At 58.3% G+C, this 46,142-nt stretch carries 44 protein-coding genes (1 of these 44 cut by a window edge); 13 read left to right on the top strand and 31 right to left on the bottom strand.

Annotated features, from left to right (window positions below; all coding sequences use genetic code 11):
• A partial coding sequence (locus H8S45_RS16030; RefSeq protein WP_207724466.1) for a hypothetical protein occupies positions 1-300 on the top strand: 300 nt, incomplete at its 5' end.
• Between the two features lie 8 nt (positions 301-308).
• On the opposite strand, the gene H8S45_RS07270 is transcribed toward H8S45_RS16030, so the two are convergent.
• From H8S45_RS07270 to rplS, 15 genes are all read right to left on the bottom strand, one after another.
• On the bottom strand, positions 309-629 hold the full coding sequence (locus tag H8S45_RS07270; protein WP_054327552.1) for an SCP2 sterol-binding domain-containing protein: 321 nt from the start codon (positions 627-629) through the stop codon (positions 309-311).
• Positions 630-727: 98 nt separating this feature from the next.
• Positions 728-1,120 carry a hypothetical protein gene (locus H8S45_RS07265; RefSeq protein ID WP_186949863.1) on the bottom strand — a complete coding sequence of 131 codons (393 nt, stop codon included), beginning with the start codon at positions 1,118-1,120 and terminating at the stop codon, positions 728-730.
• Positions 1,117-1,719 (bottom strand): ribosome biogenesis GTP-binding protein YihA/YsxC, encoded by a 603-nt coding sequence (gene yihA, locus H8S45_RS07260; RefSeq protein ID WP_186949861.1) that lies wholly within the window; start codon positions 1,717-1,719, stop codon positions 1,117-1,119. The genes H8S45_RS07265 and yihA overlap by 4 nt, the downstream gene beginning before the upstream one ends.
• Before the next feature lie 15 nt (positions 1,720-1,734).
• Positions 1,735-4,152 (bottom strand): endopeptidase La, encoded by a 2,418-nt coding sequence (lon, locus tag H8S45_RS07255; RefSeq protein WP_186949859.1) that lies wholly within the window; start codon positions 4,150-4,152, stop codon positions 1,735-1,737.
• A gap of 133 nt (positions 4,153-4,285) precedes the next feature.
• On the bottom strand, positions 4,286-5,602 hold the full coding sequence (gene clpX / locus H8S45_RS07250; RefSeq protein WP_054327554.1) for an ATP-dependent Clp protease ATP-binding subunit ClpX: 1,317 nt from the start codon (positions 5,600-5,602) through the stop codon (positions 4,286-4,288).
• A 39-nt stretch (positions 5,603-5,641) separates the two neighbouring features.
• On the bottom strand, positions 5,642-6,223 hold the full coding sequence (clpP, locus tag H8S45_RS07245; RefSeq protein WP_054327555.1) for an ATP-dependent Clp endopeptidase proteolytic subunit ClpP: 582 nt from the start codon (positions 6,221-6,223) through the stop codon (positions 5,642-5,644).
• Positions 6,224-6,445: 222 nt separating this feature from the next.
• Entirely contained in the window at positions 6,446-7,786 is a 1,341-nt protein-coding gene (gene tig, locus H8S45_RS07240) for a trigger factor (protein WP_082397187.1), read from the bottom strand.
• An 80-nt stretch (positions 7,787-7,866) separates the two neighbouring features.
• Positions 7,867-8,568, bottom strand: a complete 702-nt coding sequence (locus tag H8S45_RS07235) for a metallophosphoesterase (RefSeq protein WP_147574303.1) — start codon at positions 8,566-8,568, stop codon at positions 7,867-7,869.
• 2 nt (positions 8,569-8,570) lie between these two features.
• On the bottom strand, positions 8,571-10,064 hold the full coding sequence (gene thrC, locus H8S45_RS07230; protein WP_147574302.1) for a threonine synthase: 1,494 nt from the start codon (positions 10,062-10,064) through the stop codon (positions 8,571-8,573).
• 21 nt (positions 10,065-10,085) lie between these two features.
• Positions 10,086-11,054 carry a dipeptidase gene (locus H8S45_RS07225; RefSeq protein WP_054327556.1) on the bottom strand — a complete coding sequence of 323 codons (969 nt, stop codon included), beginning with the start codon at positions 11,052-11,054 and terminating at the stop codon, positions 10,086-10,088.
• Positions 11,055-11,056: 2 nt separating this feature from the next.
• Positions 11,057-11,407 carry a YraN family protein gene (locus H8S45_RS07220; RefSeq protein WP_242977951.1) on the bottom strand — a complete coding sequence of 117 codons (351 nt, stop codon included), beginning with the start codon at positions 11,405-11,407 and terminating at the stop codon, positions 11,057-11,059.
• Complete coding sequence (locus H8S45_RS07215) at positions 11,404-12,021, bottom strand: ribonuclease HII (protein ID WP_054327558.1); 618 nt, start codon at positions 12,019-12,021, stop codon at positions 11,404-11,406. Before H8S45_RS07215 ends, H8S45_RS07220 begins: the two co-directional genes overlap by 4 nt.
• Before the next feature lie 197 nt (positions 12,022-12,218).
• The gene (gene ylqF / locus H8S45_RS07210; RefSeq protein WP_054327559.1) at positions 12,219-13,073 is read right to left on the bottom strand and encodes a ribosome biogenesis GTPase YlqF; all 855 of its coding nucleotides are present in this window, start codon (positions 13,071-13,073) and stop codon (positions 12,219-12,221) included.
• 4 nt (positions 13,074-13,077) lie between these two features.
• Positions 13,078-13,653: a signal peptidase I gene (gene lepB, locus H8S45_RS07205; RefSeq protein ID WP_054327560.1), complete on the bottom strand. Its 576-nt coding sequence runs from the start codon at positions 13,651-13,653 to the stop codon at positions 13,078-13,080.
• 186 nt (positions 13,654-13,839) lie between these two features.
• Positions 13,840-14,181: a 50S ribosomal protein L19 gene (gene rplS, locus H8S45_RS07200; protein ID WP_054327561.1), complete on the bottom strand. Its 342-nt coding sequence runs from the start codon at positions 14,179-14,181 to the stop codon at positions 13,840-13,842.
• Positions 14,182-14,418: 237 nt separating this feature from the next.
• Here rplS and H8S45_RS07195 point away from each other — a divergent pair, with 237 nt between their 5' ends.
• Positions 14,419-15,729, top strand: coding sequence for an alpha-amylase family glycosyl hydrolase (locus H8S45_RS07195; protein WP_054327562.1), 1,311 nt, complete (start codon positions 14,419-14,421; stop codon positions 15,727-15,729).
• Between the two features lie 54 nt (positions 15,730-15,783).
• Here H8S45_RS07195 and H8S45_RS07190 read toward each other — a convergent pair whose 3' ends face one another.
• Positions 15,784-17,868 (bottom strand): S-layer homology domain-containing protein, encoded by a 2,085-nt coding sequence (locus tag H8S45_RS07190; protein ID WP_186949857.1) that lies wholly within the window; start codon positions 17,866-17,868, stop codon positions 15,784-15,786.
• 71 nt (positions 17,869-17,939) lie between these two features.
• Positions 17,940-18,737, bottom strand: a complete 798-nt coding sequence (locus H8S45_RS16570; protein WP_107631948.1) for a YlmH family RNA-binding protein — start codon at positions 18,735-18,737, stop codon at positions 17,940-17,942.
• Positions 18,738-18,874: 137 nt separating this feature from the next.
• Here H8S45_RS16570 and H8S45_RS07180 point away from each other — a divergent pair, with 137 nt between their 5' ends.
• Both H8S45_RS07180 and H8S45_RS07175 read left to right on the top strand, forming a co-directional pair.
• Positions 18,875-19,858: a biotin--[acetyl-CoA-carboxylase] ligase gene (locus tag H8S45_RS07180; protein WP_054327565.1), complete on the top strand. Its 984-nt coding sequence runs from the start codon at positions 18,875-18,877 to the stop codon at positions 19,856-19,858.
• Between the two features lie 37 nt (positions 19,859-19,895).
• On the top strand, positions 19,896-20,432 hold the full coding sequence (locus tag H8S45_RS07175; RefSeq protein ID WP_054327566.1) for a hypothetical protein: 537 nt from the start codon (positions 19,896-19,898) through the stop codon (positions 20,430-20,432).
• Positions 20,433-20,461: 29 nt separating this feature from the next.
• On the opposite strand, the gene H8S45_RS07170 is transcribed toward H8S45_RS07175, so the two are convergent.
• The 3 genes from H8S45_RS07170 to H8S45_RS07160 all read right to left on the bottom strand — a co-directional run bounded on the left by H8S45_RS07170 (position 20,462) and on the right by H8S45_RS07160 (position 23,628).
• Positions 20,462-21,283, bottom strand: a complete 822-nt coding sequence (locus H8S45_RS07170; protein ID WP_054327567.1) for a 4Fe-4S dicluster domain-containing protein — start codon at positions 21,281-21,283, stop codon at positions 20,462-20,464.
• Positions 21,284-21,328: 45 nt separating this feature from the next.
• Positions 21,329-21,676: a TIGR04076 family protein gene (locus tag H8S45_RS07165; RefSeq protein ID WP_054327568.1), complete on the bottom strand. Its 348-nt coding sequence runs from the start codon at positions 21,674-21,676 to the stop codon at positions 21,329-21,331.
• A gap of 293 nt (positions 21,677-21,969) precedes the next feature.
• Positions 21,970-23,628, bottom strand: coding sequence for a ribonuclease J (locus H8S45_RS07160; protein WP_054327569.1), 1,659 nt, complete (start codon positions 23,626-23,628; stop codon positions 21,970-21,972).
• Between the two features lie 721 nt (positions 23,629-24,349).
• Here H8S45_RS07160 and H8S45_RS07155 point away from each other — a divergent pair.
• Both H8S45_RS07155 and H8S45_RS07150 read left to right on the top strand, forming a co-directional pair.
• On the top strand, positions 24,350-25,003 hold the full coding sequence (locus H8S45_RS07155; RefSeq protein WP_054327571.1) for a 3D domain-containing protein: 654 nt from the start codon (positions 24,350-24,352) through the stop codon (positions 25,001-25,003).
• A gap of 76 nt (positions 25,004-25,079) precedes the next feature.
• Positions 25,080-25,604 (top strand): transcription repressor NadR, encoded by a 525-nt coding sequence (locus H8S45_RS07150; RefSeq protein WP_147574300.1) that lies wholly within the window; start codon positions 25,080-25,082, stop codon positions 25,602-25,604.
• A gap of 48 nt (positions 25,605-25,652) precedes the next feature.
• Here H8S45_RS07150 and H8S45_RS07145 read toward each other — a convergent pair whose 3' ends face one another.
• Positions 25,653-26,051 carry a metallopeptidase family protein gene (locus H8S45_RS07145; RefSeq protein WP_054327572.1) on the bottom strand — a complete coding sequence of 133 codons (399 nt, stop codon included), beginning with the start codon at positions 26,049-26,051 and terminating at the stop codon, positions 25,653-25,655.
• A gap of 144 nt (positions 26,052-26,195) precedes the next feature.
• Here H8S45_RS07145 and H8S45_RS07140 point away from each other — a divergent pair, with 144 nt between their 5' ends.
• Entirely contained in the window at positions 26,196-26,762 is a 567-nt protein-coding gene (locus tag H8S45_RS07140) for a hypothetical protein (protein ID WP_054327573.1), read from the top strand.
• A gap of 41 nt (positions 26,763-26,803) precedes the next feature.
• On the opposite strand, the gene H8S45_RS16250 is transcribed toward H8S45_RS07140, so the two are convergent.
• Both H8S45_RS16250 and H8S45_RS07130 read right to left on the bottom strand, forming a co-directional pair.
• On the bottom strand, positions 26,804-27,418 hold the full coding sequence (locus H8S45_RS16250; RefSeq protein WP_054327574.1) for a hypothetical protein: 615 nt from the start codon (positions 27,416-27,418) through the stop codon (positions 26,804-26,806).
• A gap of 131 nt (positions 27,419-27,549) precedes the next feature.
• The gene (locus H8S45_RS07130) at positions 27,550-28,161 is read right to left on the bottom strand and encodes a cytidylate kinase-like family protein (RefSeq protein ID WP_107631943.1); all 612 of its coding nucleotides are present in this window, start codon (positions 28,159-28,161) and stop codon (positions 27,550-27,552) included.
• Between the two features lie 208 nt (positions 28,162-28,369).
• On the opposite strand from H8S45_RS07130, the gene H8S45_RS07125 reads away from it, so the two are divergent.
• On the top strand, positions 28,370-29,221 hold the full coding sequence (locus H8S45_RS07125; RefSeq protein WP_186949855.1) for a sugar phosphate isomerase/epimerase family protein: 852 nt from the start codon (positions 28,370-28,372) through the stop codon (positions 29,219-29,221).
• Positions 29,222-29,263: 42 nt separating this feature from the next.
• On the opposite strand, the gene murC is transcribed toward H8S45_RS07125, so the two are convergent.
• Complete coding sequence (gene murC / locus H8S45_RS07120) at positions 29,264-30,634, bottom strand: UDP-N-acetylmuramate--L-alanine ligase (RefSeq protein ID WP_054327577.1); 1,371 nt, start codon at positions 30,632-30,634, stop codon at positions 29,264-29,266.
• A gap of 180 nt (positions 30,635-30,814) precedes the next feature.
• On the opposite strand from murC, the gene spoVG reads away from it, so the two are divergent.
• Positions 30,815-31,075 carry a septation regulator SpoVG gene (gene spoVG / locus H8S45_RS07115; RefSeq protein ID WP_054327578.1) on the top strand — a complete coding sequence of 87 codons (261 nt, stop codon included), beginning with the start codon at positions 30,815-30,817 and terminating at the stop codon, positions 31,073-31,075.
• Positions 31,076-31,132: 57 nt separating this feature from the next.
• The gene (locus H8S45_RS07110; protein WP_054327579.1) at positions 31,133-32,281 is read left to right on the top strand and encodes an MGDG synthase family glycosyltransferase; all 1,149 of its coding nucleotides are present in this window, start codon (positions 31,133-31,135) and stop codon (positions 32,279-32,281) included.
• A gap of 14 nt (positions 32,282-32,295) precedes the next feature.
• Here the strand turns inward: H8S45_RS07110 and H8S45_RS07105 are convergent, their stop codons facing one another.
• Complete coding sequence (locus H8S45_RS07105) at positions 32,296-32,853, bottom strand: TetR/AcrR family transcriptional regulator (RefSeq protein WP_054327580.1); 558 nt, start codon at positions 32,851-32,853, stop codon at positions 32,296-32,298.
• A gap of 176 nt (positions 32,854-33,029) precedes the next feature.
• Between H8S45_RS07105 and H8S45_RS07100 the strand changes: the two genes are divergently transcribed.
• Together H8S45_RS07100 and H8S45_RS07095 are read left to right on the top strand one after the other, a co-directional pair.
• Positions 33,030-35,327, top strand: coding sequence for an efflux RND transporter permease subunit (locus H8S45_RS07100; protein ID WP_242977949.1), 2,298 nt, complete (start codon positions 33,030-33,032; stop codon positions 35,325-35,327).
• A complete protein-coding gene (locus H8S45_RS07095; RefSeq protein ID WP_107631940.1) occupies positions 35,314-37,452 on the top strand; it encodes a hypothetical protein in 2,139 nt (712 codons plus the stop codon). The genes H8S45_RS07100 and H8S45_RS07095 overlap by 14 nt, the downstream gene beginning before the upstream one ends.
• A gap of 45 nt (positions 37,453-37,497) precedes the next feature.
• Here H8S45_RS07095 and H8S45_RS07090 read toward each other — a convergent pair whose 3' ends face one another.
• Entirely contained in the window at positions 37,498-39,285 is a 1,788-nt protein-coding gene (locus H8S45_RS07090) for a Na/Pi cotransporter family protein (RefSeq protein ID WP_054327586.1), read from the bottom strand.
• Positions 39,286-39,398: 113 nt separating this feature from the next.
• On the opposite strand from H8S45_RS07090, the gene H8S45_RS07085 reads away from it, so the two are divergent.
• Positions 39,399-40,061 (top strand): gamma-glutamyl-gamma-aminobutyrate hydrolase family protein, encoded by a 663-nt coding sequence (locus tag H8S45_RS07085; protein WP_107631939.1) that lies wholly within the window; start codon positions 39,399-39,401, stop codon positions 40,059-40,061.
• A gap of 146 nt (positions 40,062-40,207) precedes the next feature.
• Here the strand turns inward: H8S45_RS07085 and rpoD are convergent, their stop codons facing one another.
• From rpoD to hflX, 5 genes are all read right to left on the bottom strand, one after another.
• Complete coding sequence (rpoD, locus tag H8S45_RS07080; protein ID WP_054327588.1) at positions 40,208-41,440, bottom strand: RNA polymerase sigma factor RpoD; 1,233 nt, start codon at positions 41,438-41,440, stop codon at positions 40,208-40,210.
• Complete coding sequence (gene dnaG / locus H8S45_RS07075; protein ID WP_107631938.1) at positions 41,437-43,203, bottom strand: DNA primase; 1,767 nt, start codon at positions 43,201-43,203, stop codon at positions 41,437-41,439. The genes rpoD and dnaG overlap by 4 nt, the downstream gene beginning before the upstream one ends.
• Positions 43,204-43,239: 36 nt before the next feature.
• Positions 43,240-44,241, bottom strand: a complete 1,002-nt coding sequence (locus tag H8S45_RS07070) for a deoxyguanosinetriphosphate triphosphohydrolase (RefSeq protein ID WP_107631937.1) — start codon at positions 44,239-44,241, stop codon at positions 43,240-43,242.
• 111 nt (positions 44,242-44,352) lie between these two features.
• The gene (locus H8S45_RS07065) at positions 44,353-44,988 is read right to left on the bottom strand and encodes a YigZ family protein (RefSeq protein ID WP_186949853.1); all 636 of its coding nucleotides are present in this window, start codon (positions 44,986-44,988) and stop codon (positions 44,353-44,355) included.
• 42 nt (positions 44,989-45,030) lie between these two features.
• A protein-coding gene (gene hflX, locus H8S45_RS07060; RefSeq protein WP_147574297.1) for a GTPase HflX crosses the window boundary here: on the bottom strand, positions 45,031-46,142 show its 3' portion. It continues 175 nt past the right edge of the window; 1,112 of the gene's 1,287 nt are visible here — the last part of the coding sequence; its start codon lies off the right edge, out of view; the stop codon is at positions 45,031-45,033.

Below are 46,142 nucleotides of genomic sequence, written 5' to 3'. Positions count from 1 at the left end.
TTCGAGCCGTTCTTTCTCTTTTCCGAACTTTTCCGGCCGCCGCCCCTTCCGAAGCAGCTTATTCAGTATATCAAACCCAAAGCTGTTTGTCAAGAACTTTTTTCTTCTTTTTTCAGCTTTTTCCGCCGCGCACTTCCGCAGCTCGTTTACTATACTATATCCCCCTCCACTTTGTCAAGTCCTCCCTCCCCCTTTCTTTCTATAACTACCTTCGTTATGGCCACATCAAAAGCCTTTCCCCATTTTCATATTTTATGCAAAAACCGCCTGTTTGTAGGACAAACAGGCGGTTTTTTATAAACGAAAGCTTATTTCATCAATTCGGCCAGCAGCATTACCTTATCGACATTTCCCTCTACCTTGATTTTGCCTTCCGCAATGGCAACCTGCGGAATCAGCTTCCCGTTAAGGATTTTCTCCAGATTGGTCAGCGTTCCAGATACGCTAGCGTCACGGTCGATATACTCATACGGCATTACCGAGAGCACGCCATTGAGAATCTCGATGTAGAATACACCGGTGACCTTGCCGGTAAGATTAAACTGCACGGCTACCTTGCCCTGCGTCCCAGCAATATCCGCTTTGCTGAGTTTGTTGTAGATTTTGCCAATCAACTGATCAACGGTCATTGGAATCGCCCCCTGGTCGTATTTATAATTTTATTATACGTTTTTTCAGGAAAAATGCAAGTCCATTTTACCTCTTTATTACAGATAATTCCAACGGCTTACGTTTTTCGGACAAACTGCGTGCGGCAGTGCGGGCAGGTGATGCTGATCTTCCCTTTTCCGCGCGGAACACGGAGCCTTTGCTTGCACTGGGGGCATTTGAAATAGCGGTGCATTTTTCTGTCCGCGAAGCGCATGCGCGCATTGCGGAGCTTGACCGAAACGGGTCCCCACCACCGCAAAAACTTTTGATTCTCCGCATACCGAGCCTGGATGTTGCGCGAAAAGATACGGAAATAGCACAGGATCAGCAGCGCGAGGATGAACACACCCATCCAGTTCCAGCCAGTGATCCATTCAATCAGAATCAGCGCCACGCCCAGCAAAAGCAGCGCATTGTTAAGCTGATCGCTTCCATAGCGCCCAGCCATAAAACGGCGGAAGAAATTCATTGTTCCGAGCCTTCCTTTCCAATATATCCATAAATATGTTCAAGGACCTCGTCTCTGCCTATCCCTTTCTCCGCTGAAAACGGAATGACCGGCACCTCCGCCGGAAGCAGGAGCGTCTGCCTGATCTCGGCCAGATTTCCCTCCAACTGGCTTTTTTTGATCTTGTCCAGCTTATTGGCCACAACGATCCACGGCTTATCCGAGGCGCGGAACCAGTCCGCCATGGTCACATCATCCCGCGTCGGCTTATGCCGGATATCGACAATCTGTATCCCGACCGTGAGCAGCCCTAACGCAAAATAGGTTTCCATCAGCGCCCCCCACCGCTGCTGCTCCGCTTTGGATACCCGCGCGTAGCCGTATCCGGGTAGATCGACCAGATACATCTTCCTGTCGATCACGAAATAGTTGATATGCACGGTCTTGCCCGGCTGCGCGCTGACGCGCGCAAAGTTTTTGCGGCCCAGCAGTTTGTTGATAACCGAGCTTTTTCCTACGTTGGACTTGCCGGCAAACACCACCTGAGGCAGTCTGTCCGATGGGAAATCACTTTCTTTCACCGCAGAGCGGAGAAATTCCGCATTGTGCAGATTGAGCATACTTCCCCGCCTCCATTACTGTACGACCGGAGCCGCTGGCGCATCCGTACGCCTTGCGACCGGCCCGCGCGCCGATTTCTTCCTTTTTTCCGGCCGCTTCGAAAAATCGATCGCCGTTTCCATCACGGTATCCATATGCGCGGCGGGAACGAACCGCAGCGTCTCGCGCACCACCGGCTCGATATCCTGCAGGTCGGGCTCGTTCTCCTTGGGGATGACTATCGTCTTAATGCCCGCGCGGTACGCCGCCATAGTCTTTTCCCGCAAGCCACCGATCGGCAGCACACGGCCGCGCAGTGTTACCTCGCCCGTCATGGCGACATCATGCCGCACCGGCGCTTCGGTCAGCGCGGAAACCAGCGCGGTCGTGATCGTCACGCCTGCGGAAGGCCCGTCCTTCGGGACGGCGGCCTCTGGAAAATGGATATGCAGGTCGTTATCCTTGTAGAACATCGGGTCGATATCCAACGTCTGCGCGCGCGAACGAACAAATGTGACCGCCGCTTTTGCGCTCTCCTGCATGACTGTACCCAAGTTGCCCGTGACCTCAATCTTGCCCGTACCCGGCACGACTGCCACTTCCACCTCGAGCATCTCGCCGCCGACACTTGTCCACGCCAGCCCGTTGACGATACCGACTTCATCCTTTTTGCTCACCACGTCTTCCTTGTAGGGCGGCACGCCGAGCAGGCTCTCCATATTTTTACTCGATACAATCAGCCGCTTCCCACCTTCCGCAACATGCTTGGCCGCTTTACGGCACAGCTTGGCGAGCAACTGCTCCAGCCGCCGCACGCCGGCTTCCCGCGTATATCCGGCAATCACCGTTCCCAGCATCTTTTCGCTCAGCGTAAGCTGGGACTTCTGCAGGCCATGCTTTTTCATCTGCTTGGGCAGCAGGTGATGCAGCGCGATCTGGCGTTTTTCCTCCTCCGTATAGGAGGACAGCTCGATGACCTCCATGCGGTCAAGCAGCGGGCGCGGTACAGTGGACAGGTCGTTTGCCGTTGTCAGGAACAGTACGTCGGACAGGTCGAACGGCAGTTCAATGTAATGATCGCGGAACGCAACATTCTGCTCGGTGTCCAGCACCTCCAGCATGGCCGATGCCGGATCGCCCCGAAAGTCGCTGCCCATCTTGTCAATCTCGTCGAGCAGGATAAGCGGGTTGGCGGTCCCCGCGCGGCGCAGCGCGTCGATGATGCGGCCGGGCATCGCGCCGATGTAGGTCTTGCGGTGGCCGCGGATATCCGCCTCGTCCCGCACGCCGCCCAGGCTCATGCGCGCGTAATTGCGCCCCATCGCTTCCGCGACCGATTTGGCGATTGAGGTCTTGCCCACACCCGGCGGTCCGACCAGGCACAGCACCTGCCCTTTCAGCTCAGGCGCAAGCGCTTTGACCGCCAGGAACTCCATGATACGCTCCTTGACCTTTTTCAAACCATAGTGGTCCCGATCAAGGATATCTTGCGCAGCCCGCAGATCGTGCCGCTCCTCGCTTTTGCCGTTCCACGGCAGCTCCAGCACGGTATCCAGATAGGTGCGAACCACGCCCTGCTCCGCGTTCGAGCCACCCAGCTTTGCAAAGCGGTCGACCTCCTTCATCAGCTTTTCCTCGCATTCCTGCGGCAGGTGCAGGGCAAGCACACGCTTACGGTATTCCTCCGCTTCCGCAGCGGCGTCCTGTTCGCCCAACTCCCCCTGGATGACCTTGATTTGCTCCCGCAGATAGTATTCCCGCTGGTTCTTGTCGATCTGCGTTTTCAGTTCGTCCTGTATCTCGTTTTCGATCTTGAGGATTTCAGTCTCCTCGCCCAGCAGGCGAATCACCATGGCCAGGCGCCGCGTCACATTCAGCTCATCCAGGATCTCCTGCTTGGCGGACACGTCGACTGCGAGGTTCTGCGCGATATAATCCGCCAGCCAGCCCGGCGCGCCGCCTGCGGCGACCGTCATCTCCACATCGGACGAAATGCGCGCCGCGTGCTGCGCATACTCGGCGAAGCGCTCCTGCGCCGTGCGGACGAGCGCTTGGGCACGCCGCTCGGTGACGCCCTCGAAATAATCCTCCAGTTCCTCTACTTCGGCGTAAATGCAGCCGTCGTCGCGCGTCGGATTGACGAACTGGTGCGCCAGCGCGCGGCTGCGCCCTTCGACCAGAACGCGGATATTGTCGCCCGGCAGACGCAGAATCTGCTTGATCATGCACACCGTCCCCATCTGGTACAGGTCGCCCGGCGACGGGGTATCGGTTTTCAGCTCGCGCTGGGCGGTCAGGAAAATCATCTGCCCGTTCTTCATCCCCGCCTCCAGCGCGCGAATCGACATCATTCTGCCCACGTCAAAATGAATAATCATTTGAGGAAACGCTGTCAGACCGCGCAGCGGCAGCACTGGCAGCCGCGTCAGCGTTGTCCCGATTGTTTCTATCATAGTTCCTCTCCTTGCGGAAAATAGTTGAATAAAGTCAGTATAGTATATTTTTTGTCGCTTGTAAAGCGCCGCATACTGTCAAAAAAGCAAAAAAGCGGGCGAAACGAACGTCCCGCCCACATTTTTCATCGTTTTATGCGCTTATATTCGGCATGGCCAGTTTTTCGACATCGGCGTCCTTTTTCCCTGCGGGCGGCAGCGCAAGCCGCGCGCCGTATCCCAGGAGCGGCTCGCTTTTGCCCTCTACCACATCGCGGGTGATTGTGACGCGGTTGACCGTCTCATCGGACGGTATACGGAACATGATATCGGTCATCACGCTTTCCAGCACGCCACGCAGCCCGCGCGCGCCGGTCTTGCGCTGCAGCGCGATCTCCGCCACCTTGGCGAGCGCCTCCGGCTCAAACGAGAGCGCGACGCCATCCATCGCAAACAGCGTCTCATACTGCTTGACAAGCGCGTTTTTTGGCTCCTGCAGGATGCGCACGAGCGCCGCTTCGTCCAGCGTATCCAGCGACACGATCGCCGGCAGGCGGCCGATCAGCTCGGGAATCAGGCCGTATTTCATCAGATCATGCGGCTCGATCTGCGCCAGCAGGCGGTCGGTCTGATCCTCCTGCTTGCCCTTCACCTCGGACCCAAAGCCCATCCCCTGCTTGCCGATGCGTCTCTGGATGATACCCTCGATCCCATCGAACGCGCCGCCGCAGATGAACAGGATATTGGTCGTATCAATCTGGATAAACTCCTGATGCGGATGTTTGCGGCCGCCCTGCGGCGGGACGTTTGCCGTCGTACCCTCCAGCATCTTGAGAAGCGCCTGCTGCACGCCCTCGCCCGACACATCGCGCGTGATCGAGGGGTTTTCGCTCTTACGGGCGATCTTGTCGATTTCATCGACATAGATAATACCGTGCTCCGCCAGTTCCACGTCAAAATCCGCTGCCTGTATCAGACGGAGCAAGATGTTTTCCACATCCTCGCCCACGTAGCCGGCCTCAGTCAGCGTGGTCGCGTCCGCAATGGCGAACGGGACCTGCAAGGTCTTGGCCAGCGTCTGTGCGAGCAGCGTCTTGCCGGAACCGGACGGCCCCAGCATCAGAATATTGGATTTTTGCAGCTCCACCTCGGTATCCGGATGGTAAATGCGCTTATAGTGGTTGTATACCGCAACGGACAGCGCGACCTTCGCGCGGTCCTGCCCGATGACATACTCATCGAGCACGGCCTTAAGCTCCTGCGGAGTCGGCAGGCGCTCGGGCTGGATCATCGTGGTTTCTTCGCGTTCGTCCGCGGAAAAATCCAGTTCATCGTCCAAAATGCTGGTGCATACGCCGATGCACTCGTCGCAAATATACACGCCCGGACCGGCAATCAGTTTGCGCACCCGATTCTGCGGCTTGCCGCAGAAAGAGCATTTCAGCGTTTTTTCATCATCATAATTCGGCATATGGCACCTCTATCCGGCTAATTGCCTTTTTGTGTTTCCTCAATGCTTGTCGAACACCTTATCGATCAAGCCGTATTCTACCGCTTCCTCCGCAGACATGAAATTGTCGCGCTCGCAGTCCGCAGTCACGACCTCGATCGGCTTGCCGGTATTTTCCGACAGGATCTTGTTCATGCGCTTTTTGATGATCTCCAACCGCTTGAGATGGATCGCCATATCCGTGATCTGGCCCTGCGTACCCGCAGAGGGCTGATGGATCATAATCTCCGCGTTGGGAAGCGCATAGCGCTTGCCCTTCGCGCCCGAAGACAGCAGGAATGCGCCCATCGAGGCGGCCATGCCGATGCAGATGGTCGAAACATCGCATTTGATATAATTCATAGTGTCGTAGATCGCCATGCCCGCCGTGACCGAACCGCCGGGGCTGTTGATATACAGCGAGATATCCTTATCCGGATCCTGCGCCTCCAGATACAGCAGTTGAGCGACGACCAGCGACGCGGTCGTGTCATTGACCTCCTCGCAGAGCATGACGATGCGGTCGTTGAGCAGGCGGGAATAAATGTCGAACGAACGCTCGCCGCGTCCGGTCTGCTCGATAACCATTGGGACTAAACTCACGTTAAGACTCCTTTCCAAGAGAGGTGGATGCGGCGCGCTTCCATCCGGCGGGATACAGGGCGCGGAAACACCCGCTCCTCCGTCCCGCATGCAGAAAGACGGCGGCCGCCGGTTCCTCCCTGCGGGTTCCAGCGTAAAAGAGCCGCGCGGTGCCGCGGCTTTTTTACCGGGGCGGCTGCACGTCCACCCCGCACTCCTTATACTTTTTGCGCGGAAAGCGGATCACTCCGCCGCATCTTCCGCAGCCTCGGCTTCGTCAGCGGACTTTTTCTTGGCCGCCGGCTTTTTCACCTTGGCATTTTTCTTGAGGAACTCCAGCGCGTTCGAGATCTTCAGATCCTCGCGCAGCGCCTCCGCATTAACGGCAGCCTTGATCTTATCGACCTCCATGCCGTACTGCTCCGCCATTTTACCATATTCCTCATCCACTTCCGTGTCGGAAACTGCGATATTCTCCAGCGCAGCGAGCTTCTGCAACGCGAGGCGGGTCTTGACCTGGCGCTCCGCCTGCTCGCGGAACATGCCGCGGAACGTGTTCATATCCGTGCCGGTCATCTTGAGGTACTGCTCCATCCCCATGCCCTGCATCTGCATGCGGTAGCCGAAATCCTGTACGGCGGAGTCGATCTGGTTCTCGATCATGGCCTGCGGGATGTCCGCTTTCATAACCGCGATCAGGCCGTCGATCAGCTTATCCTCAAAATCGTGCTCGGCCGCTTCCTGACGCTGCGCCTTCAGGCGGTCGCTGATCTCCTTTTTCAGGTCGTCGAGCGTTTCGCAGGTGTCGGACACGTCTTTGGCGAACTCGTCGTCCATTTCCGGCAGGATGGTTTCCTCAACCTTATGCACCTTGCACTTGAACACAGCCTCCTTGCCGGCCAGCTCCTTGGCATGGTACTCCTCTGGGAAGGTTACGACAACGTCTTTCTCGTCGCCCGCCTTGCAGCCGATCAACTGGTCCTCAAAGCCCGGGATGAACGAACCCGAGCCGAGCGTCAGCGCGTGATGCTCCGCCTTGCCGCCGTCAAACGGCTGGCCGTCGACAAAGCCCTCGAAGTCCAGATCGACTGTGTCGTTCTTCTTCGCCTTGCGGTCAACCGTTTCCGTGCGCGCGTTGCGCTGCGCCAGACGGTTCAGCTCAGCCTTGACGTCCGCGGCGAGGACCTTGACCGTTTCCTTTTCCACTTCAATGCCCTTATATTCGCCCAGCTCGACCTCCGGTTCGACCGGCACCTTGGCGATGATGGTCAGGCCGCCCTCTTCCGCAGGGTCGCCCAGGTCAACGTCCGCGCGGCCCACCGGCTTGATACCGGACTTCTCCACGGCCATATCCATCGCTTCCGGATATACAATATTAAAAGCCTCTTCAAAGAACACGCCCTCGCCGTACAGCTTTTCGATCATCTTGCGCGGCGCCTTGCCCTTACGGAAGCCCGGCACCGTGATATTTTTGCCGGTTTTCTTGAACGCCTTGTCCTTAGCAGCCTCAAACTCCGCCTTGGTTACCTCGATCGTCAGCGCGACAACGCTGTGCTCCTGCTTTTCCGTATTTTTCAGTTCCATGTTGCCAAACTCCTTACTTGAATACTTTGTTGTATCTAAGTTATTCTACCAGATTATTATAAGGATTTCCATACTTTTTTCTACTTTTTCAGAAAAATCGGGGTGAAATCCACATGATCTCCCGAAACCAGCCGCCATTCTATCCCCTCATGCACACCCTCGACCGCGTAGCGCAGGCTTTCCGAGTGGAGGTGGCCGTAAATGCACCGCCTGACGCCGTACCGCTGCATCAGCTCGATCATCGGCCCGCAGCGGAAACCCGCGTACAGCGGCGGGTAATGCAGGAAGCAGATGATCTCCTCCGGCTCCGCCGCCGCGCCCAGCTTGAGCGATGCCTCCAGTCGGAGCAACTCGCGCCGGAATATTTTCTCGTTATGCGGGTCGGAGAAGTCCTCCTCAAACGGCCAGCCGCGCGTACCGCACAATGCGGTTCCGCCATAGAAAAAACAGTTGTTATGCAGGAAATCGATCGTGGAAAAGCTGTTTTCCCCTAAAAAACGGTGCATTTTTGCCGCGGTCTCCCACCAAAGGTCGTGGTTCCCCTTGAGTATCAGCTTTCTGCCCGGCAGCCCGTCGATCAGGGCGAAGTCCCCCCTTGCTTCCGCAAGGCTGATGCCCCAGGAAATATCCCCTCCCAGCACAACGGTATCCTCCGGCGCGATGAGTGCGCGCCAATGTGTTACGATCTTGTCCGTATGTCCCTGCCAGCGGCCGCCGAAAATATCCATCGGCTTTTCCACGCCCGTGGCCAGATGCAGGTCGGCCAGCGTATACAGCGCCATGCTTACAGATCCCGCAACAGGCTGACGGTCGAAAGGATATCAGCCTTGTCCACCACGCGCTCAAAGCGCGGGGGCCTGCCCGCCAACGCGGCGAGCGGTGAGGGCGCCGGGGTGTCCGTCAGCGCGGTCAGTACGTCAAGCTGGGTCACGTCGTCCTTTTCCAGCGTCCCGCCGAGCGCCTCGATAACCGAACGGCAGAACTTGAACGGCGACGCCGTGGACGCGATCACAACCGGCGTCTCATCTCCCGTGCGGACGCGGTAATCCTCGTATACCCGCACCGCAACCGCCGTATGCGTATCGCACAGGTAATGCTCGGTCTCCCACAGCGTCCGGATAGTTTCCGCGGCGGCACGGTCGTCACAGCAGCCCGCGTCGAAGTCCGCATCGATTTTCGCAAACACATCCTTTGCGACCTGATAGCTGCCGCCGCGCGCGAGCTTGTCCATCAGCTCCGCGACCAGCTTGTCGTCGTAATCCGAAGCAAAGAACAGCAGGCGTTCCAGATTGGAGGAGATCAGGATATCCATTGACGGGGAGGTTGTGGTGTAAAAATCCCGATTCCGGTCATACGCGCCGCCTTTTTTGAAAAAGTCGGTCAACACATTGTTGCGGTTGGAGGCGCAGATCAGCTTGTTCACCGGCAGCCCCATCCGCTTTGCAATATACGCTGCCAGGATGTTGCCGAAATTTCCGGTCGGGACGCAGATATTGATCTTTTCGCCCATTTCCACCGCGCCGCCTTTGACCATATCGCAGTAAGCCGACACATAGTAAGCGATCTGCGGTGCCAGACGGCCCCAATTGATCGAATTGGCCGATGACAGCATCATCCCGTCCCGATCAAGCTCCTCGCGCGTTTTTTCATCCGTGAAGATGCGCTTGACCGCGCTCTGCGCGTCATCGAAATTGCCGCGGATGGCAACCACCTCGACGTTTCCGCCCTCCTGCGTGACCATCTGCAGCTTCTGCATGGGGGACACGCCATCCACCGGATAATAAACCATGATTTTGGTTCCCTGCACATCGTGGAACCCATCGAGCGCAGCCTTTCCCGTGTCGCCCGATGTCGCCACTAGGATGCAGGCTGTACGCGTTTCGCCCGTTTTGCGCAGCGAGGCGGTCAACAGATGCGGCAACATCTGCAGCGCCATGTCCTTGAACGCGCAGGTCGGCCCATGCCACAGCTCGAGCATATTCCTGCCCCCGCCGAGCGCCACGACCGGCGCGGTATCCGCGCCGCCGAATTTCTCATCCGCATAGGCCTTGGCCGCGTAGTCCGCAAGCTCCTCTGCCGAAAAATCCGTCAGGAATTTGCCGAGGATGCATGCCGCGCGCCCCTTATAGTCCATGCCCGCCAGCGCTTCCCAGTCCTCCGCGGCAAGTGCCGGAAAGCCGGTTGGGCAGTACAGGCCGCCATCCGACGCGATGCCGTTGGCGATTGCATAGGCTGCGGTCACCCTAGCCGCTTTGTTTCTTGTGCTTACATAATCCATATTGTTAAACCTCCGCAGTTTTTACAACATTTTTTGTACAAACGCAAATGCGTTATCATAAAACAGGCCGTCCACCGTGCTCTGCCGGTACCCCAACGCGAGCATCCGGTCCGCGAGACGGTACAGGTCGCCCAGCCCGTCTATACCGGCCGGCAATTCGTCGCATCCGTCGAAATCACAGCCCAGCGCAACTGTCCGTTCCCCATACAGCCCCAGAAAATGCTCGATATGGTCGATCGCATCCTCGATGGTCGAATCGCTCTGCCGCACCAAAAACGGCGTGTACAGGTTGATGCCGACCAGCCCGCCGCGCCGCGTGATCTCGGCAAACTGCCGGTCGGTCAGATTGCGCGGATGCCGGCACAGCGCGCGCGAATCGCTGTGCGACGCCACAAACGGACCGTCAATCGTCTCGCACACGTCCCAGAAGCCCTGCTCGGACAAATGCGACACGTCAACGATGATCCCCCTGTCCGCACAGCCGCGCACCAGCTCCCGCCCCGCGTTCGTCAACCCCTCCTCCTGATCGAGCGTCGCGGGGCAGCCGAAACGGCTGCGGTAGTTCCACGTCACGGTAAGCAGCCGGACGCCCGCCTCGTAGGCGTTATCCAGCGCGTCCGGACGGTCCGGCAGCAGTTCCGCGCCCTCGATGGACAAAAAGGCTGCGGCCTTGCCGTCCCGCGCCGCCTCCGCCAAATCGTCCGCCGAGCGGCAGAACGACAGCCAATCCGCATTATCCGCGAACTCGCGCCGCGCGGTTTCCAGCATACGTTCCAGGCGGCGGTCCGCCGGCGTGTCAAGCAGGCAGTCCCGCTCCCGCGCCAGCGTCTCCGAAGGCGCCCGCGCCCCGCAAAACAGGGCGAAAAACTGCGCGTAGTGGCGGTATTTCCGTGCGGCGGCGCGGTTCACATGCAGGTCGTTTTCCCGCAGGCGCCTGCCGGTTTCGCAGCACTCGTACAGCGTGTCGCAGTGCAGGTCGAACAGCTTCATACTCACCCTCCAAAGGCGTTTTCCAGATGGTTGATGCGCGGTGGGACTGGCGCGCCCTCCTCGCCATAAACTTCTATCACGTCAAACCGCGGCTGAAGGCCGGACGGATGCGCCTGCAGCCAGGCCTCCGCCGCCGCGATGACGCGCGCCTGCTTGGCTGCGGTCACATGCTCGCGCGCTGCGGCGAAGCGGTCGTTTTTCCGCGTCTTGACCTCGATAAATACAATATATTTCCCATCCCGCGCAATCATGTCGATTTCCCCGAAGCGGGTGCGGAAATTGGTCGCCTCCGTGCGGTAGCCGCGCTGCTCCAAAAAGGCGCGCGCCGCGCGCTCCCCCCACGCGCCTTTCATCGCGGCGCCTCCGGATGCTTTTGGTAAAACTTTCTCAGGAAGGTCCTCCGGTGGATCGGGCATGGCCCGTTGGCAAGCAGCGCCTGGTCGTGCGCCCGTGTCTCATACCCCTTATGCTTTTCAAAACCATATGCCGGATACTGCTCCGCAAACCGGCGCATCAGCCGATCCCTTGTCACCTTGGCGAGAATGGAGGCCGCCGCGACCGATGGGATCTTCGCATCGCCCGCGACCACGCATTCATGCGGCAAGCCGAGCCCCTCGGAGCGGTTGCCATCCACATAGGCGAAGTCGGCTGGACGGGTCAGGCCCTCGACCGCCTGCCGCATCGCGCGATAGGTGGCCTGCAGTATGTTAATCTCGTCGATCGTCTTTTCATCCACCAACGAAACCGACCAAGCGAGCGCGTTCTCCGTAATCACGTCGAACAGCGCTTCCCGCTTTTTCTCGCTGAGCTTTTTCGAGTCGTTCAGCCCTTCGATCTGGACGCCGCCCGGCAGGATAACCGCCGCCGCGCACACCGGCCCCGCGATCGGGCCGCGGCCCGCCTCATCCACGCCGCAGACTGCGGAATAGCCCGCCGCCCATGCCTTTTGCTCAAATTCCCACGTCATCACAACGACCTCTTTTGAATGGATAATGAAAGCTCCCCACGCCGCAGCGCGCATAGAGCAGATAATTCAGATGCCGCGAAGCAACGTCCGAATTATCATAAAAAAGCGGAGAAAAGTGTGTCCTCTGGACGCGCTTTTCGCGGCCCTGGACGCATCCGCGCCGCGCGGTGCGTCCTCCCGAGAATGAAACCGTGGTTTCATTCGGCGCACTCAAGCGTGATCCTCCCCAGCACCCCGCCCCGAAACTCGTCGAGCAGGATACGGGCCATGCGCTCGGTATCGATCTCACCGCCGCGCAGCAGAAAACCGCGCCGCCGGCCCGCCTGCTGAAGCAGGTCATAGCCCAGGGAATCGCTTTCCTCCGGCATCACGACGCCATACCGGCCAGCAATTGCCTGCGGCGCCTGCACCGCGAGCAGCTCCATCAGCCTGCAGCCGAGCGTTTCCACATCCAGGATGTCGTCCTTGATCGCTCCGGTACACGCCAGCAGGATGCCAACCCGCTCATCGTCAAACTTCGGCCACAGGATGCCCGGCGTGTCGAGCAGGTCGATGCCGTTTTCCACACGGAACCACTGGCTGCCGCGCGTCACGCCCGGCTTGTCCGCCGCCTTGGCGGACTTTCGCCCGAGGATGCGGTTTATAAACGTGGACTTGCCCACGTTCGGAATACCAACCACCATCACGCGGACCGCCTTCCCGACCAGCCCCTTCTCATTCCACGCCGCGATCTTGTCCGCGAGCAACAAGCGCACCGCGCCTGCAAACGCCTGCGTCCCCGTCCCCGCGCGGCTGTCGGTTTCAATGACCGCCATGCCCTGCGCGCGGAAATGTTTCGCCCACGCGGCAGTCATCGCCGGATCGGCCAGATCGATCCGGTTCAGCACCATCAGCCTCGGCTTTCCCGCCGCGATTTGATCCATATCGGGATTGCGCGAGACTTGGGGGATGCGCGCGTCGACAACCTCGCACACCGCATCTACCTGCTTGATATATTCCGCCATCTGCCGGCGGGTTTTTGTCATGTGTCCGGGATACCATTGTATATTCATCGCGTTACGCCACCGATCCAAATGCGCTGAACGGGTATACCACGCTCAGCACATGCCCCAGGATATACCGCTCATCCACCATGCCCAGGCTGGACCAACGGCTGTCGGTCGAGTAATTGCGGTTGTCGCCCAGCACATAGATGCAGCCTTCCGGCACGGTCTGCGGATAGGTCATGTCGCCCATTTTCTCCAGCGTGTTAATCTTTTCTGCAATATACGGCTCGTCGAGCGCCTCACCGTTTACCAGCACATCCCCCGTGACCGGATCGATGTCCACCGTATCGCCGCCGGTCGCGATGATGCGCTTGACGATCGGCTGGTCCCCATAAAAGCCCTCCTTGCGCAGCACGACAATGTCACCCTTTTCCGGCGTGTAATTCAGGTTGCTGACCAGCATGATGCTGTGATCCTCCAGCGTCGGGTACATCGATGTCCCGTCCACACCGATCAGGCGCACAAAAAAGGTGAATACGACGACAAAAAATATCAGCACAGTCATCAGGGATTCTCCCCAGCTGAACAGCTCGCTGGAGAAACGACCCTCCGCCTTCTTTTTCTCTTCGGTCTGCGTTTCCTGCATGAATAATTCCTCCAAAAAGATAAACATACGATTTTATTATAGCTATATATCGCCTGCTATGCAAGCCCAAATCCTCCGCGCCTGCGCTTTCAAGGGCTTCTCAGCCGGCTCCGCAGACAGAATACCATCCGCCGCTGATACAAAAACGGGGAGCATGACGCTCCCCGTTTTTGTATTTGGTTGTTCTCAAACCTTCTCGGCAACCTTGGCAGCCTTGCCCACGCGGCCGCGCAGGTAGTACAGCTTGGCGCGGCGGACCTTACCGCTGCGCACAACCTCGAACTTCGCTACGTTCGGGGAGTGTACCGGGAACGTCTTTTCAACGCCTACACCGTAAGAGATGCGGCGCACGGTAACCGTCTGGTTCACACCAGCGTGCTTCTTGGCAATAATGATGCCCTCAAACACCTGAATACGCTCACGGTTGCCTTCCTTGATCTTCGCGTGTACCTTAACGGTATCGCCGATCTTGAGCTCCGGCAGGTCGCTCTTGAGCTGCTGCTCGGACAGTACTTTGACCAGATCCATTTTTCTGTCATCCTTTCGTCTTAGACATTCTTGCCCTATTTTCTGAAAATAAGCAGAGGAATGCCCGTGTTACCGATTAATAATACCACATCGCACCTCCCTTTGCAAGCATTTTTTATTTTTATTTGCACGGTTCCGCCGTGCAGATGTAAAGTTTCCGCTTTCGCTTGGTTTTGCCGCGTCCATCGTGTATACTATTACTATATCCCCAGAGGGAGCAGAAAGGAGCTTACACCTATGTGGGCTTATGAAAGCGTATTCTATCAGATCTATCCGATCGGCTTCTGCGGCGCGCCGCGCGTCAACGATGGCCAAACCGTACCCCGCATCCGGAAAGCCGGCCGCTGGGCGGAGCACATCGCCAAGCTTAGCTGCAACGCCGTATATTTTTCCCCGCTTTTTGAATCCGACAGCCACGGCTACGACACCCGCGATTTCCGCAAGGTGGACTGCCGCCTGGGCACGAACGAGGACTTTGCCTCGGTCTGCACCGCGCTGCACCAGAACGGCATCCGTGTCGTGCTCGACGGCGTGTTCAACCATGTCGGCCGCGGCTTCTGGGCTTTCCGCGACGTGCAGGAGAAAAAATGGGATTCCCCCTATAAGGACTGGTTCCATATTTCATTCGATGGCAATTCGGGCTATAACGACGGTTTCTGGTACGAGGGCTGGGAGGGGCACTATGAGCTGGTCAAGCTCAACCTGAAAAACCCCGCGGTCGTACAGCATATCTTCGGCTGCATCCGGCTTTGGGTAGACGAGTTCGATATCGACGGGCTGCGCCTTGACGTGGCCTACTGCCTGGATAAGGATTTCCTCCGCCAGCTTCGCGCGTTCTGCGACACGCTCAAGCCCGACTTTTTCCTCGTCGGCGAGCTGCTGCACGGCGACTATAACCAGTTCGTGGGAGAGGGCATGTTGCATTCCTGCACCAATTATGAATGCTACAAGGGCCTGTATTCCTCCCTGAACAGCATGAACCTGTTCGAGATCACCCATTCCCTGCTGCGCCAGTTCGGTCCGGAAAACTGGACGCTCTACCGCGGCAAGCATCTGCTGGGGTTTGCGGACAATCACGATGTCACGCGCGCCGCGTCCATCCTGCAGAACCCCAGGCACCTGCCGCTGATTTACGCGCTGCTGTTCGGCATGCCGGGCATCCCTTGCCTCTACTATGGGAGCGAATGGGGTGCCAAGGGCGAAAAGCGCGAGGGCGACGACGCACTGCGTCCCGCGTTCGATGCGCCGGAGTGGAACGAGCTGACCGGCTGGATCACCGCGCTGGCAAAGGCGCACCGCGGCAGCAAGGCGCTGTGTTACGGCGATTTCAGACAGGTCGTCCTGACCAACAGACAGTGCATCTGGGAGCGCGCCTGCGAGGGTGAACGCGTTCTTGTGGCGGTCAACATTGACGACCACCCCTACACCGCGCATTTTGACGCGAAATGCGGGCGGGCGGTCGATCTGATCACCGGCGCGCCGCACGATTTCGGCGGCGGCAGCGAGCTGCCCCCTTATTCGGCGTTTTTCTGGCAGTGCGAGCGATAGCTCCAAACAGGCAAAGGCCGCCGGCGGAACCGGCGGCCTTTTTTTGTCCGCTGCTTAAATGTAATCGATGACCAGCGTATATACCGAATTGTCCGACATCGTCACGGAAAATTCCACATATCCGCTCGAACGGCGGAAGTTCTCGAGCGCGGTTTTGGTAAGGGTCAGGGCTTTATCCGATACTTGGTAGTCCGTCCCCTCCTTCAGCGTCTGCACCGAACTGTTTTTGACTGCGGTGACGTTGCGGACAGTGAGCCGGCTGAGCGGCAGCGCGAAGTCAGGCTCGCTCGGCACATAGGTGTCATATTCCGCCACAAAGATGTTGACGCCCTCGGGTGTGGAATCCTCCACCGTCAGGTTGATCGTCCGCTGTTCCCCGTTCGCCAGGTCCACCGCCACGGTATATGTACCCGCACGCAGTTGGGCCAGCAGGCCGCGCCGCAGCACCAGCGCCCGCGTGGAATTGTTAAACCCATAATCGATGCCTGACAGCCCCAGCACAACGCGCACGATATCGCTTTCCGCGCCGACCCCGTCCAGCTTAACGTTCAGGTCCTTGAAGCCGGACGACTTATAGTACCGGTCGAATACCAGCTCTTCCGCGTCCGCGGTGGCCGAGGAATTGGTTACCGTGACCGCGATGCTCGACCGCTTGCCGTCCGAAAGCGTAAGCACCAGAGTATGGCTGCCCCGCGTCAGCGTGCCGAGATAGGAGGTCAGCAGCCGGATCCCCGAGCCGCTCGTGTTGTAAGCGACCGACGGGGACAGGGTCGCGCCGTCGCATGTCACGGAGGATACCGATTTTCCGGAAGGCAGCGAAATATTTACCCCGCTGCCCAGCGCGGACAGGTCGTTCAGATCGACGCTGATGCTTGCCGGCTCCACGCCCGCCGTGCTTGAAACGCTGACCGACTGCCCGCCGATCGTGGCTGTCACCCCGCGGCCGAGCGTATAGCCGGAAACCGTGACGCTGCTTGCGAAGCTGACCCCGTCCGCATTGATATCCGCCTGATAGACCGAACCATAGCCCGTGATGGACGCGGCCTTATCCGCAGTCAGGTGATAAACCGCTGCGCCCGCAGTTGTGCTGACCGTGGCTTCGTCCTCGAGCGTCAGGTTTGTCACGTTCGCGTCCAACGTCAGCGAGACGCGCTCCCCGCCGTTCACAACAACATCCGCATATCCCTCATACCCCGTGGTTGTCAGCCCTTTTTCATACAGAGTAGCTGCGGTCTGCACCTCGGTCTGCTTGATGTGCGTAGCGCCTGTTGCAGTTACCTGCATCAGGCGCCCCATCGGAGACGAAACAATCATATGGTCGCTCGTCGTATTTACCATTGTAACCGTGCCGCCGGACACGATGATCGAACCGTTGACCGTAACATTGGTCAGCGTCACGGCATCCGAGCCGAGACCCTCGGTGATGTACAGGTCTCCCTGAATCGCCGCATCGGACAGCGTGCAATTTTCCGATATTGTCACATTGGTGGTATCGGTTTTCAGATCCGCGCCGGTGTAAGCCTTGCCGGCCGTGGAAAGCGACGTCCCCAGATAATAATACAGGATCTTCGCGACCTCACCGCGCGACACAACCTTGCCCGGCTTAAACGTGCCGTCGCTGTAGCCCGCGATAAAGCCCTTGTCCGCCGCGGCCTTGATGTATCCCGCGGCCCAGTCGGACACCTGGCTCTTGTCCGTAAACGTCAGGTCGGACGGGGAAACGTTTCCCGGGTCGGCCTTGAACAGACGGCCGATGATGACCGCGGCCTGCTCGCGGGTCACTTTACCCTCCGGCTCCATTTTATTGTTTCCCGTGCCGTTGATGTAACCATACCGCTCCGCTATCTGGATGGTTTCATAATACCAGGCGTTCGACGGGACATCCGTATAGGAAATGGAGGTCGTCTCCGTGAAATGGAACGCTCGGTTGATATACCGCATAAACTCCGCGCGTGTCATATCGCGGTCGGGCTCATAATTGCCTGTTGTCGCGCTGGGATTGATCACGCCCTCGCGGTCAAGATATTCGATGTAGCTTTTTGCCCAATGCGACTCGATATCGGACGCTGCGAGAGCCGTTGGGAGCATCGCGACCAGCATGGCCGCGCTCAGCAGAAAAGACAACCATCGTTTTTTCATATCTAAACACCCCTTATTGCTGTTGTCATCAGTGTACCATACCGAGGCGGTTTTGACAACAGGCATTCTCTTCATACCGTTTTAACAAAATTGATAAACAGCCTTCCCTTGCGGCTGGTGCCGCCGAACGCCTCGATCCGCGCGCGTCCTAGGCCGCGCACGGTCAGCCGGTCGCCCTCGTCCACCTGACGCTCCGGCTTGAGGCAGGGCATGTGGTTCAGGAACACCAGCCCTTTCTCAATCCGCGCCTGCGCCTCTGCCCGCGGCAAGCCAAACACCAGCGCCACCACGCTGTCCAGCCGCGGCGACGCGACCGATCCGCTTCCGCTTTTTTCGACGACGGAAGCCGCCTTGAGGTTCCCGATTACCTCCCTGGTAAGCGAAATTTGTTTTCTGCCAGCCTTGGAAAAATGCAGCAGAATGAAATCCGCCATTTCCTCCAGCACCAGGATGTCCGCCCCTTCGTCATGTACCAGAATATCGCCGACGACCGCCCGCTCGATCTGCAGCCCCATGAGCGCGCCCAGATAGTCGCGGTGGGTCAGCGCATCCTCTTTGCGCTTGTGCGCGCGCAGCAGCGCGAGCGGCGCGGCCTGTCTGGCGCCGTCCCCATCCAGATAGTCCGGATAAAACAGGTATACGCCCCGCTCGGCGTCCTCATAACCGCCCCAAAACAGCGCATGCCCCGCCGCACCACTCAGCCGCACCGCCTCCGCGCAGATCGCGCGCTCGTTCGGGTCAAGGAATTTGGTATGCGTCAGATAGCCGCGCGACACGCAGGTCTGCTCCTTGTCCAGCAGCCCCGCGAGCAACAGCCGTTCTTCGTTCGACCGCGCGAGCGCGGCCAGTATCTCCTGTTTGCTCTTCACATTATGCCCTCTCTTACTTTTCCTAAGCTATTTTCTATTGTACTCTTTCCCCTTTTCGTTTACAATAGAAAGGAACGCGTGTCCCGCATAAAAAGCGGACGGCACAATATAGAACATGACTCATCAGGTACAGGGGGATGATTCGGTTGGCAGTCAAGGACGCGGTGCTGCGGGCGCTGGAACAGGCGCGGGGAGAACGTCTGTCGGGCGGTATGCTCGCGGAGCGGCTGGGCGTGTCGCGCGCGGCGGTACACAAGGCGATCGGCGTGCTGCGCAGCGAAGGGCTTGCAATCGACGGGGTCCCCGGCGAAGGCTACCGCCTTGCGCCGGATGACGACAGCCTGACCGCAGCCGGCGTCCAAGCTCTGCTGGACACGGATTTTGTCGGACGCGACATGCTGGTCGTCCCCTCGCTCACCTCTACCAACACCGTGCTCAAGGAACGGTACCTCCACCGTCCGCACGGCTTCACCCTGCTTGCCGAGGCGCAGACCGGCGGACGCGGGCGGCTGGGACGCTCATTCTCCGCCCCCGCGGGTACCGGCGTATACCAGACCATCCTGCTGCATCCCTCGCTCCCGCTGTCGCATATCCAGTTCGTCACCATAGCGGCCGCGGTCGCGGTGGCCGAAGCGATCGAGCGCACCGCCGACTTCTGTCCGCAGATCAAATGGGTTAACGACGTCCTGATGCATGGGCGTAAGCTGTGCGGCATCCTGACCGAAGCCACTATCGAAGGCGAGACGGGTACGGTCAGCTCGCTGGTCGTGGGCATCGGGGTAAACCTGCGCCCCAATCCGGCCTGGCCGGAGGAGGTGCGACAGGTGGCGGGCGCCCTGAGCGAATTCGGCGCAGTTCCGCGCCGCGCCGCCTTTGCGGCGGCGGTGTTGTCCCGCTTCGAACGCGCCTACGCCCTGCTGGAGAGCGGCCGCGAGGCTGAGCTGCTTGACCGGTACCGGAGCCGACTGTGCTGCATCGGCAGACCGGTCACCGTCATCACCCCCGCCGGAAAGTACCAGGCCGACTGCACCGGTCTTGACGGAAACGGACATCTGCTCGTCCGTGACGCGCAGGGCGCCGTGCGCACGCTGTCCTCGGGTGAGATCAGCATCCGCCTGTAACCCCTGCCTATTTGATCGATAAAAAGGAGTATCCGCCATGTTTCAAACCGCCGCGGGCGTTACCGTCCCCTTCCCCGAAAAGCTGTCCGAGCAATACCAGCGGAACGGCGACACCCTGACCTGCAACCTCAGCTTTGAAAAGCTGCCTGATTTTGTCCGCTCGTTTTATGCGGAGCTGGAGGAGCCGCTGTTCCTCGCCATCCATCCGGACGCGGAATCCGACGAGGTGTGGTATCTGGACGGCATGACCAAAAAGCAGCTCACCCTGATCCTGGACGGATACGGAGAGCTGCTCTATCAGGATGGGCTTTCCGCGTTCGCTATTGGCTCGCTCGCAACCGAGGAGGAGCTTTTCGTGCAGAAATACAAGGTTCTGTCTCTTTACAGCCCGCGAAACGGCCGCTTTGAAGCGCTGCTCGAGCAGTTCGGCGCCGTTCCGACCGCGCACCTTGTCACCGCGTGGGATACGTTCTCGGCCGAGTACCCGGGGTCTGCCTCGCGCCTGGAAATCGCGGGCCAGACGGTTCCGGACATGATAAAGGAGCTGCAAAAAATCGGCATGTATAAAGGCTGACGCTATGCGTCAGCCTTTTATTATTGGCTTTAGAAAAACAGCCTGACCTCCGCGCGGCGTTTGTAGCCCTCCTCCAACTCGGTCTTATGGTATAAGTAACCGGCGTCGTCATAATATTTCGCGCCCTGCGGGCATTTTTTGACGCAGGCGCCGCATTTAATGCAGATGCCCGTGTATTCCCGCACGTTTTCCGGATTGATCGACCCCATCGGGCATACCGCGGCGCAAATTCCGCACTGGTCGCAGGCTTCGCCGGTCAGCGGCTTTACCTTTCGGATGTCCACCGGATTGCCCGCGCGGTCGCGCGGCTGGTAATAGGTACGCGCCTCCCGCGCGCGGCCCGGCACTTCGACCGGAGGCGTCTGCCCATCCACCCCGGCCAGCCGCGCGGCCGCCTGTCCGGCAAATTGCGCCGCAAGCAGCAGGTCGTCCACATCCGGACGTCCCGCCGCCAGCGTTTTCGAAAAGGAATGCTCCCCAACGAACGCCGCCCCCGCAAACGGGCGGAAACCGTTATCCGTCAAAATATCGCGCAACTCGATCAGCGCGTCGTCAAACGCGCGGTTGCCGAATGTCACGACCGGAATTGCCGCCGCGCCGCCGCCCTTTACCGTTTCCAGGTATTTGAGCAGTACGTTCGGCACGCGCCCCGCATAGGTGGGCGTACCGAAAACGACCACGTCCCCCGCCGCGAACTCCGGCGCGGTCCGCCGCGCCGCCGGCAGCGTAAAATCATATGTCTCCACAGCAAGCCCCAGCTCTGCCGCGAGCCGGTCCGCTATCGCGGATACGACGATTTTTGTCGTCCCCGTCGCGCTCCAATACATCTTCCATACCCGTTCCGTTTTCATACTTTGTCCCTCCTTGTCTCTTTTGCGGTCGCTGTAACGCCCGGATCAGTCAAAAAACTTCCCCTTAAAGAAATTCTCATTCCCGAGCTTTTCCGCTGTCAGCCGAAACAGCACGCAGCCGTCCGGACACACAATATCCTTGGTATATCTGCCGCTACCGCCGATATTCTCCAAATCGCCTCCGCTCCTGACCGCCTCCATGATTGGGAACAGCATCATCATGGTTTTGGAACAGATTCCCTGCCCCTGCCCGTTTACAGGGCAGCCATAGGTGCAGGTGTACTTGTCCCCGACCTCCTCGCCGTTCCTGCAGTACCGCTCCGTATGGTCGCCGCGCAGGAATCCGGTTACCTCGATCTCAAACGCATACTCCTCGTCATACCATTTCTTCATATCCGATTCTCCTCCGTACGCGGCCTTTCGGTTTGCCCGCTTTGTTTCTATTATACCACAGCGGCCCGCACTTTTTTTGCCTGAGTCGGCCGCTAAGTGCCGCTGATGGTATACTGATGTATTTAATGTGTGTTTCACGGCTATTATATCACAGCGGCCCATCGGCGGACAATCGCCATTTCCGCGCCTTTCCTCCGCGCGGGCTATAGAAAGCAAACGAAAAAACGACCGCTTTAAGCGGTCGTTTTTTTGTTTCGTGGAAACGGGCTGCCAGCGCCCCCCGCTTTCCCGCGTCAGATTTCCATAATAATCGGCAGCACCATCGGGCTGCGCTTTGTCTTTTTAAACAGGTAATCGCTCACATCGCCCTTGATCGCGGACTTGAGACTGTTCCAATCGCGCAGATTCTCCGCCGCGCAGCGGTCGAGCGCCATCTGGGATATATTGCGCAGCTCCTCCATCAGATCCTCGGCTTCCTTTACATACACAAAGCCGCGGGATACGATATCCGGCCCTGCAATGACCACGCCCGTTGTTGCGTCTACCGTCACAACGACGACCAGCAGGCCGTCCTCAGAGAGATGCTTGCGGTCGCGCAGCACCGCCGTGCCAACGTCGCCGATACCAAGGCCGTCCACCAGCAGGCGTCCTGCAGGCACGGGATTGCCCAAACGCGCGGAATTCTCGCTGATTTCGACCGGCCGGCCGATCTCGGTAATGAGGATGTTCTTCGGGTTGACGCCCATTTCGCGCGCCAGCCCTGCATGCTGCATCAGCATGCGGTATTCGCCGTGTACGGGGATGAAGTACTTCGGCTTGCACAGGCCCAGCATCAGCTTGAGGTCCTCCTGGCACGCATGGCCGGAAACATGGATCGCGGCTGAACGGTCATAAATGACCTCCGCACCCTGCTTATACAGCTCATTGACCATATTGTTGATCGACTTCTCATTGCCCGGGATGGCGGAAGCAGCGATCAGGATACGGTCGCCTGTGTTGACCTCGACCTGCTTATGGCTGCCGTATGCCATGCGGTACAGGGCGGACATGGTCTCGCCCTGCGAGCCGGTCGAAACGATAATCAACCGGCTGCGCGGATAGCGCTTGATCTCGGCAATATCAATCATCACCTTGCCGGAGTCCTTCAGGTACCCCAGTTCGGTCGCAACCTTGGATATCTTCTCCATGCTGCGCCCGCAGACCGCGACCTTGCGCCCTGCTTTGGCTGCAATGTCGAGTATCTGCTGCAAACGGGACACATTGGAGGCGAACGTCGCGATGATGATACGCTGGTCACTTTCCGTGATAAACTTCTCCAGCGACTTGCCGACGATCTTTTCACTCGGCGTATAGCCCGGCCGCTCGACGTTGGTCGAATCGCTCATCAGTGCCAGGATACCCTTTTTCCCCAGTTCGCCGATGCGCACCAGGTCGATCATCTCACCAGAAACCGGCGTCAGGTCGATCTTGAAGTCGCCTGTGTGCAGGATCGTCCCCAGCGGCGTGGTGATAGCCAGCGCGACCGAATCCGCGATCGAGTGATTGGTATGAATGAATTCCACCCTGAAGCACCCGAGTTTGATCGAATCGCCCGCCCGCACATGGTTGAGCTTCACCTTCTGCGGCATCTTATGCTCGGAGAGCTTGGTCTCGATGATGCCGCAGGTCAGCCGAGTCGCATAGATCGGCGCGTTGCATTCGCGCAGCACATATGGGATCGCGCCGATGTGATCCTCATGACCGTGCGTGATGACATAGCCGCGCAGCTTGTTCAGGTTGCGCTTGAGGTAGGTCGTATCCGGTATGACCAGATCCACGCCCAGCATGTCGTCGTCCGGAAACGCGACACCGCAGTCCACCACAACGATATCGTTCCCGTATTCGATCACGGTCATGTTCTTGCCGATCTCGTTGAGGCCGCCCAGCGGTATGATTTTCAGTTTTTCTTTCATAATATCGATATCACTTTCCTTTTTTCATCAGATTTTTTTCTTTTGTGTTGACACGGGTTCCTGCCCGTTCTTTTCAAAAGGCATCCCTGTTATCCCGTTTTTGGATGCCTTTACCTCAAAAAAACAGTGACGACGCGGTCCGGTTTCGCCGCGGAAAAAGCGGCGCATCCCCACGCGGAGCGCAAACACTTATTATTAGAATACCATAGTGCGGCACGCCTGTAAAGCAATTTTTATCCGCATCGTCTTACCATATCCTATAGTATCCACAGCCCCGCACCGCTTATACCGCAGATCTTCGTAAATTTGACCAATCCCCGCGTGTCCCCGCCGCCGTTTCCGCGGCCTGCCGCCCGTTCCGGTTTGCGCAGACGCTTCCCGCCGCAAAGAACGCTTTCCTGCATATTGGATTTTGGGGAAGACGCCGTACCGTATATCTTGTTTGTAACCCTTTGGACATACACAATCCCTATGGTCTTCTTGTCAAATATGCTGATTTTTTTAGAACACTATACAGACTTATATGCTCTATACGCAATGTATTGGTCATTTTGCACAGAATTCAAAAAAAGGCTTTGACAAATCCGCGAAAATGCAGTATCATGAGGTTACAGATCGGAAACAGATCGAAAACAAAACAGTAACAACCTGAAAACAAATCGGTAACACCGAGCCGCAGTCCTGCGGGTTTTCACGACGATTTTTTAGGAGTGTAACACAAATGTCTATTTCCCTGCGAAAGCATATGGCCAAACTCCTCGCGGCGACACTCGCTGTCAGCGCGATGGCAACGGCCAGCGCTGCTGCTCTGGATCAGCCAGTTGCGGTACTCTCTTCCAATCTCAATTCCTCGGTCGGCACGGTCCTGACCGCAGACGAAATCAAGACCGCCGAGCAGTCCCTTGCCGAAGCAACGGCCAAGGCAAAAGCGGAAGCGGAGGCAAAGGCCAAGGCGGAAGCCGCGGCAGCCAAGGCTGCTGCGGAGAAATCCGAGTACAACAGCCTGCTGACCGCGCCGGTTTCGACCAAGACGGTAGCCTACTCGTCCTCCCTGCTCGCCAGCGACGCGATCAAGAGCAACGCCACCTCGCTGGGCAATTACAAGCTGACGTTCTACTGCCCGTGCGCGGTTTGCAACGGCACCTCGAGCGGCAAGACCGCTTCCGGTACGATCGCGGCCGAGGGCCGCACGATCGCGGTGGATTCCTCGGTCATTCCGCTGGGCAGCCGCGTTTATATTGAGGGCTATGGCGTGTTTATCGCAGAGGATACCGGCGGCGCAATCAAAAATAACAAGATCGACGTATTTGTTTCTTCCCATGACCGTGCTTACGATCTTGGCGTACAATATGCAAACGTTTATCTTCTCGGCTAAGTGTTTTTTCAAAAGGGCTATGCTTGCATAGTCCTTTTTCTTTTGCTATGATAGGGTTGTTAAGGAAGTGACGACTATGAATGCTGCCGAACGGCGTATCAAAATCACCCATCTGCTCGCGCAGTCCGACGGACCGGTTTCCGCAACCGCGCTGGCCGCTCAGTGCGGCGTCAGCCGCCAGATCATCGTGGGCGACGTGGCCCTGCTGCGCGCGGGCGGCCTGGCGGTGCTCGCCACGCCGCGCGGCTACATCCTGGAAAACCCCGCCGCGCCGGTCTACGCGGAACGCCGTGTCGTCTGCCATCATGGGGACGAGCGCCTGCGTGAAGAGCTGTATACGGTCGTCGATCTGGGTGGCGCGCTGATCGACGTGACCGTCGAGCATCCGGTTTATGGCCAGATCTGCGCGCCGCTGCACATTTTCTCCCGCTTTGACGCGGACGCGTTCTGCAAAAAAATACAAAACCCCGGCACCCGTCCGCTCTGCGACCTGACGGGAGGCATCCATCTGCATACGCTACGCGCCGCGGACGAGGCAACCCTCAGCCGCGTCGTGCGGGGGCTGAAGGACGGGGGCTTTCTGCTCACCGAGGAGCGGTAGTATCGGCCTGCTTCCGCCGTCGCTTTGAACGCACAAAGGGCAGGGCGCTCACGCGCCCTGCCCTTTTTCGTCCTCCTCCCTGCTCTGCGCGCGATAGGCCGCGATCTGCGCTTCGTCCAAGACCTCCAAGTCGCGCACTCCCGCGCGCCCCTCCACATGGTGACGGAACTCATGCCGCAGCACCTTGCGCATCTCCTCGGTCAGCGCGGCTTCATCCAGGCCGCGGAACACCCGCCTGAATGAGCCGTAAAACATCACGATATATTTCCCCATGGCTGGATCGACACGGTATTCCCCCATGATATACAGGTCGCCATGCTCGTCCGCTGGGTGCAGCGGGTGTCCGGTATCTACCAAGATGCCGCCGTTCAGCTCCTCATAAAACTGCTCCGGCAGCTCCTCCGCCAGCGCCTCCAGTATTTCTTCAAATCGGTCAATGGAAATCATGCTATCTTCCTTTCGCCTTTACTATACCATATCCGGCGCCGTTTCGGCAAGCACGCATTTTATTTTACATATGTCTTGACATATGTTCCACATTGCAGTATACTTTTGACCGTTGATAAAAGATCGGAAAGGAATAGAACAACCATGACAAAAAGCAAAAGTCTGTACCATCTGGTGCTTGCCGGCGTCCTCTGCGCGATCGGCATTATTATCCCCATGTTTTCTCCCATTAAAATCCGCATCGACCCCATGAGCTTTACCTTGGCGAGCCATGTCGCGGTCTTTCTGGCCATGTTCATCTCCCCCGCAGTCGGTGCAGCCGTCGCGCTGGGTACGACGCTCGGCTTTTTCCTCGGCGGTTTTTCGCTTCCCATTGTCCTGCGCGCGCTGTCCCATATCATATTCGTCGCCCTTGGCGCCATTTACCTCCAGCGGCATCCAGAGCTTCTGGATTTCCGGCAGGCGACCTCCAACCGTGGTCTCCGGCTGCTCAGCCTCGGCTGCTGGACAAGCGTTGTCCATGCCGTCTGTGAAGCGCTGATCGTCATTCCGTTTTATGCGGCCATGGCGATGCCGATGCAGGAGATGCTGCGGCTGATCGTCCTGCTGGTCGGCGTGGGCTCGTTTGTGCATTCCATGATCGATTACGCGATCTCGCTGCTGATCTGGAAGCCGGTCAGCGGCACGATGCGTAAAGCCAAAACGGTATGACGCAAAAGCGCCGGTGCGTATTGCACCGGCGCTTTTGCCATTCACGGCAGCTCGCAGCCGCCCCATTCGACCACAGTGAAGCCATCCCGCTCAAATTGCGCAAAGGTCTGCGGCGTAATCTCCTGCGGCGCCTCCAGCGGCTTCCAGGCCATGAATACGCGCAGCACGCTGTCCGGCTCCGGTTCGATGGTCAGCCTTGCCGTCTCGGTATACCGGTCGGACTGGAACGAGATCAGGTTATAGGCATTCCCCTGCATCCTCGGCAGCCAGTACACGATAAATTCATTGTACTCCCGCGGCGTCAGACCGATCTCCGCCAGCGTCCCCTGCAGGAATGCCGCCGTGTCCTTCCCGGCTACGCAGAACCCTTCGGAAAAGTCGTATTCCGTATCCGAGGAACCCTCCCAGAACAGGTACGAGTACTCCTTTCCTTCCGCATCGACCAGCGTGCCGTCCGGATGGGCGGTCACAGCCCAGCCATCCTCATACGCCGGATAGGTGACGGTCAATTCACCGTTGTAATCCAACTGAGCCAGTACCTCCGTGACTTCCTCCGGATAGAGGTAAATCACCGGCTTGGCAGCTGTCTGATCTCCGCAGCCCGGCAGCAGCATCACCAGCATGGCAGCCAGCCCGCCTGTGAGCAATCGCTTCATTGTCATTCCCTCCTTTTACCTGTTCTGACGTTCGCGCAGCGGTTTTGTTCCGCGCTATAGGAAAGGCCGTATCCGAATGGATACGGCCTTTCCTCCCTCTCTTTTCCTCTATTCCCCATGAAGAAACGAGCTTATTTTTTCAACCGGTTGACATACTCCAGAATAATATCCACAGAATGCTCCACACCCAGCCGGCCGGCGTTGATGCACATATCGTAATGGTCACACTTGCCCCATACCTTTCCGGTATAGTAGTTGTAATAGGTAGAGCGCTGCTTATCCATTTTTTCCAACGCCGCCTGCGGCGTCTTGCCCTCGATCTCATAGTCCCCGCAACTCTGGATCCGCTTAATGCGATCCTCGATCGAGCCGTGGATAAAGAAATCGAACTTGTTCGGGAAGTCCCGCAGCACATGGTCGGCGCAGCGGCCGACGACCACGCAGGGCGCGTCCTCCGCAATCTCACGGATCACATTCGCCTGTGCCAGATAAAGCTGGTCGGTCAGGCTCATGCCGTTCAGCCCGACCGAGCCGAACATGGTCAGCGAGTACAGGAAGCTGTTTGTCGCCCGTTTATCCAACTGTTCAAACAGCTTTTCATCAAAGCCGGTCTTTTTGGCCGCCCGCGTGATCAGCTCGCGGTCATAAAAGGAAATGCCAAGGCGGAGCGCGAGTTTCTGGCCGATTTCACGGCCGCCTGTGCCGTATTCACGGCCGATGGTGATGATTAAGTTGTTATTCATAACGCACCCTCCTCACTGTTACGAAATTATACAAATTGCATAATTCTTTGTATGTTCAGTATGCACCATTTCGTGATTTTTGTCAAGCAAAAATCTGATGTTTTTTTGAATTGCGAGAAATCGTTGACAATTACTTTCTCCCCGTGCAAAATAAAGGCAAGAAGATAGCCGCGGCTTTTATTGTTTTTCATAAAAAAGGAGGCTTGTTATGGCGCAGACCTGGCTTGGCATCAGTTCCTTTACCTATCCGTTTTTATCCGGCGTCAATCCCGCGCAGCGGCCGGCGCAGCCGCTCACGCCGCTCGGCCTGATTGACAAGGCGGTCGCGCTCGACGTGGGCTGCGTGCAGTATTCGCACAATCTGCCGTTTGACGATTTCAGCGACGCCACCCTGGACGAGATCCGCGTCTATGCGCAGGAGCGCGGCATCCTGCTCGAGGCCGGCATGAAGGGCATGACGCCCGCGCGGCTCGAACGGTATATCGATATATCCGCCCGTCTGGGCGTCAGCATGCTGCGCGGCATCACGGACGCCGCAGGCTACGAGCCGCCGATGGAGGAAACCGTCCGCGTCGTGCGCGGCGTCCTGCCCCGTCTCGAGCGGCACGGCCTGACGCTCGGCATTGAGAACCATGACCGTTTCCTCGCGCACGAATACGCCGAAATGATCGCGCAGATCGGCCATCCGCTCGTCGGCCTGGTCGTGGACAGCACGAATTCGCTCTCCACTGAGGAGCCGATCGACGAGGTATTGCAGTATATGGCGCCGTACTGCGTCTGTTTCCATGTCAAGGATTACACGATCCAGCGCAGCAATTCCAGCGTCGGGCTGGCCATCACGGGCATGCCCGCCGGGCAGGGGCGTCAGCCCATCCCCAAAATACTCGACTACCTGAAGCGGGAGGCGCCCCGCGATTTCAGCACGGTGCTGGAAAGCTGGATGGCGTGCTGCCCCACGCTGGAACAGACCCTTTCGCAGGAGGAGGATTGGGCGGAACAGAGCGTGGCATATCTCAGGCAGCTTATCCCCGCGCGTCCTCCCTACAGCGGACAGCCGTAACAGAAAAAAGCCGCAGGAGCGCGTCCTGCGGCTTTTCTGTTTTTATCGGATCAACATGGGGCCTACCTCGTTGATATTCCCCGCGCCCATGGTAATCACCAGGTCGTTCGGCCCTGCCTCGCGGCGCAGATAGGCCGCGATCTCCGCAAAGCTGTCAAAGGCTACCGCCCCCGGCACTTCTTCCGCCAAGTCGCTCGCGTACACCCCGACCGTATTCTGCTCCCGCGCCGCGTAGATCGGCGCAAGCACGGCCTGGTCGCACAGCTTCAACGCCTCCACGAATTCAGGGAACAGCGCCTTGGTGCGGGTATAGGTATGCGGCTGGAACGCGCACAGGATACGGTCGAACCGCATCTCTCTGGCGGTCGTCAGGGTCGCTTTCATCTCATTGGGGTGATGGGCGTAGTCGTCCACCACAGTCGCGCCGCACGGCATTTTGCCAATCAACTGGAACCGGCGGGACGAGCCGGTGAACTGGTTCAGTCCGCGTTCCGCCGCCGCGCCCGATACGCCCAAAAACTCCGCCGCCGCGCAGCACGCCAAGGCGTTGAGCATATTGTGCCGCCCGGGAACGGACAGCCTGACCCGTGCATACGGCTTGCCGCCGATCAGGACGGTAAACTGGTAATATCCGTTCACATCCCGCACGTCTTCGGCGCGCACGTCCGCGTCCGGCGCCATGCCGAACGTACGGATACGCCGGTCCAGTCCCGCGACACTCCGCATGGCGTTGGGATCGTCCCCGTTGGCGACCACCAGCCCATTCATCGGCGTCAGCTCGACAAACGCGCGGAACGAGTGGATGATATCATTGATATCCTTGAAAAAGTCAAGGTGGTCCTCCTCCACATTGAGTACCACCGCGACGGTCGGCGCGAATTTGAGGAAGGAATTGCAGTATTCGCAGCTTTCCGCCACAAAGCAGCCCTTGCCGCCGATGCGCAGCGTGCCGCCGATCGCGGGCAGGTTGCTACCGACCATGACCGTCGGGTCCAGGCCGGCCTCCATGGTGATCAGCGCCATCATGGAGGTCGAGGTCGTCTTGCCGTGCGTGCCGGCCAGGCAGACCACATTATCGTAATCCCGCATCAGGTGGCCCCAGGCCTCCGCGCGTTCCATCACCGGTATGCCCAGCTCATGCGCGCGGACGACCTCCGGATTATCATCATGTACCGCGGCAGTGCGGACGACGAGCGAAGCGCCCTGCACATTTTCCGCCTTATGCTCATAGCTGATTTTTGCGCCCCGCGCCTTCAAGCGCGCGGTAACGTCGGTCCCCAGCCGGTCCGAGCCGGTGACCGGCACCCCTTTTGACAGCAGCAGCTCGGCCAGCGAATTCATGGATACGCCGCCAATGCCAATCAGATGGATGGTTTCCTTATTTTCAATATAGGGCTTGATTGAAAGGGCCATATTCCCCTAAGCCTCCTGCTATAATCTTCAGTCTTCGGGCGAAACCGCGGTTCCAGCCGAGAGGGCTTTGCCTGTACTGCTATTCTTGCCAGACAAGGTATATTATAGTACAAACCTGTCAAAATATAAATAGGCAAACAGACAAAATTAAAACGACCAATCAGAAAAAAGGAGTACACTATGGAAATCACAGACATCAAATTCCGCCATGTGGAAGAATACGGCCGCCTGAAGGCGCTGGTATCCGTCACTTTCGACGATATGTTCGCCGTGCATGACATCAAGATCATCGACGGACATGACCGGCTGTTCCTCGCCATGCCGTCCCGCCGGATGCCGGACGGGCGCTTCCGCGATATCGCGCATCCGGTCGGCAACGCGCTGCGCGACGAGTTGGAGCACAGGGTGCTGGACGCCTATAAGGCGGCGTTTATACAGTAATTTGCTTTTTTTCCTGTTTTGATGTACAATAACTCTTATACAAGGAGAGGTACCGGTATGAGAGTATTGATTTTATCTGTCACAGCAGGCTTTGGACACCATGCGACCGCAAAGGCCGTGGGCGACATGCTGACCAGCAAGGGCGCCGATGTGCATACGCTGGACGTTTACGCCTACATCAGCAACCTGATCAGGGCAACCATTGACAAGGGCTACCTGTTTTCCTCCAAGCACATGCAGACGCTGTACCGTCTGGTCTATCAGCTTGCGGAAAACGGCGGCGCGGGCTATTTCACCGCTGGCCCCAGCATTATCAACATCATCAATGCCCTCGGGGCGTCCAAGTTCGCCAGGGTGATTGCGGGCTACGCGCCCGATGTAATCCTCTGCACGCACGTTTTCGCCGCGCAGATGGTGGATGAGCTGAAAAAGCGAAAAAAGCTTGACGATATCAAAACCATCGGCATCGTGACCGACTACACCCTGCATCCCTACTGGGAAGACGTGCCGCATGTACAGTATATTGTAACGGCAAGCGAACTGCTCACCTTCCGCTGCGTCAAGCGCGGCATACCCGAGCGCCGTATCCTGCCGTTCGGCATACCGGTGCATCCGAAATTCAACCAAAAGCTGTCGCGGGCGGACGCTGCGGCGCAGCTCGGCATTGACCCGCAGCAGCGCACGCTCCTGCTCATGGGCGGTAGCATGGGCTATGCCGACCATGTAAAAACGCTGGAAAAGCTGACCGCGCTCGGCTTCCCGCTGCAGCTTCTTGTGGTCTGCGGCAACAACAAAAAGCAGTTTCTACAGGTTGAACAGTTCGCCTCCCGCTATCAGGGCGACTGTGTGATCAAGCCATACGGCTTTGTCCACAACGTAGAGGTAATGATGAGCGCTGCGGACTGCATCGTTTCCAAGCCCGGCGGCCTGACGGTATCCGAGGCGCTTGCCAAAAACCTGCCCATGCTGCTTGTCGACCCGATCCCCGGCCATGAGGAGCGCAACGTGGAGTTCCTGGTCAACAACGGGATGGCGGCGCAGATCACCAAGCATTTCCCGATCGACGAGGCCGTGTACGAGCTGTTCCGCAACCCCGCCCGTCTGGCGACCGTGCGCCAGACCATGCAGGCGGTCGCCCATCCGGATGCAACCGAACGGCTCGCGGATTTTGTATTGCAATGGAATGAACCATCAAACGCATGCTGAAAAGCATGCGTTTTTTATCCCCTGGCCGACTGCAGCATGGGGGAAAGGATATGTTCCATCAGCGCGATCAACTCATTTTTCGGCAGCGGCTGCGATTCCGCGACCCACCGTTCGAGCATCCCTACCACGCCGGTCGCAATAAAGCGCGCGACGTAAACATCCTCCACGCCCCTGCACGGCACGGACTCCATGCGGCATTCCTCAATCACATGGATCAGCTTTTTGCTGAACCCCTCCGCTCCGCTCACACGGACCAGCGTGGTCACAATCTCCCGATTCTCCTCCAGATAATCCACCGCGCGCATGAGCACCGGATGCAGGGAGCCGCCGCCGTTCAAATGGATATCGTCGATCATTCCGCGAAAGTCCGCGATCATTTCGCTTTCTATTTTTTCACGCAGATCGTAAACATCCCGATAATGCGCATAAAACGTTCCGCGGTTGATATCCGCTTCCCGCACCACATCGGTCACGGTGATGCTCTGAAAATCCTTTTGCTGCATCAGCCTTGTCAATGCCTGCCGCAGCAGCTTTTTCGTGCGCCTGATGCGTTTGTCCTCCCGCTCCTCCATCAGGACTCCCTCCTGTCCATTACTCCAAAGATAACATACATTAAAATATATTTTGTTTATTATCATTCATTATGAATAGATTTGATTATTGTGTATGTTATCCTTATGTACTATACTATAACATGAAAAGAAATCGTACGCAATGTCTATTTTCAAGAAAGATGGTGTTTTTCTTTGTGAAACGAAAGGGACATAGTCCTGTTGACCTGATCATTCACAGCCGCAGGCTGATCGAAAAAGTGTTTACCGTACTTATCATTTTCAGTTTGATCTGTATCCCAATGGTCGGCGTTAACTACGACCTGACAAAATACCTGCCGGATTCCAGTCCATCCGCGCAGGCGCTCGATATCATGGAGGACGAATTCACCTATCCCGGCATGGGGCGCGTCATGCTGGAGGATGTCACGCTGTACGAGGCGAAAAACGTCAAGGACCGCATCGCCGATGTAGAGGGCGTCGATATGGTCATGTGGTGCGATCTGGAGACCAACATCTACGGTTCCAGCGCATTTATCGACTACACGGACATCGAGGATTACTACAAGGACGGAAAGGCCTATATGGACGTCATCTTTTTGGAGAAGGATTCGTCCAGCCGGACGCACAAGGCGGTTCGGGAGATCGAGCAGATCGTCGGGGACCGCGGCCTGGTGGCCGGTTCAGCGGTGTCAGACACCAACCTCGGCCCCACGATCAACGCGGAGGTCGCGCGCGTGATGGTGCTTGCGGTCATCATCATCTATCTGATCCTGACGCTCACCACAACCTCCTGGTTTGAGCCTGTGCTGTTCCTTTCGGTGCTTGGCATCGCCATTATCATCAACATGGGCTCCAACATCATATTCGGCGAGATCTCATTCCTATCCAACGCGGTGGGCGCGGTCCTACAGCTCGCCTGTTCGATGGACTACTCCATTTTCCTACTGCATGCGTTCACCGAGGAACGGGCCAACGGCGCCGAACCCGAGCAGGCCATGGCCAACGCGCTGCGCTCGGCCGTTTCCTCGATCGGCGCCTCCGGCGCGACAACCATCGTCGGCTTTGCCGCCATGGTGCTGATGAACTTCGGCATCGGTCCGGATATGGGGCTGGTGCTGGCAAAAGGCATCGCGCTGAGCCTTGTCACCGTGCTGCTGCTGATGCCCGCGCTGATCCTGCGCAGCCAGAATATCGTAGCGAAGACCCAACACCGGCCGTTCGTCCCCAAGCAGTGGCGCGGCTTCGGGGAGTTTGTGTACAAAGTCCGCAAGCCGATCCTGATCGTGGTGATGGTACTGATCGTCCCCTGCTATGTCGCGCAGGGCATGGCCGATTTCACCTATGGCAATGAGGCGGTCGCCAACTCCCCCGGCACGCCGGTCTATGAGGCTGAGCAACGGATGAACGCGGAATTCGGACAGAGCAATATGATGCTCGCCCTGGTCCCGCTGGACAGCAACGTCACGGAAAAGGCCATGAGCGAGGAACTGGACAGCCTGCCCTATGTCAAATATTCTCTCGGCCTGGCTTCGGTCCTGCCCTCCGGCATACCGGAGGATTTTTTGCCGGAGAGCATCACCGGCATCCTGCACTCCGAGCACTGGGCGCGCGTAATCATCAACGTCCGTTCCGCCGGCGAAAGCGACGCGGCGTTCCGATATGCGGATGAGATCCGCGCCGTCATCGACCGGTATTATCCGGATGAGCAGACCTATCTGGTCGGCGTAACTCCCTCTACACAGGATATCAAGGAAATCATCGTGCCGGATAACAACCGAGTCAACATCGTCTCGCTGCTGGGCGTCGCGCTGGTGGTGGCAATCACCTATAAGGCGCTGCTGCTGCCGCTGGTCGTGCTGATCCCGATCGAATGCGCCATTTACATCAACACCGCGCTGCCCTACATCTACGGACAGCGCACCATGTACCTCGGCTTTATTATCGTCGGCTGTATCCAGCTCGGCGCGACAATCGATTATTCCATCCTGCTGACCGGCAACTATCTGGACGCCCGTTCGCAGGGCGATAAACGGGAGGCTGCCATCCGCGCGGTCACGGTTAGCGCGGAATCCATCCTGACCTCCGGCCTGATTATCATGACGGTCGCCTACGGCCTGTTCTTCCTCACCTCGGTCGAGGCGGTGTCAGGCCTGGGGCAACTGATCGGCCGCGGCGCGCTGATCTCCATGATCCTTGTGCTGTTCCTGCTGCCGATGTGCCTGATGCTGTTCGACCGCTGGATCATAAAGCCGGATTACGCGCAGAAAAAGCACGCCAGGATGAACCGCATTCGCGACAAAAAGCTAACGCTGCCCACGCTCAGCGCGCTGCATGAGCAGCGTCTGCGCCTGCAGGAACAAATCCGCGAAAACCGCCGCGCCCGACATAAGGCCATCCGGAACCGGCTCATGCGCCTGCTCCATCCGCAAAAGCCGGCGGATACACCGGATAAGGCCGACCGAGAGGAGGAAAACAACCATGTTCGCAAATAAGCTATGCCGCCTGACCGCCTGCGCGCTTCTGCCAGCGCTCCTGCTGCCCCAGGCGGCGGTTGCCGCCGCGCCTGTCGTGGAAACCGACGAGGCGGTTTATATCAACCTGGATTACTATGGCATGCCCGAGGATACCCGCATCGTCAAGGGCGTGAACCTGAACGGCCATACCTCGTTTACCGACTATGGCGATTACAGCGCTGTATATAACATGTCCACCTATGACGAGCCTGCGCTCAGCGACGGTTCGGTCACCTGGGAGATCGCGGACGACGGACAGCAGCGCTTCTATTATGAATGCATCCCCAACGGGGAGGAGCCTATACAGCTTCCGTGGAATTTCGATGTATCCTATCAGCTTAACGGCGTACCCGTCGAAGCGGAAACGTGCGCGGGCGCGTCCGGTTTGATCGAAATGACCATTCACGCCGTACCGAACGAAGCCGCAAGCGAGTATTACAAAAACAATATGACACTCATTTGCGGCACCGGCATCGACATGAGCAAAGCACTCTCGATCGAAGCGCCCGGCGCGCAGGTGCAGTCGATGGGAACCTACAAGATCGTCTTTTTCATGGGCCTGCCAGGCGAGGAAAGCACCTTTACCGTGCGGATCGGCTCAAACAGCTTTGAAAGCATGGGGCTTCTGCTTTTCCTGGCGCCCGCCACGCTTTCCTCGCTCGATATCCTCGCGGATATGAAGGATATCAAGGACCGCCTCGGGGACTCGGGCGACAACCTGTATGAGGGGCTCAGCAGCATGCTGGAAACGCTGCAGAGCATGCAGAGCGGCTTTAATACGCTGTCACACGGCGTATCCGGCATCAACGAGGTGCGCAAGCAGCTTGTCGCGGACCGCGGCACCCTTGACCCCAAAACCGACGCGGCCCTTGACGCGCTGGAAGCGCTTGCCGGCAAATCCGACTCCCTGATTCCCGAGCTGAACGCCATGAAAACCATACTGGTCACGCTCAACGCTACCGTCAACAGCATGCTCGGCACGCTTGAGGAATCCGGCGCCGATATCCTCGAATATCAGGAATTGCTCCGCAAAGTCAAGATATCCCTGGATAACCTGGAGGATATGTTCAACGACCTGGACGACGCCGCCGATATTGACGGATTTTATATCGACCAGCTGCGGAGCGCTGTGGACGACCTAAAAAACGATATGGGCCGCCTGTCCTCCAACCTGAGTTCCCTCAGGAATTCCCTTTCCGCATTGGAGGATATCCAGGACGCGCTCATCACACTGATCCAGCTCGATTTGGCGCATCTGGTTTCCGCTGGCATCATCACCCCCGAAGAAGCGGCCGCGTTAGGCGATATGCTGTCCGCCCTCCCCTCTGGCCTGTCCGGAACGATCGCAGCGTCCAAAAAAACGCTGAGCACGCTGTCGGACGCCGCGGACAGCTTGGAGAGCATGCTGTCCTCCTCGGACGGCATCCTGGAAAACCTTGCGGATATCGCGGATGTGCTGGATGATTACGAGGGGTTGCCGCAGGATTTCACCGCGGAGGGGAAAAAGCTCGCCGATCTGATGAACACCTCGCTCGAGCGTGTCAATCAGCTTGTGGCCGATATCCCCGCCCTGTCCACCTGCCTGCAGCAGATCACGACCGAGGCGGTTTCCGCTGCGGACAAGGGCGAGGAGCTGATGGTTGCGCTTACCAAAGCGCTGTCCGCCTCCTACGACATGCTCGACTCCGCCAACGGCATCCTGCGCTCGGTCCGCGGCCAGGCGGACGCCAGCCTGCAAACATCGATCGACGGACTGCTGGACGTTCTGGATAAGGCCGCGCGCTCCAACAGCTCCAGCAGCCTACAGAAAGCAACCGATTCGATCCACAGCGCGGTGGACGACGCGGAAAAGGATCTGGAAGAGGATACCAATGTCCTCAACATCGATGCGCAAGCCGAGCTTCAGTCCGTGACCAGCAGCCAGAACCCGACGCCGGCCAGCCTTCAGTTTATCCTGCGCACCCATGAGATATCGCTCGACGATGATGAAGGAACCGCCGCCGCGAACCAAGAGCAGGCCGACGAGGGTGTACTCGCCCGCATCGGGAACATTTTCAGAAAGCTCTTTTCCGCCATATATGGGGTATTCGTCTCTGAGGAATGACAAAAGCGCCGCGTTCTAACGAACGCGGCGCTTTCATATACTGCTTTAGGCCTTTTCCTGTGCCGCCTGGATCTGCGTCAGGTATTTCTGCTGATAATAGCGCAGCTTTTCCGCGAATTGCGGCGTGGACCGGTAGCCCTCCTTGGCGTATTCATGCGTATCGAACTCCTCGGCGCCCTCGCCAAGCTGGATCGTATAAATCGCAATATTCGAACAATGGTCGCTGATTTTTTCCAGATCATGCACGATATCAAGGAAATGGATGCCGATCTGCATCGTGCATTCATTATTCCCCAAGCGCTGAATGTGGTTGCTTTTCAGCCGCTCCTTGAGCGTATCCACGACCTCTTCCACCGGCTCGACCGTGCGCGCGATAGAAACCGACCGCGTCACATACCCCTCAACGGTCAGGTCAAGCGCCTCACCGACCGCTTGGCACATGGTATGCAGCTCCTGCGCCGCGGTTTCCGAGAACGACAGATCGCTTTGCCGGAATTCCTCCGCGCGGTCAAAGATATTCTGCGCGTAGTCCCCAATCTTTTCGAAATCGGACAGCGAGTGCATCATCTCCGCTAACTGGCGCCGCTGGTCGACCGAACGGATATTGTGGATATTGGTCAGATACCGCGCGACCTCTACCTCGGCACGGTCCAAAAAGCTCTCATGCTCCCTGAACAGGCTTTCGTTCGGCGCGCTTTTGTCAAACAGCGGCTCGGTGGCCAGCTGCAGGTTCTGCTTGGCCGCATCGCCCATATCCGCAATGCAGCGCTGCGCCTGCTCCAGGGCCAGCGACGGTGTCGTCAGGAAGCGGGGCTCCAAACGCGCCAGTGGGTCCTCCTGCTGCTCGCCCGACGGAACGCTCCATTCCGCCAGATGCACCAGCAGTTTGGTAAACGGCAGGAACAGAATCGTGCAGGTGACATTGAACAGCGTGTGGAAATTGGCGATGCCGCCCTTATCGATCGCCGAATTCCAGAACGAGAAGCCGACCGTGTACTGGATAGAATAAATGACGACCAAAAACACGATCGAGCCGATCAGGTTGAAGTAAAAATGCACCATCGCGGTTCGGCGGGCGTTTTTGGAACCGCCGATCGACGACAGGAACGCCGTGATGCAGGTGCCGATGTTCTGACCTAGGATAATCGGTATCGCGGCGGCATAGGTGATCGCGCCCGTTGTGGACAGCGCCTGCAAAATGCCGACCGATGCGGACGAGGACTGGATGATCGCCGTTACGCCCGCGCCAACCAGGACGCCGAGCACGGGGTTTGCAATCGTCGCGAACAACTGTGCGAACTGGGGCAGATCAGCCAGAGGCGCGACCGCGCTTTCCATCGTGGACATACCGATAAACAGAATGCCGAATCCGGAAAAGATATCCGCGATATCACGGGTCCTGCGCTTTTTGGCGAGCATCATAATGATAACACCGGCCAGGACAATCAGAAAGGCGAGGTTTTTCGGCTTGAGCATCTGCATGAACAGATTGCCGCCTATCTCGCCGCCGCTGTCCAGCCGCAGAATCTGCGCGGTGATCGTGGTACCGATATTCGCGCCCAAAATAACACCGACAGACTGCCGCAAAGACATTATGCCAGCGTTTACAAAGCCGACCACCATGACCGTCGTCGCTGAAGAGGACTGGATGACCATGGTGACTACCATCCCCATCAGCAGCGCCTTAAACACATTGCCGGTCATTTTTTCCAGCGTTTTTTCAAGCTTAGAGCCGGCCGCGCGCTCCAAACCCTTTCCCATGGTGGTCATACCGTAAATAAACAGCGCCAAGCCGCCTACCAACTGTACGACCGACAGCACATTGAACTCCATGCGCTTCCTCCGTTTCACATACCCTTAACTTCATTTTTATTTTTCCCATACAATTTAAGTATAATGATTCTATATTGCCCTGTCAACGAAAAAAGGCATAGGAGGAGAAAGCTGTGCAACATCCACTGATTTTAATTTCCAGCAGCCGCGTAATGGGCAATTTATCCATGTCACGACAGCAATCCGCGCTGTACGGCGCCTGTCTGGGCGGCGCTGGCGCGGCGGGCGTATTGTATACAGGTGGCCCATCCGCCTGCCTTGCCGCCCGCTGCGACGGGCTGTTGCTCGCCGGCGGCGGTGACATCCATCCCTCCTGTTTCGGGCAAAGCGTCCAAAACGCCGCGCTTTCGGTTGATCCGGTGCGTGACAAGGAGGAGCGGGCACTCTTCGAGGACTTTTACCGCCGCCGCAAGCCCATCCTCGGCATCTGCCGCGGCGTCCAGGTGATCAACGTCTTTCTCGGCGGCACGCTGCATCAGGATATCCCCGCGCACAGCGGCGGCTGCCACGGCATCCGCTGTACCGGCGCGCTTTCTGCACTCGTGGGGCCGGCCCCCACGGTCAACAGTTACCATCACCAGGCGGTCGATCAGCCCGCGCCCTGCCTCCAAACCGCCGCGCGTGCCAGCGACGGCATCATCGAGGCGCTTATGCACGCCACCGCCCCTATCCTTGGCGTGCAGTGGCATCCCGAACGCATGGTGCCGCCCTTCTGCGAAGATGTGGCGGGCGCGAACCACCTTCCCCTGTTCCATTGGCTGATTGAGCGCTGCTGACAGCTTAAGGCCTCTCGTCGTTCCGCGCGCCTATCCCTTTCTCCCTCTGCACCGACAGGCAAAAAGCACCGGAAACAAGCTTTTCCGGTGCTTTTTTGATGTAACCGCAGTGCGCGTTATCCCTGAACGCCGGGCAGCAGCCCGCGTCAGTTCAGGAAGTCTTTCAGCTTTTTGGAACGCGACGGATGGCGCAGCTTGCGCAGCGCCTTGGCCTCGATCTGGCGGATACGCTCACGGGTGACGTTGAACTCCTTGCCGACCTCCTCGAGCGTGCGGGTATGACCGTCCTCGATGCCGAACCGCAGCCGCAGCACCTTTTCCTCGCGCGGCGTCAGGGTTTTGAGTACCTCGACCAGCTGCTCCTTGAGCAGCATGAATGAAGCCGCCTCAGCCGGTTCGGGCGCGTCATCATCCGGAATGAAATCGCCCAGATGAGAGTCCTCCTCCTCGCCGATCGGCGTTTCCAGCGAAACCGGCTCCTGCGCAATCTTGAGGATATCGCGCACACGATCGACCGGCATATTCATTTCCTTGGCAATTTCCTCCGGACTCGGGTCGTGTCCCAGCTCCTGTAGGAGCTGGCGGGAAACACGGATGACCTTGTTAATCGTCTCTACCATGTGTACCGGAATGCGGATCGTCCGCGCCTGATCCGCGATCGCGCGGGTGATGGCCTGCCGGATCCACCAGGTTGCATAGGTGGAAAATTTGAAGCCCTTGGTCGAATCAAACTTTTCCACTGCCTTGATCAGGCCCAAGTTGCCCTCCTGGATCAAATCCAAAAACAGCATCCCGCGGCCGACATAGCGCTTTGCGATCGAAACGACCAGACGGAGATTTGCTTCGGCCAAACGCTTTTTCGCCCGTTCGCCGGCCTTGATGTCCTTATCCAGTCCGGCGCGCTCCTCCGGTGGGATCGCGTCCCCCTCATTGCGGACGCGCTCGATCGCCTCATTGCCCCTCTGCATCTGTTCGGCGAGCGTGATCTCCTCCTCAGGGCTGAGCAGGTCGACCTTACCGATCTCCTTCAGGTACATGCGCACCGGATCGTCAATCGCAAAGGCTTCCGCCATTGCCGAGGTATCAACCAGCTCTTCCTCCGGCACCTCCTCGACGTCCTCAGGCTCGAACACCTCGTCATCATCGTCGCCCAGCGCCTTTTCAAGCACGCCCTCGGTCTCGATCTCGATCCCCATCGACTCCAGCGTTTCATACAGCTTATCGATGTCGTCGCTTTCCATATCCAACTGGCCGAGCGCGTCCGCGATCTCCTTGAGCGTCAGCCTCCCGTTCTTTTTGCCGAGCGCCAGCAGGTCCTTCACCACCTGCTGCTGGTCCACCGCCTGCTCCGGCGCATTGCCATTGCCCATTGTCGTCATATCGTTTGTCCTCCCGCGTTTTGTTTTTTAATGCGTCCAAAGGTAAGCAGCGGGTCCTCGCCCGCTTCCTGAATCGTACCATCCCTGACACGCTGCATTCTTATGGTATCTATGTACTCGTGCAGCGCCTGCCTCTGCTCGCCGGCAGGCAGGCTCTGCTCCAGAATCGAAGATAAAAGGCTCATTTCATTCGGCTCAAGCCAACCCTCGAACGGCAGTACGTCGACAATCTGCCCCTCCCGATCGAGCGCCAGCACCCGCTCATATATCTTACGCAGTACCGGCGCGGAAAACCATGCCGGCGGCACTTCCTTTTCCATCCCCGCGATCAGCTTTTGATCGGAGAACAGGAGCCGCAGCACATTTTCCTCCGCTTTCGCGGATTTTACATCCGTATAGGCCAGCGTCCGGTCCTTTGGCTGCGCCATGCCGACCGGCGAGCGGATCTCGCGGCGCTCCGCGGCCTGCCGCCGCTTACGCCGGATACCAAGCTCCCGCCGCACCTCGATATTCATAGCCTCCGCCGTTACGCCCGCCATTTTGGCGGCGCGTCCCGCGTATACCTCGCGCTCGATCGAGCTTTCGATGCCCGCGAGCATACGCGCCGCATCCCGCAGGAACAGTACGCGCGCCTCGTCGTCCTCCAGATCGTATTTGGCCGCGATCTGCTCCAGCCGGTAGGCGTTGTGGTTTTCGCTCCGATCAATGATCGCGCGGAACGCGTCCGCCCCCTTGGCCTTGATAAATTCATCCGGATCCTTGGCGCCCGGTATTTTCAGCACCTTAACCTGCAGGTCGCATTTTTTCAGAATATCGATCGCGCGCTGTGCGGCGGCCTGTCCCGCGCCGTCCGCGTCATAGGAAATCACGATCTGATCCGTGTGGCGCGCAATGATACGCGCCTGCTCCTCGGTCAGCGATGTGCCGAGCGAGGCCACGGCGGAGTCGAAGCCCGCCTGATGCAGCGCGATCACATCCATATACCCTTCCGCGAGGATAAAATACCCGTTCTTCGTCGTCTTGGCCAGATTCAGCGCAAACAGGTTGCGGCTTTTATGAAAAATCAGCGTTTCAGGGGAATTGAGGTATTTGGGCTTGGAATCATCCATCACCCGCCCGCCGAACGCGATCACATTGCCGCGCACATCAATGATCGGGAACATGACGCGGTTCCGGAAGCGGTCGTAAATCCTCCCCTTTTCGCTACGGCTGACCAGTCCGGCATCCATCAGTTCTTCCCGCGTATAGCCCTTGGCGGTCATTGCGTCGATCAGCGCGTGGAAGGAGTCGGGCGCATAGCCCAGCCCGAACTGATTCATAACGCGCCGGTGCAGGCCGCGGCCAATGAAATACTGCTGCGCCGCCCGATGCTCCGGCTGCCATAACGTCTGGTAATAGAACCGCGCCGCATCCTTGCAGAGCGCATACAGCCGCTCGCGGTGGCGCGCCGCTTTCCGTTCCGCCTCCCCCTGCTCGGGTACCTGCATGCCCGCGCGGTCGGCCAGGAAGCGCACCGCATCAGGGAATTCCAGCCCCTCGGCTTTCATCACGAACGTGATCACGCCCCCGCCCGCGCCACAGCCGAAGCAGTGGAAAATCTGCTTGTCCGGAGAAACAGAAAACGAAGCGGTCTTTTCATTGTGGAAAGGGCAAAGACCGAAATAATTTGCGCCACTTTTTTTCAGCTGCACGTACTGCGAAACAATATCCACGATGTCATTCCGCGCGGAAAGCTCGTCCAAAAACACGCGGTCAAACGGCATTGCGCCCCCTCCTTCCCTTTATCTTAACCGTTTTCGTCAATCTTCAATCTTATTCCAGCTTTTCGGAATAAATAATTTTTTATAGGTGGAAATCGAGTACCGGTCGGTCATGCAGGCGATATAATCGCATACAACGCGCTCGAGCGGATCGCCCTGCGTCATCAGGACAAAATAATCGCTCGGCAGCTCGTCCGGATGTTCGACAAAATATTCATACAGGCTGCGCAACATATTTTTCGCGCGCTGCTCCTCGCTCTGCGCCTCTGTCCCCTGGTATACATAGTCAAACATAAACTGGCGCAGCTCGAGCATTTCGTGGTGCGTCTTTTCGTCCATGCCAATCTCCCGATGCTGCTGCCCATAGGAGATCATGGCGGTCACCATCGTGTCAATGCGCCGCCCATGGGTATCGCCCAGACTGTCGAGCAGGCGGCGCGGAATATCCGCCGCGCGGATCAGTCCCCCGCGGATCGCGTCGTCGATGTCGTGGTTAATGTAGGCGATCCGGTCCGCGAAATGGATGATACGGCCCTCCGGCGTATCCGCCTTCCTGCCGCCCGTATGGCACACGATACCGTCGCGCACCTCCCAGGTGAGGTTCAGGTCCTCAATCCGGTCGATCATACGCAGGCTCTGCTCATTATGCCGGAACCCGAACGGGCAGACCTCGTCCAGCGCGCGCTCGCCGGCATGCCCGAACGGCGTATGCCCCAGGTCATGCCCCAGCGCGATCGCTTCCGTCAAATCCTCGTTCAGCCGCAGCGCCCGCGCGACCGTCCGCGCGATCTGCGCCACCTCCAGCGTATGCGTCAGCCGCGCCCGATAGTGGTCGCCCTCCGGCGAAATGAATACCTGTGTCTTGTTGGACAGCCGCCGGAACGCCTTGGAGTGAATGATGCGATCCCTGTCGCGCTGGAAGCAGGTGCGGTACGGGCATTCCTCCATCGGCCGCTGCCGGCCCCTGGAAGCGTAGGACTTTGTTGCCCAATTGGCCAAGGTCAGCCGTTCCCTTTCCTGCTGCTGTTCACGAACAGTCATACGCTCCACTCTCCCTGCCAGAATTGCCTATATAATAAAAATACCAGATGGAACTGCGTTTTCCTCTTTCTTTTCAAAAATTTTTTTAGAAAAATCCAAGCCGCCGGCGCCCTATCGGACTCGCCGGCCCATGAATTTGGTTTCCACCACCTCGGCGTAGACCGAACCTGCAGTAGCCTCGGCCAGCGCCTCGTTCAGCGCCTGCTCCCCGCCCGCCAGCACCGTGCAGGTCAGCGTGACGTCCACGCCATAATCCGTCTCCTCAATCGAGCAGTCATAGTCCGGCAGCAGGTGCGTCACCATCTCATACAAGTGGTACGGGCAGGCAATCAGCAGCACGCTGTACAGGCTCATCCGCTGGACGCCCGCCGCCGCGACTGCAAGCTGCGCCCCTTTGGTGTAGGCGCGCACCAGCCCGCCGGTGCCGAGCAGTATCCCGCCGAAATACCGCGTGACCACGCAGCAGACGTTTTCCAGCTTTTCGTGCCGCAACACGTCCAAAATAGGCATCCCCGCTGTACCCTGCGGCTCCCCGTCGTCCGAGTAGCGCATCAGGTTGCCTTCCCGTATGATATAGGCCCAGCAGTTGTGCGTAGCATCCCAGTGCGCATCACGCATCTGTTTGACCCGTGCCACCGCCTGCTCCGCGCTTTCCACGCGCCACAGGCGGCCGGTGAATTTGGAATGCTTTTCTTCAAACTTGTCCTCGCCGTATTCGGAAAACGGCACAAAGTAGTCTTTTCCCATACTTCTATCCCCGTGCGCGGTTGGGTATCCCCGTCACCCGCATCATTCCTCTGCCAGGTATTCCGCTACCCTGCCGTAGGTCTTGTCATCCACGACCGCGCGGACCACCGTGCCGTCTGCTGCGTATTCGACCGCTTCGACCTGTGCCTCGCGGTGCAACATATCCAGCACCGCCCCATCGCTGTACGGGATGCGTAGGCACACCCTGTGCTTGCCGCGGCCGAGCGCGCGCTCGATCGCCGCGAGCAGCGCATCCAGCCCCTCTCCGGTTTTCGCGGAGATCGCGACGCCCTCGTCCGGCCGGTAAAACGGAAGCGTATCCGGCGCGCATTTGTCGGCCTTGTTATATACCATTACGCGCGGAATATCCTGCGCGCCGAGCTGGGCGACCACCTTTTCCACGGTTTCTGCCTGCTGCTCCCAGTCCTCGTCCGAAACATCGACCACATGCAGCAGCAGGTCGGCATAGGCCAGCTCCTCAAGCGTCGCCTTGAATGCGGAAACCAGATGGTGCGGCAGCTTGCGGATAAAGCCGACCGTATCAGACAGCAGGATCTCCTGTGTGTCCGATATCCTTTTTTTGCGCGTTGTCGGGTCAAGTGTGTCAAACAGCCTGTCGTTTGCCGGAATGCCCGCTCCGGTCAGGGCGTTGAGCAACGTGGATTTCCCCGCGTTGGTATAACCCACAATCGCGACCAGCGGCATCTCGGTCTTTTTGCGCTGGCGCCGCTGCACAGCACGCACCTGGCGCACCTGCTCCAAATCCTCTTTCAGCTTGTCGATGCGGCGGCGGATATGGCGGCGGTCGGTTTCCAGTTGGGTTTCGCCGGGGCCGCGCGTGCCGATCGGGCTTTTGCCGCCGCCGGCTGTCTGCCGCACCAGATGCGTCCACATACCGGCCAGCCGCGGCAGTATATACTGGTACTGCGCCAGCTCGACCTGCAGCTTACCCTCGCCCGTGCGGGCGCGTTGCGCGAAGATGTCCAAGATCAGCGCCGAACGGTCGAGCACCGTGCATTTGGTCAGCTCCTCCAGGTTCCGCATCTGGGAAGGCGACAGCTCGTTATCGAACAAAATAAGCGCGGCCTCGTTCGCTTCTGCAAGCTGTCGCACCTCCTCGGCCTTGCCCTCCCCGATGAACGTACGCGCGTCCG

It is taken from the genome of Agathobaculum faecis (genome assembly GCF_014287995.1).
Lineage (GTDB): Bacteria > Bacillota > Clostridia > Oscillospirales > Butyricicoccaceae > Agathobaculum > Agathobaculum ammoniilyticum.
The sequence above is the reverse complement of the archived record's forward strand: the minus strand, read 5'-3'. Positions and strand labels throughout refer to the sequence as shown.

Coding starts and splice junctions, on each gene's coding strand:
- dnaG (WP_107631938.1), bottom strand. CDS start 43,203: ATGCCGTTTGACCGCGTGTTTTTGGACGAGCTTTCCGCGCGGAATGAC.
- H8S45_RS07195 (WP_054327562.1), top strand. CDS start 14,419: ATGTGGGCTTATGAAAGCGTATTCTATCAGATCTATCCGATCGGCTTC.
- H8S45_RS07220 (WP_242977951.1), bottom strand. CDS start 11,407: ATGAAAGGCGCGTGGGGGGAGCGCGCGGCGCGCGCCTTTTTGGAGCAG.
- H8S45_RS07190 (WP_186949857.1), bottom strand. CDS start 17,868: ATGAAAAAACGATGGTTGTCTTTTCTGCTGAGCGCGGCCATGCTGGTC.
- H8S45_RS07235 (WP_147574303.1), bottom strand. CDS start 8,568: ATGGCGCTGTATACGCTGGCCGACCTGCATCTGGCCACGGGCGTGGAA.
- H8S45_RS07065 (WP_186949853.1), bottom strand. CDS start 44,988: ATGGGAAAAGACTACTTTGTGCCGTTTTCCGAATACGGCGAGGACAAG.
- H8S45_RS07070 (WP_107631937.1), bottom strand. CDS start 44,241: ATGACTGTTCGTGAACAGCAGCAGGAAAGGGAACGGCTGACCTTGGCC.
- ylqF (WP_054327559.1), bottom strand. CDS start 13,073: ATGAATATACAATGGTATCCCGGACACATGACAAAAACCCGCCGGCAG.
- H8S45_RS07215 (WP_054327558.1), bottom strand. CDS start 12,021: ATGACGTGGGAATTTGAGCAAAAGGCATGGGCGGCGGGCTATTCCGCA.
- spoVG (WP_054327578.1), top strand. CDS start 30,815: ATGGAAATCACAGACATCAAATTCCGCCATGTGGAAGAATACGGCCGC.
- H8S45_RS07175 (WP_054327566.1), top strand. CDS start 19,896: ATGTTTCAAACCGCCGCGGGCGTTACCGTCCCCTTCCCCGAAAAGCTG.
- H8S45_RS07265 (WP_186949863.1), bottom strand. CDS start 1,120: ATGAATTTCTTCCGCCGTTTTATGGCTGGGCGCTATGGAAGCGATCAG.
- H8S45_RS07150 (WP_147574300.1), top strand. CDS start 25,080: ATGAATGCTGCCGAACGGCGTATCAAAATCACCCATCTGCTCGCGCAG.
- yihA (WP_186949861.1), bottom strand. CDS start 1,719: ATGCTCAATCTGCACAATGCGGAATTTCTCCGCTCTGCGGTGAAAGAA.
- murC (WP_054327577.1), bottom strand. CDS start 30,634: ATGGCCCTTTCAATCAAGCCCTATATTGAAAATAAGGAAACCATCCAT.
- H8S45_RS07170 (WP_054327567.1), bottom strand. CDS start 21,283: ATGAAAACGGAACGGGTATGGAAGATGTATTGGAGCGCGACGGGGACG.
- H8S45_RS07270 (WP_054327552.1), bottom strand. CDS start 629: ATGACCGTTGATCAGTTGATTGGCAAAATCTACAACAAACTCAGCAAA.
- H8S45_RS07110 (WP_054327579.1), top strand. CDS start 31,133: ATGAGAGTATTGATTTTATCTGTCACAGCAGGCTTTGGACACCATGCG.
- tig (WP_082397187.1), bottom strand. CDS start 7,786: ATGGAACTGAAAAATACGGAAAAGCAGGAGCACAGCGTTGTCGCGCTG.
- H8S45_RS07125 (WP_186949855.1), top strand. CDS start 28,370: ATGGCGCAGACCTGGCTTGGCATCAGTTCCTTTACCTATCCGTTTTTA.
- H8S45_RS07225 (WP_054327556.1), bottom strand. CDS start 11,054: ATGAAGCTGTTCGACCTGCACTGCGACACGCTGTACGAGTGCTGCGAA.
- rpoD (WP_054327588.1), bottom strand. CDS start 41,440: ATGACGACAATGGGCAATGGCAATGCGCCGGAGCAGGCGGTGGACCAG.
- H8S45_RS07130 (WP_107631943.1), bottom strand. CDS start 28,161: ATGAATAACAACTTAATCATCACCATCGGCCGTGAATACGGCACAGGC.
- H8S45_RS07105 (WP_054327580.1), bottom strand. CDS start 32,853: ATGGAGGAGCGGGAGGACAAACGCATCAGGCGCACGAAAAAGCTGCTG.
- H8S45_RS07145 (WP_054327572.1), bottom strand. CDS start 26,051: ATGATTTCCATTGACCGATTTGAAGAAATACTGGAGGCGCTGGCGGAG.
- clpX (WP_054327554.1), bottom strand. CDS start 5,602: ATGCCGAATTATGATGATGAAAAAACGCTGAAATGCTCTTTCTGCGGC.
- lon (WP_186949859.1), bottom strand. CDS start 4,152: ATGATAGAAACAATCGGGACAACGCTGACGCGGCTGCCAGTGCTGCCG.
- H8S45_RS07095 (WP_107631940.1), top strand. CDS start 35,314: ATGTTCGCAAATAAGCTATGCCGCCTGACCGCCTGCGCGCTTCTGCCA.
- H8S45_RS07165 (WP_054327568.1), bottom strand. CDS start 21,676: ATGAAGAAATGGTATGACGAGGAGTATGCGTTTGAGATCGAGGTAACC.
- H8S45_RS07160 (WP_054327569.1), bottom strand. CDS start 23,628: ATGAAAGAAAAACTGAAAATCATACCGCTGGGCGGCCTCAACGAGATC.
- H8S45_RS07090 (WP_054327586.1), bottom strand. CDS start 39,285: ATGGAGTTCAATGTGCTGTCGGTCGTACAGTTGGTAGGCGGCTTGGCG.
- H8S45_RS07155 (WP_054327571.1), top strand. CDS start 24,350: ATGTCTATTTCCCTGCGAAAGCATATGGCCAAACTCCTCGCGGCGACA.
- lepB (WP_054327560.1), bottom strand. CDS start 13,653: ATGCAGGAAACGCAGACCGAAGAGAAAAAGAAGGCGGAGGGTCGTTTC.
- H8S45_RS07180 (WP_054327565.1), top strand. CDS start 18,875: ATGATTCGGTTGGCAGTCAAGGACGCGGTGCTGCGGGCGCTGGAACAG.
- thrC (WP_147574302.1), bottom strand. CDS start 10,064: ATGGATTATGTAAGCACAAGAAACAAAGCGGCTAGGGTGACCGCAGCC.
- rplS (WP_054327561.1), bottom strand. CDS start 14,181: ATGGATCTGGTCAAAGTACTGTCCGAGCAGCAGCTCAAGAGCGACCTG.
- H8S45_RS16250 (WP_054327574.1), bottom strand. CDS start 27,418: ATGAAGCGATTGCTCACAGGCGGGCTGGCTGCCATGCTGGTGATGCTG.
- H8S45_RS07140 (WP_054327573.1), top strand. CDS start 26,196: ATGACAAAAAGCAAAAGTCTGTACCATCTGGTGCTTGCCGGCGTCCTC.